We start from the raw sequence: 45181 nt of genomic DNA, 5'->3' as shown, positions 1-45181 counted from the left end.
CGGCCGGGGCGGCCGCCGGGGCGGGGGCGGGCGCGGGAGGGGCGGCCGGAACGGGAACGGCCGCCGGGGCCGGCGCGGGTGCCGGGGCCCAGCCGGGGCCGTTGACGAGGTGGCCGAGCCGGTCGCGCCAGCTGCCCGCCCTCGCGAGGTCGCGCGCGATGGCGGCGTACTCGTGGGTGGCGACGCGCAGCGGGTTGTACGTCGCGATGTTCTTCGTCAGGCCGTAGACGGGGCGCTCGGTCTCGGCGGTGAAGGAGCCGAAGAGGCGGTCCCAGACGATGAGGATGCCGCCGAAGTTGCGGTCGAGGTAGCTGCCCTGCGACGCGTGGTGGACGCGGTGGTGCGAGGGCGTGTTGAGCACGAACTCCAGCGGCCGGGCCAGCTTGCCGATGCGCTCGGTGTGGATCCAGAACTGGTAGACGAGGCTGACCGACGAGCAGAAGGCGAGCGCCGCCGGGTGCACGCCGAGCGCGACGAGCGGCAGGTAGAACGGCCAGGACGTCAGGCTCGTCCAGGGCTGCCGGAGCGCGGTGGAGAGGTTGAAGTTCCGGCTGGAGTGATGCACGACGTGGCAGGCCCACAGCAGCCGGACGACGTGGTGCCCGCGGTGCGACCAGTAGTAGAAGAGGTCCTGTGCGAGCAGCATCAGCAGCACCGTCCACCAGTGCACCGGCACCCGCAGCGGGGTGAGGGCGTAGAGGGCGGAGTACACGGCGACGATCGGGATCTTCCACAGCGCGTCGGTGAGCAGGCTGCCCAGGCCCATCGACAGGCTCGCGGCGGTGTCCCGGCCCGCGTACCCGGCGGCGTCCTCGTCGGGGTGAACGCGGTAGCTGACCATCTCCACGACCGTGAGCAGCACGAAGGCGGGTATCGACCACAGGACGACATCGGGCAGTTGCGGCATGCGCGCACCATAGAGGCACGTCCCGGGCGGGCACCAGAGGTTGTTACCGATTGGTACGGTCGCGTACGCGTCAACACGGCGGGGCGCCGCGCGGTCCCGCGGTCCGGACGGGGATGATCCACTGTCGGCGCGGCGCCGTATCCTCCTGACCATGCTGGACAACCCGACCGCGCCGCCCCTGCCCACGCCCTGGCCCGAGAGCTACCCCGGGGGCTACGCGGTGGTCGACGTCGAGACCACCGGTCTGGGCCGGGACGACCGGATCGTGTCCGCCGCGGTCTACCGCCTCGACGCCCGCGGGGATGTCCAGGACCACTGGTATTCGCCGGTCAACCCGCAGCGCGACCCGGGCCCGGTGTGGATCCACGGGCTGACGGCCGCCGCGCTCGCCGACGCCCCGCTCTTCCCCGAGGTCGCGGACGAGCTGGCCGAACGCCTCGCGGGCCGCGTGCTGGTGGCCCACAACGCGGTCTTCGACTGGTCGATGCTGGCCCGCGAGTACGCCCGCGCCCGGTCGGCGGCGCCGGTCGAGCAGCGGCTGTGCACGATCGTGCTGTCCAAGGAGCTGCGGCTGCCGCTGGCCAACCACAAGCTGGAGTCGCTGGCCGCGCACTACGGGGTGGTCCAGCAGCGCGCCCACCACGCCCTGGACGACGCCCGGGTGCTCGCCGAGGCCTTCCGGCCGAGCCTGCACCTGGCCGCAGCCGCGGGGCTGCCGCTGCCGCTGCACACGTGCCGCCCGCTGACGGAGTGGGTCGACGCCCCGGTGCCCGCGCCGCGTTACGGGCGGCTGTACGGGTCGGGCCCGCGCTCCGGCTGGCGGCCGGCCCGCAGGCGCCCGGCGTGCCCGTACCCGAACCCGGGGCGGCTCACGCGGGGCGGGGCGCTCGTGCAGGGGATGCGGGTGGCCTTCTCCGGCGACACCGGGATAGACCGCGAGCTGCTGGAGGACCGGGCGACGGACGCGGGGCTGCACGTGGCGTCGTCGGTGAGCCGGCTCACCAGCCTGCTCGTCACCAACGACCCGGATTCGCCCACGAGCAAGGCGGCCAAGGCCCGGGAGTACGGGACGCCGGTGATCGACGAGCGGGAGTTCACCGAGCTGCTCAAGGCGGTCACCCCGGCGCAGGACGTGCACGGCTGACGGTGCAGGACGTGCCCGGCTGACCGCGCGGGACGTGCACGTCCTGCGGGTGCACGGCCCGCGGCGCGGGCGGGTACGGGCCCCGGCGTACGGCCGCCGTCCGGGTGGCAGTCGGGCAACACTCCGGCACGCGGGTTGCCCGGGCCGTCCGCGGACCGCAGCCTGTGCCCCATGGCACGATGCGAAGTCTGCGGAAACGATTATGCGATGACGTTCGAGGTGCACGCGCAGGGCGCAGTGCACGTCTTCGACTGCTTCGAGTGCGCCGCCCACCGGATGGCGCCGATCTGCGAGCACTGCCGGGTGCAGATCCTCGGGCACGGCGTCGAGGTCGACGGCCACTTCTACTGCTGCGCGCACTGCGCCGCCGCGGAGGGCGCCGCCGGCATCGTCGACCACGTCGAGTCCCCCGCCCCGGCCTGAGACCCGGGCCACCGCCCGGCGGGTCTGCGGCGGCCCGCCGGAGACCCCTACCCGCGGGCGCCCCGCGGCCGGGTTGTACCGTCGTGGGGTGTACCGCTTCCTGCTGTCCCGCCAATGGGTCGTCCTCACCCTCGTCGGCCTCGTGCTGATGCCGGTGATGGTCAGACTCGGCTTCTGGCAGCTGCACCGGCACGAGCACCGGGTGGCCAACAACCACCTCATCGCCGCGGCTCTCAAGGCCGCACCGGTCCCGGTGGAGTCGGTCACCTCGCCCGGTTTCCAGGTGCCGCACGAGGACCTCTACAAGACCGTCACCGCGCGCGGCCACTACGACACCGCCCACGAGGTCGTCGCCCGGCACCGCACCGCGGGCAACTCCGGCTCCGACGACTCCTCCGGCGGCGGCGAGCAGGTCGGCTACCACGTCATCACCCCGCTCGTCCTGGACGACGGCCGCGCGGTGCTGGTCAACCGCGGATGGGTCGCGCCCGGCGACGACCCGACGAAGTTCCCCAAGATCGCCCCGCCACCGTCCGGCGAGGTCACCGTCACCGGGCGGCTGCGCCCGGACGAGACCAGCGCCGCGACCGGCATCCGCAACCGCACGGGCCTTCCCGACCGGCAGATCATGCTGATCAACGGCACGCAGGTGAAGAGCGCCGGCCACCTCACGGCGCAGGTGCTCGGCGGATACCTGGAGCTGGTGTCCCCCGTGCCGAAGCCCGGCCCCGGGCAGCCCGGCCCCGTCCCCGAGCCTGACCACCAGAGCATCGGCCCGCACATGGCGTACGCGATCCAGTGGTGGCTGTTCACCGCGATGGTGCCGGTCGGCTGGGTGGTGCTGCTGCGTCGGCAGCGCGCGGAGATCCTCGCCGAGCGCGCGAAGCAGGCCGCGGAGCCGGCCGAGCCGCACGAGCCGGAAGGCAGTGTTCCGGTAGCGGTGCGGTAGCCGCACCAGCACACTCGACACCAGGACCGGAAGCGACGAGGCGGGGCCGTGCCAGGACGTATCGAGGACTACGCACTCATCGGGGATCTCCAGACCGCCGCGCTCGTCGGCCGGGACGGATCGGTCGACTGGCTGTGCCTGCCGCGCTTCGACTCCGCCGCGTGCTTCGCGGCGCTGCTCGGCGACGAGGACAACGGCCGCTGGCGGATCGCCCCGCTGGACGGCACGTCCGACGAGTGCAGCGAGCGCTCCTACCGCGGCGACACCCTCGTCCTGGACACGGTCTGGCACACCCCGGACGGCACGGTCAAGGTCACCGACTTCATGCCGCAGCGCGACCACGCGCCCGACCTCGTACGAATCGTCGAGGGCGTGTCCGGCGAGGTCGCCGTGCGCAGCGAGCTGACGCTGCGCTTCGACTACGGCAGCGTCGTGCCGTGGGTGCGCCGCACCAACCACCAGCGGGTCGCGGTCGCCGGGCCCGACGCCGTATGGCTGCGCACCGAACCGCCGCTGCCGATGTACGGCAAGGACATGCGCACGTACGCGGACGTCACCGTCGCGGCGGGCGACCGGGTCGCCTTCGTCCTGACCTGGCACTCCTCGCACACCGGCACACCGCACCGGATCGACCCCTTCGAGGCGCTGGACCAGAGCGTCGAGGACTGGGAGCAGTGGTCGGCGAAGTGCTGCTACCAGGGGCCGTGGCGGGACGCCGTGCTGCGCTCCATGATCACCCTCAAGGCGCTCACCTACGCGCCCAGCGGCGGCATCGCCGCGGCCGCGACCACCTCGCTGCCCGAGGAGATCGGCGGGGTGCGCAACTGGGACTACCGCTACTGCTGGCTGCGCGACGCCGCGCTGACGCTCAACGCGCTGGTCTCCGGCGGCTTCCTCGCCGAGGCGCAGGCCTGGCGCGACTGGCTGCTGCGGGCCGTCGCCGGCGACCCGGCCGACCTGCAGATCATGTACGGCATCGCGGGCGAGCGGCGGCTCACCGAGTACGAGGTCCCCTGGCTCAAGGGGTACGCGGGCTCCGCCCCGGTGCGGGTCGGCAACGCCGCGGCCGGCCAGCTCCAACTGGACGTCTACGGCGAGGTGCTGGACTCCCTCTTCCTGGCCAGGAACAGCGGCCTGCGCGACGAGCCGCACGCCTGGAACCTGCAGCGCGCCCTCATGGAATTCCTGGAGGGCAAGTGGCGCGAGCCCGACGAGGGGCTGTGGGAGGTGCGCGGCCCGCGCCGGCACTTCGTGCACTCCAAGGTCATGGCGTGGGTCGCGGCGGACCGCGCGGTGCGCACCCTGGAGGCGCACCCCAAGCTGCGCGGCGACGCGGACCGCTGGCGCTCCATGCGCATGCAGGTGCACGCCGAGGTGTGCGAGAAGGGCTACGACGCCGAGCGCAACACCTTCACGCAGTCCTACGGCTCCGCCGAGCTGGACGCCGCCACGCTGCTGATCCCGCAGGTCGGCTTCCTGCCGGCGACCGACCGGCGGGTGGCCGGCACGGTCGAGGCGGTCCGCCGCGAGCTGGACCACCAGGGCTTCGTACGGCGCTACTCCCCCGGCGCCGGGAACGTCGACGGGCTGCCCGGCAGCGAGGGCGCCTTCCTCGCCTGCTCGTTCTGGCTCGCCGACGCGCTGCACGCCACCGGACGCAAGGACGAGGCCACCGAACTCTTCGAACGGCTGCTGACCGTACGCAACGACGTCGGGCTGCTCGCCGAGGAATGGGACCCGGTCGCCGGGCGCCAGCTGGGCAACTACCCGCAGGCGTTCAGCCATGTCGGCCTGGTCAACACCGCTCTCGCCCTCACAGGACTCGACGGAAGGACGCCCTGAGATGGACCTCGGACTCAAGGACCGGGTGTACGTGGTGACGGGCGGCGGGCGCGGCCTCGGCCTCGCCGCCGCCCGCGAACTCGCCGCGGAGGGCGCGAAGGTCGTGGTCTCCGGGCGCACCGCCGCGACGGTGGACGCCGCCGCGGCCGAGATGGGCGGGCCCGAGCGGGCGCTCGGCGTCGTCGCGGACAACGCGGACCCGGCGACCGCCGAGACGCTGCTCGCCACCGCCCGCACCCGGTTCGGGGCGCTCGACGGAGTGCTCATCAGCGTCGGCGGGCCACCCGCCGGGGCCGCGGCCGACATGACGGACGAGCAGTGGCTCGCCGCCTTCCAGTCCGTCTTCCTCGGGGCGGTACGGCTCGCCCGCTCCGCCGCGGCGTCCCTCGGCGAGGGCGGCGTCATCGGGTTCGTGCTCTCCGGCTCCGTCCGGGAGCCCATTCCGGGGCTCGCGATCTCCAACGGGCTGCGGCCGGGGCTCGCCGGCTTCGCCAAGACCCTCGCCGCGGAGGTCGGTCCCCGCGGGATCCGGGTCGTCTGCCTGCTCCCCGCGCGCATCGACACCGACCGCGTGCGCGAGCTGGACTCCCTCGCGGGCGACCCCGACGCCGCGCGCGCCGGCCACGCCGCCCGCATCCCCCTGCGCCGCTACGGCACCCCCGAGGAGTTCGGCCGCACCGCGGCCTTCCTCCTCTCCCCCGCGGCCTCCTACCTGACGGGCATCGTGCTCCCCGTGGACGGCGGAGCGCTGCACTCCCTGTGAGGACTCCCCGTCAGGCGCCGCTCCGGGTCAGGTGACCCGGCTCGCCCGGTGGCGGACGGGCCTCAGCCGCGCCTCGGCCGGCAGGGTGTCGAGGCCCGCGGAGGTGCGGGCGCGGTCGAGGACGTGGGAGTCGAGGCCGGCGACGACGTCCTCGGGGGTCGCGCGGGGTTCGAGGCCGAGGACGAGGCGGGCCTCGGGCGAGTTGCGCCGCCCGGTGAGCCGCGCCCCCGCCCACTCGACGCCTTCCGCTTCCTCCGCCTCGGCGCGCAGCACGGTCTCCAGGGCGCGACCGCGCAGCAGCGCGCCCTGGCCGTCGCCGCTGTCGATCCTGATCTGCCGCAGCCGCCGGCTGCGGAACTGGGCGAGCAGCCACCACAGGCCGGCGAGGAAGAGGACGCCGAGCACGGCGAAGACGACCGGCCACCACCAGCCGTCGGAGCGGTAGCGGGTCCTGCTGCGGTCGGTGAGCAGCACGTCCTTGGGCCCGGTGAAGGGCCACCAGCCGGGCATCGTGAAGCCCCAGTGGCGCTGGAGGTCGAGGCTGCCGACGAGCACCGACAGGCCGAGCACCAGCAAGGCCAGCCCGATCAGGGCGAGCAGCACCCGGTTGACGGTCGTCCGCACGGCGCCCTCACCCCTTCTTCTCGGCCCGGTGGAGGTGGATGTGCAGGTGCGGCGCCCTGGCGAGTCCCAGCTGCCGCACGGCCTCGCCGAGCGCGGCCGTCAGGTCGTCGCGCACCTCTTCCAGTTCGCGGAAGTGGGAGAAGGCGCGGGCCTTGATACGGCGGCGGCCGACCTCGACGCGGGCCGAGCGCACCCCGGAGACCTCCATCGCCCGGTCGCGCAGCACGAGCGCGGCGGCGCGCCGGTCGAGCCCGGCGCGGACCCCGTCCGCCCCGTTGCGCGCCATGGGCAGCAGGCCGCGCTCGCCGGGGGTCAGGGCGAGGACCAGCAGCCACAGCCCGAGGGCGGCGCAGACCGCGGCGCCCACGATGATCCAGACGTTGTCGAGGTGCCGGGTGGCGAGCTCGTCGGCGAGGGTCTTGCGCCACTGCATCGCCTGCCGGTCGGCACGCACCGACGCGATGTCGTAGAGGAAGAGCCCCGTCAGCCCCAGGCCCACGGCGGCGGTGAGCGCGGCGGGGACGCGGCGGCCGGCCCAGAAGCGGCGGACCTTGGGGCCCTCTCCCCCGCCGGGCAGCCCGGACGTCACCGCGTAGGGCTTGATGACGGTCCGCTGGGCGATGCTGGCCCGGGCGTTCTCCTCGTCGGACTTGCCCGGGTCCTGCTCGCGGTATTCGTAGCTGCCGCCGCTGCCGCCGCTGTCGTCGCTCACTCCACCCTCCCCTCGTCACGCTCGGCCGCCGTGGAGTGCAGTCGCTCCACGTCGACGGCCACCTCGGGTACATCCATACCCGTCAGGGACTCGACTCTCCCCGTGACATGGCGGCGGACCGTGCCGCAGACCGCGCCGATGTTCGCCGGGTAGCCGAGTTCGAGGGTCAGCCGGAGCCGGGCGGTGTCCTTGCGCACGGACACCGAGGCGTGCGGGCGGGCGTCGCGCGGGACGAGGTCGGCGCCCGGCGCGTCCGTGAGGACCTCACCCGCGGCCTGGGCGGCGATCTTGGCTACGACCCGGTCCGCGATACGCAGCGCCCCGCGCTCGGCCGCGGGGAGCTGTCCGGGAACCGCCGGTGCCATCAGCGCCGCCGGTCACGGTCGCGGTCGCGGTCCCTGGTGCGGAAGAAGTCCCCCGGTTCGAGGTCCCCGTCGAAGAACTTGCCCGCCACGAAGCCGACCGCCCCGAGCAGCGCCACCACGAGGAACGCGCCGAAGCCGCCGAAATAGCCGGCGAACCCCAGTGCCATGCCGGCCGCGAGGCCGATCACCGCCATGCTCATCGTCCGCTCCAGGTCCGTCTCGCCGCTTCAGGTGCCGGGTGCCGGGCAGTCGCCACTACTGGACCCGCTGCTCACGGTCGTCATCATCGTCGTCGTCGGGCAGCTTGACGTCGCCCACGGCGATATTGACCTCGACGACTTCGAGGCCGGTCATCCGCTCCACCGCCGCGATGACGTTCTCCCGCACCGCGCGGGCGACATCGACGATGGAGACGCCGTACTCGACGACGATGTCGAGGTCCAGCGCCGTCTGCACCTCGCCGACCTCGGCCTTGACGCCGCGGGTCGCCGAGCGCGTGCTGCCCGGGACGCGGTCGCGCACCGCGCCGAACGTCCGGGACAGGCCCGTGCCCATGGCGTGCACGCCCACCACGTCGCGCGCGGCGAGCCCGGCGATCTTCTCCACCACGCCGTCCGCGATGGTGGTGCGGCCCCGGCTCGCGGGGTCGCCGAGTGCCTTGCGCGCCGCGCCGCCCGCCGTTCCCTTGTCGAGGGTCCGGCCGCCGTCGCCTGCGGCCGAGCCCTCGGGCTCCGGCCGGTTGTGCTGCCCGCTGTCCGTCATCGCGAGTCGTCCCTTCGTATGGGCTGCTCCGTGCACCACACTATGTGCGCATGCCCCGGAGCGCTCCGGGGATGCGTCCAGAGGAGACCGCCACCACCCCCGATCGAGTGGTTGCACACCGGAAGGCGATGAGACCTGGTGACCATGGACCGACTGGCCAGGACGGTACGGGAACAGGTCGCGCTGGGACGCCTGCTGCCGCTGGGCGAGGCGGAGGACTCCGCCTGGATCACCGAGAGCGCCGCCGTCGCCGCGCTGCGCCGGACGGCTGACGCGCTGCCGGGCGTACGGCTGGGCGCGCTGGTGATCGAGCTGGACGGGGACGGCGACAGGGCCGACGGCGCGGCGGACGGCGGACCACGGGGCCTGCCGGGAGGCGCACCGGGCGGGGCATCGGGCGGCGGTGCGGGCGGTGGGCCGGGCGAGGGGGCGTCAGGAGCCGTCGCGGCCAGGTCCGAAGGGGCCGCGCCGGTGGGCGCCCTGCCGTACGGGCCGCTGCGGATCACCGCGGACTTCGCGGCCACGCCGGACGACCCGCTGCCGCGCACCGCGGAACGGCTGCGGGCCGTGCTGTGGGCGTCCGCGCGGGAGGGCCTCGGGGTGCCGGTGCGCTCGGTCGACCTCGCGGTGACCGCGCTGCTGGACGAGCTGCCCGCGCCGGACGCGGTGCTGGAGGGCGTGGTGGTCGAGGGCGAGGGCCCGCCGGAGGTCACGGACGGGGCCGCGGGCGGGCCCGCCGACCGGGTCGCGGCGGCCGCGCTCGCGGTGCCCGGCGTGCTGCGGCTGTCCCGGCGGCTGGCGGGCTTCGGCACGGGTGTACGGGTACGCGACACGCCGGACGGCCGCCGGGTGCAGGTGCAGCTGACGGTGGCGGCGGGGAACCGCCCGTACGCGGTGGCCCGCGCGGTGTCCGCCGCCGTCACGGCCGCGGCGGCGGACGGCGCGCCGGGCCCGGTCGCGGCGGCGGTCGTGGTGACCGGAACGCAGTGATCCGGGCCCGCCGGCCCTGCCCGCGGCCCGGCTACTCCGCCGCGCCCGCCAGATCCCGCAGCCGCCGGCCCTGGGCGGCGCGCTCGGCCGCGTACTGCGCGTCCTCGGCATGGGACCGGGCGGTACGGAGCAGGGCCTTCGTCTCGTTGACGGCGTCGCGGGGCGGGGCGAGCAGCGCGGCGGTCAGGTCGGCGACGGCGGCGTCCAGCTCGGCGGCGGGCACCACGAGGTTGGCGAGCCCGGTGCGCTCGGCCTCGTCCGCGTGCACGGAGCGGCCGGTCACGCAGATCTCCAGCGCGCGGCCGTAGCCGACCAGCTCGGCGAGCGGCTTGGTGCCGGTGAGGTCGGGCACCAGGCCCAGGCTGGTCTCGCGCATGGCGAACTGCACGTCGTCCGCACACACCCGCAGGTCGCAGGCCAGCGCGAGCTGGAATCCGGCCCCGATGGCATGGCCCTGGACGGCGGCGACCGTGATCAGGTCGGTACGCCGCCACCAGGTGAAGGCCTGCTGATACCCGGCGATGGTCGCGTCCAGCTCGCCCGCGTCGCCGCGCCCGAGATCGAGGAACGACGGACCGCCGTCGAAGCCCTCGGGCGTGAACGCCTGCCGGTCGAGGCCGGCGGAGAAGGACGGCCCCTCGGCGCGCAGCACCGCGACCCGTACCTGCCCCGGCAGCAGCCGTCCCGCTTCGGTCAGCGCCTGCCACAGGGCGGGCGACTGCGCGTTGCGCTTGGCCGGGTTGCACAGGGTGATGGTGGCGACGGTGCCGGTGCCGTCCAGCGCCAGCCGGATTCCGTCGCGTTCGAGCAGGATGGTGTCTTTGGGCATCGGTGACCTCCGAACGGACCGCGTGCGTGATTACCGAAGAGTAACCAACAGCTCGGCACGCAGTCGCGCAGGGTCGGGGGGCGCCCGCCCGTCAGGACCGGGCTCAATCGCCCGGTCAGGCTGTGACCAGCCACGACCAGCCCGTAGGGGCGAGGTCAGGCGGTGACGGCCTTCTTGCCCCGTGTCGCTCCGCCGCGACCGCGCAGGGTCACGCCGGATTCGCTGAGCATCCGGTGCACGAAGCCGTAGGACCGGCCGGTCTCCTCGGCCAGTGCCCTGATGCTCGCACCGGAGTCGTACTTCTTCTTCAGGTCTGCCGCGAGCTTCTCGCGCGCGGCGCCGGTCACCCGGCTGCCCTTCTTCAGAGTCTCGGCCACCCGTGCCTCCTCCAGGGAAGTGCGCTATGGACTCTCATGATCACCCCTAGGCGCTCTCCTGGCCACCCATTCGACAAGGTCTGTCACGGGACATTCACCGCGTGAATCCCGCGATAGCCGACGAAGAACGTTCCGCGGCGCGCGATTTTCGCAGCAGAATTCCCGGCCGAGAAGGGCGCCCGCACGAGAGCAGCAGGTCAGCGGGCATCCGTAAGGTGTTTGCCGACGTCACGCCACTGATCGCCTTGAGACGTCCGCGCATGGCGCGGGGTGGGCGCGAGTACCAGTCGGACTCACACAGATGACGGACGCGCGGTGGGCCGAATGATCCAACGGGCATGATCGTCCGGCGAGCGCGGTGACCGCCGGACGCTCCCGCGGCGGACGCCGGGCCGCCGCGGAGGGGCCGTCAGGCGAGCGCGACCAGGTCCGCGTAGTCCTGGCCCCAGAGGTCCTCGACGCCGTCCGGGAGCAGGATGATCCGCTCCGGCTGGAGCGCCTCCACCGCGCCCTCGTCGTGGGTGACCAGCACGACCGCGCCGGTGAACGTGCGCAGCGCGCCCAGGATCTCCTCGCGGCTGGCCGGGTCCAGGTTGTTCGTCGGCTCGTCGAGCAGCAGCACGTTGGCGCTCGACACGACCAGCGAGGCCAGCGCGAGCCGGGTCTTCTCGCCACCGGACAGCACGCCGGCCGGCTTGTCGACGTCGTCGCCGGAGAAGAGGAAGGAGCCGAGGATCTTGCGTATGTCCACCAGATCGGTGTCGGGGGCGGACGAGCGCATGTTCTCCAGCACCGTGCGGTCCGGGTCCAGCGTCTCGTGCTCCTGCGCGTAATAGCCGAGCTTCAGGCCGTGGCCGGGCGTCACCTCGCCCGTGTCGGGCGTCTCCACCCCGGCCAGCAGCCGCAGCAGCGTGGTCTTGCCCGCGCCGTTCAGCCCCAGGATCACCACGCGCGAGCCCCGGTCGATCGCCAGGTCCACGTCCGTGAAGATCTCCAGCGAGCCGTACGACTTCGACAGGCCGCTCGCCATCAGTGGTGTCTTGCCGCAGGGCGCCGGGTCCGGGAAGCGCAGCTTGGCCACCTTGTCCGAGACGCGCACCGCTTCCAGACCGGAGAGCAGCTTGTCCGCGCGCCGCGCCATGTTCTGCGCCGCGACGGTTTTGGTGGCCTTCGCGCGCATCTTGTCGGCCTGCGAATTGAGCGCGGCGGCTTTCTTCTCCGCATTCGCGCGTTCCCGCTTGCGGCGCCTCTCGTCGGCTTCCCGCTGCTGCTGGTAGAGCTTCCAGCCCATGTTGTAGACATCGATCCCGGCGCGGTTCGCGTCGAGATAGAAGACCTTGTTCACGACGGTCTCGATGAGGTTCACATCGTGCGAGATGACGATGAATCCGCCGCGATAGGTCTTCAGGTAGTCGCGCAACCAGCTGATCGAGTCCGCGTCGAGGTGGTTCGTCGGCTCGTCCAGCAGCAGGGTGTCGGCGTCCGAGAACAGGATGCGGGCGAGCTCCACGCGGCGCCGCTGGCCACCCGACAGGGTGTGCAGCTGCTGCCCGAGGATGCGGTCGGGCAGACCGAGCGCCGCCGCGATGGTCGCCGCCTCGGCCTCGGCGGCGTAGCCGCCCTTGGTGAGGAATTCCGTTTCCAGGCGCGCGTATTTCTTCATCGCGTTCTCGCGGGTGGCGCCCTTTCCGTTCGCCATCCGCTCCTCGTTCTCGCGCATCTTGCGCAGCACGACGTCGAGGTCGCGGGCGCCGAGGATGCGGTCGCGGGCGAGGATGTCGAGGTCGCCGGTGCGGGGGTCCTGGGGGAGGTAGCCGACCTCCCCGGACCGCGCGACGCTCCCGGCCGCCGGCTGGCCCTCGCCGGCCAGCACCTTGGTCAGGGTCGTCTTCCCGGCGCCGTTGCGGCCGACCAAACCGATGCGATCGCCTTTGGCGACCTGGAAGGAGGCGGACTCGATGAGGATGCGGGCGCCGGCGCGCAGCTCGATGCCGGAGGCGGTGATCACGAGGCCAGTCTACTGGCCCGCTCCCCTCTTCCTTTTGCCGCCCAGCGGCGGGGGCGCCCCGGGGTGCCCCTTGCGGTGGGGGCCGCGACCTTGCCGTGCGTGATGGGCTGGTCGCGCAGTTCCCCACGCCCCTGATGGCTTGGCCTCTCCGCGCAGGGGGAGCGTTTTCAGGGGCGCGGGGAACTGCGCGGGCAACCCACCACCGAGGGAAGATCGCGACGCCCACCGCAAGGGGCAGGTCAGGGCGTGCCCGTGTGGACCTGGAAAGCCGCTTTGCGCATGGCCTTCGCCAGGGACGGGTCGGGGTGGGCGGCGGCGAGGGCGACGAGGACCTGGACGGTGCGGGGGTGGCCGACGTCGCGGACCTCCTCCAGGAGTCCGCGGACGGAGCCCTGGACCGCTGTGTCGAGGTGGCTCACCAGCAGGTGGTCCTCGCCGTGGTCCGCGACCGCGGCCGCTGTGTCGACCCACAGCCACGTCGCCTCCTCGCGGGTGAGGAGGCCCGTCGCGGTGTCCGGGTCGTCGCCGTCGAGCTCGGCGAGCCAGAGGACCGCGTACGGGCGGAGCACCGGCTCGTCCACGACCGCCCGCACCGCGGGCTCCGCGGGGTCGCCGACGGCCCGCAGCGCCTCGAAGGCGAGCCCGCGCAGCAGCGCGTCGTCGCCCCGGGCGGTGTCGAGGAGCTCGGCGACGGCGGGCGCGACGGGGCGCGCGGCGAGCCAGGCGCGGTATTCCGCGCGGGCGGGGCCGGGCGAGAGCCGGGAGCAGGCCCGCAGCATGGTCGCGGCGGACTGCTCCATGTGCCCGGCGGGCCCCTGCGCGGCGACGCAGATCTGCTCCAGCTTGACCCACACCGCCCAGCTGCCCAGCGGGGTGAGGGCGACCTCGTCGGGGCGCTCGGGGTCGCGCGGCTGGAGCGCTCCCACCCGGGCGACGGCGTCGAGCGTCCAGTCGAGCAGCGTCGGCAGCGGGTCGCCGGCGCCGTCGGCGGGCGGCTCGTGCCGCTCGGTGCGCAGCTCGGCGACACGCTGCCGCAGCAGGTCCAGCAGCGTGTCGATCGGGACCGGCCCGTTGGACAGGTGCAGGAAGGACAGCAACTGCGGTGCGGCCTCTATGACTTCGGCGACCAGCGCCGGGTCGGGGCCGGTGCGGTCGCCGGGCAGGAAGGGGTGGGCGAGCGACCACGCGTCGAAGAGCGCGACCCAGCCGCGCAGCACCGCCGTGTCGTCGCTGTCCCAGGCACGCAGCCGCCAGCCGGGCACCGCGGCGCCGCCGTGCAGTTCGACGAGGCCGGAGAGCCGGGCGTGGTCCCAAGCGGTGCGGATCAGCCGGGGTGTCAGGTCCAGGTCGGCGGCGGCGCGGTCGAGCGCCTCGGCGGAGAGTATGCCGGTCGGTCCCGCGGCGCCCGGCGCGGTGCCCGCCCAGCGCGCGAGCCGTACGGCGGTGCCGAGTTCGGCTCGGGCGAGCCGGGCGAGATCCGGCAGCGGAGGGGTGCCTTCGGGCGGTCGGGCAGGCCGCGACCTGCGCGTTGTCGCGGTCCTGCGGGCCGCGGTGAGCGGCCGCCGGGGAACGAGGCGGAGCGGAGTGTCTCGCGGGCTACGGGACGTCACTTGAGCAGTCTCGTACGTGCAGGCCCAGATTCCCAATCGGGCGGGGATTCCCGCGGTGACGCGCTCACATGAGCGGGGTGAGGAAGCGTCGCAGCGTCTCCTCGTAACCTGCCGGATCGGCGTTCCACATCGCGCCGTGCTGGGCGCCGCGGACGGTGTGCAGCACCACCGACTCCGGGTGGCGGGCGGCGAGTTCGCGAGAGGCGTCCCAGGGCGCGAGGGTGTCGTCGGGGCCGTGGAGGAGCAGGGTCGGGACGGTGGGCGGGGCAGGGTCGGCCGGGGCCGTGCCCTCGCGCAGCGGCTGCACCCGGCGGCCCTCGGCGGCGCGCACCGCGAGCTGGGTCAGCGGGGCGGGCAGGCCGTGCGACTCCGCGGCCGCGGACACCGTGGCCCGCCAGTCCAGCACCGGCGAGTCCAGCACGAGACCGGCGACCCGGGCCCGTACGGCCGACAGCCGCTGGGCGTGCAGGGCCATCGTGGCGCCGACCGACCAGCCGTACAGCACGAGGCGCTCGGCGCCGTACTCGATCGCGTAGCGCATCGCCGCGTCCAGGTCGCGCCACTCGGTACGGCCCAGGTGGCCGATGCCGTCCGCGGGCCGCGGGGCCTCCGGGTCGCCGCGGTAGCCGAGGACGAGCTGGGTGAAGCGGTGGTGGTGCAGCGTCGGCAGGACGTTCATCGCGTGCTCGCGGGTCGCGCCGAGGCCGTGCACGGTGATCACCCAGGTGCTGCGGGCGCCCGGCAGGTACCAGGCGGGCAGCGGGCCCAGCTCGCCGGGGACCGCGACGTCGGTGAAGTCCAGCCCGAGCGCGGTCCGCGGGTCCCCGCGGTGCACCTGCGGGGTGAGGCGGACGGCGGTGCCCTGGTCGAGGGAGCCGTGCGGGACGGCGAGCAGCTTGCGGGTCACCGCGTAGGCGGTGCTGTCGACGACGTCGCCGGCGATGGCGTGCAGGCCGGTGTCCGCGGTGAGGCCGTACACGCCGCGGCGCGCGGAGGCGGCGGTGCGGGTGAGGGTGACGCGGTCCTCCGTGACCGCGTGGACGGTCACCGCGCCCTCCGGGGCGGGGCCCTCGGCGGGCGGCCGCAGGGCAAAGCGGGAGCCGTACCGGCCGGCCACCACGAGGGCGGCGGTGCCGGCACCCAGCACGGTCGTGGCTGTCGCCACGGCGGTTCTCAGTCGCATCCCGTCCAGTGTTGCGCGCGCCCGCGCCCCCGGCCATCCGAACACCCCCTGCGGGGTGACCCGGCCTCGCGCTCGAGCTGCCCCTTGCGGCGGGTGCCGCGGCCTTCCCCCGGTGGGGGCTGGGGGCACCTCCCGGGCGAAGCTCCGGGGGAGCGCAGTTCCCCGCGCCCCCTGGTGGTTGCCTCGCTGCGCTGGGCGAGCGTTTTTCAGGGGCGCGGGGAACTGCGCGACCAGCCCACCACCGGCGGAGGGTCGCGGCACCCGCCGCAAGGGGCAGCTCAGCGCGGCTGGCCGTACGTGGCGAGAGCCGCGGACGCGGCGGCCAGGTCGTCCGGGGAGAGGGTCCGCGGACGGCCCGCGGAGGTGGCGAGGAGCCAGACGCGGCTCATCCATTCGAGCTGGGCGGTGTGCTCGTAGGCCCGGGAGAGGGAAGTGGCGTAGGCGAGGGTGCCGTGGTTGGCCAGGAGGCACGCCGTGCGCCCCCGGAGTGCGGCGACCGCCCCCGCCGCGAGCTCGTCCGTGCCGTAGAGCGCGTAGGGCGCGACGCGTACGGGCCCGCCGAGCGCGGCGGTGACGTAGTGGACGGGCGGCAGTTCGTCCGTGAGAAGGGTCACCGCGGTGGCGTGCGGCGCGTGCGTGTGGACGATCGCGCCGGCGTCCGTGGCGCGGTAGACGGCGAGGTGGAGCGGCAGCTCGCTGGTGGGGCGCAGCTCGCCGCGCACCTGGCGCCCGTCGAGGTCGACGGCGACGGCGTCCGCGGGGCGCAGCCGCTCGTACGGCACCCCCGTGGGCGTCACGACGACCAGTTCGCCGACGCGCGCGGAGACGTTGCCGGACGTGCCGACGACGAGCCCGTCGGTGACGCTGCGGCGGGCCGTCCCGACGACGTCCTCCCACGCTTCAGCGAGAGCATCCTGCACGGTGGCTCCTTCCGTTGCCGAGGCCCGGCACGGGCATTGTCACCGTCTCCGCACCCCTGCGGTTGTAGCACCGTTTGTATACCGCGGTGACGATCACCGTTGCCATTTCATTCATCGGCCTGTCATGTTGGCACCACGAGTCCCCCACCAGTTCACCTCCCGTTCATGAACGGTCCGTACGGTCGGCTCGCCACTGTCCGATCGAACGATTGCCTGGGTCCATGGAACACATGACGCTCCTGATCGGAATCGTCATCGCCACCGCTCTCGCGTTCGATTTCACGAACGGTTTCCACGACACCGCCAACGCGATGGCCACGACCATCTCGACCGGCGCCCTCAAGCCCAAGACGGCGGTGGCCATGTCCGCCGCGCTGAACCTCGTCGGGGCCTTCCTGTCCGTCGAGGTCGCCAAGACCATCTCCGGCGGCATCATCGACGAGTCCGCGGGCGTCAGACCGCAGATGATCTTCGCCGCGCTGGTCGGCGCGATCGTCTGGAACATGCTGACCTGGCTGGCGGGGCTGCCCTCCAGTTCCTCGCACGCGCTGTTCGGCGGGCTGATCGGCGCGACGCTGGTCGCGGTCGGCCGGCACGGCGTGCACGGCGACGCCGTCGTCATGAAGGTCCTGATACCGGCGCTCGCCGCTCCCTTCGTGGCGGGCCTCGCCGCCTTCGCCGCGACCCGGCTCAGCTACCGGCTGGACCGCAAGGCCGACCCGCGGGCGACGGCGAAGGGCTACCGCGCCGGGCAGATCGCCTCGGCCGGGCTCGTCTCGCTCGCACACGGCACCAACGACGCGCAGAAGACCATGGGCGTGATCACCCTCGCGCTGATCACCGGCGGCGTCGTCGCCCCGCACTCCGACCCGCCGCTGTGGGTCATCGTCTCGGCGGGCGCGGCGATCGCGCTGGGCACGTACATCGGCGGCTGGCGGATCATCCGCACGATGGGCAAGGGCCTCACCGACATCCAGCCGCAGCAGGGCTTCGCGGCGCAGACCGGCGCCGCCGCCACCATCCTGGCCTCCTCCCACCTGGGCTTCGCGCTGTCCACCACGCAGGTGTGCTCCGGCTCGGTCATGGGCGCGGGGCTGGGCCGCAGCGGCGCGGTGGTGCGCTGGAGCACCGCGGGGCGGATGGTCGCCGCGTGGGCGCTCACGCTGCCCGCGGCCGGGCTGGTCGGCGCGGGCGCCGCGCTGCTGGCCGACCAGGGCAACTGGGGTGTGGCCGCGGTCGCCGTACTGGGGCTCGCGGTGTGCGCCGCGATCCGTACGGCGGCGCGCCGCAGGCCCGTCACGCACGCCAACGTCAACGACGACATCGCCGAAGGCACCGGCACCGGCACCGAACCGCAGGGCGCGGTGACCGCGGCCATCGCCGCCGTGATCCCGCCGCCGGCCGGCGCCCCCGCCCCCGCCCCCACCGCGACCGTCTGACCTCGACCCGAAGGAGCCTTCCATGAGCATCGACTGGCACGCCCTCGGCACGGTCCTGGTCGTCACCCTGCTGTCCACCGTCGGCCTGGTCGGCGTCTTCACCCTCGGCGTGGTCGGCCTGTCCCGGCCCGCGGCCGGCCCCGGCGGCGTGGCCGCACGCGGCGGCGCGTACGCGTGCTTCGCCGCGTGCGCGGCGGCGGTCGCGTGGGGGATCTGGCTGATCGTCGCCAAGTAGCGCCCGGGCGCATCGCTCGCCGCGGCGGCGGGGTGTGGACCTCACCACACTCCGTCGCCGCAGGTCAAGGGCAGGTTGACGCGGTCGTGGCGACCGTGGTGGACTTCCCGGTGCCATACGGCGGCAGGAGAGGAAGTCCGGTGCGAATCCGGCGCGGTCCCGCCACTGTCACCGGGGAGTGCACTCCCGAACCCGTACGTCACGGCCGGTTCACCGGCTGGAAGACCCGGGAGTGCGTAGATCCGGGAGCCAGGAGACTCTCACCGCCGGTCACGTCGAACCAGGGCGCGGACCCTGAGTGAGGACAACAGCCATGCCCGGCGCCACTCCCCCACCGACCTGTTCCGTTCCGTCCCCGCGAGGAGTGACGGCGGTCTGAGCCATGCGTGCCGATCGCTCCTACGCGTACGGCGCCGCGCTCGGCTTTCTCGGCGATCTCGTCGCGGGTGACCCGCGCCGCGGCCATCCGGTCGCGGCGTTCGGGCGCGCGGCGGGTGCGCTGGAGCGCCGGATGTGGCGTGACGACCGGCTCGCCGGTGCCGTGTACGCGGCGCTGTGCGCCGGGGCCGCGGCGTCCGCCGCCGGGCTCGCTGCGCGTACCGCCCGACGCTCCCCCGCCGCCTCCACCGCGCTGGCCGCGGCCTGCACCTGGGCCGTGCTCGGCGGCACCTCGCTGGCCCGCGAGGCCCGGGCGGTGGGCGCCGCGCTCGAAGCGGGGGACCTCGACGCGGCCCGGGCCCGGCTGCCGCACCTGTGCGGGCGGGACCCGCAGCACCTGGACGCCGCCGGGATCGCCCGCGCGGTCGTCGAGTCCGTCGCCGAGAACACCTCGGACGCGGTCGTCGGCGCCCTGGTGTGGGGCGCGGCCGCGGGTCCCGCCGGGCTCGCCGGCTTCCGCGCCGCCAACACGCTGGACGCGATGGTGGGCCACCGCTCGCCGCGCCATCTGCGGTTCGGCTGGGCCGCGGCCCGGCTCGACGACGCGGTGGGCTGGCCCGGTGCCCGCCTCACCGCGGCCCTCGCCGTCCTCGCGGGCCCGCACCCGCGCGCCGCCTGGCGCACCTGGCGCCGCGACGCCGCCGCCCACCCGAGCCCCAACGCGGGCCCGGTGGAGGCCGCCTTCTCCGGCGCCCTCCGCATCCGCCTGGGCGGCACCCTCTCGTACGCGGGACGGACCGAGCACCGCGCCGTCCTGGGCGCGGAATTCCCGCCGCCGGGGGTGGCGGACATCGAGCGGGCCATCGCCCTGTCCCGCCGGGTCTCGGCCCTGGCGCTGGGCCTGAGCGTGCTGCCCTCCCTGCTGAGCGCCGACGCGGCCGGGGCACGGGGGTCCCGGCCCCGCCGGACTCGCCGTACGGACGTCTCGCCGCTGCGGCGGAAGGAAGGGGCCGCAACCTCCGCCCCGCCCGCGCCGCAGGAGCGGTCCGCGGCCGTCGGGGCGGGTCCGGCTCGCACTCCGCCGCGGCGCCGGGAAGGGGTACGCGCGGCCGTCGCCCCGCCCGCACCGCGGGAGCGGCGCACGGCCCCGGTCCTCCTTCCGCCTCGACGGCGGGAAAGGATGCGCCCAGCTCCGCCCACGCCGCAGGAGCGGCGCACGGCCGCCGGGGCGGCCCCGGCCCTCCTTCCCCCGCGACGGCGGGAAAGGGTACGCGCGGCCGTCGCCCCGCCCGCCCCGCAGCCGCGGCGCGCGGCCACCGCAGAAGCCAGAGCCCTCGCTCCGCCGCGACGGCGAGAAGCACGTACGGGCGGCCCGGCGGTGCCGAACGCACCGCGGCCCGGCCGCCGTCGAGGGGAGGCGTCGTGAAGGGTCTGATGGTCGCGGGCACCGCGTCCGACGCGGGGAAGAGCGTGGTCACCGCGGGGATATGCCGGTTCCTGGTGCGGCAGGGCGTGCGGGTCGCCCCCTTCAAGGGGCAGAACATGTCGCTCAACTCCTTCGTCACGCGCGACGGCGCGGAGATCGGGCGGGCCCAGGCCGTGCAGGCGCAGGCCGCCCGGGTTGAGCCGTCGGCGCTGATGAACCCGGTGCTGCTCAAGCCGGGAGGCGACCGCAGCAGCCAGGTGGTGCTGCTGGGCAAGCCGGTGGGCGAGATGTCGGCCCGCGGTTACCACGGCGACGGGGGGTTCCAGGGCGAGTTGGTGGACGTCGTCGCCGACTGCCTGGCGCAGCTGGCGCGTTCGTACGACGCGGTCGTCTGCGAGGGCGCCGGCAGCCCCGCGGAGATCAACCTGCGGCGCACCGACATCGTCAACCTGGGCCTGGCGCACCGCGCGAAGCTGCCCGCGCTGCTGGTGGGCGACATCGACCGCGGCGGCGTCTTCGCGGCGTTCTACGGGACGACCGCGCTGCTGCCGCCCGAGCAGCAGGCGCTGCTCGCCGGCTACGTGGTGAACAAGTTCCGCGGCGACGTGACGCTGCTGGAGCCGGGCCTGGAGATGCTGCGCGGGCTGACGGGCCGCCCGACGCTGGGCGTGCTCCCGTACGCGCGGGGCCTCGGCATCGACGAGGAGGACGGCCTGCACGTCCGCGAGCACGCGGCGGGCGAGCCGTACGGGCACGAGACGCTGCGGGTCGCGGTGGTACCGCTGCCGCTGATGTCGAACTTCACGGACCTGGACGCGCTCGCCGCCGAGCCCGGCGTGGAGGTGCGCTTCACCGACCGGGCCGCGGACGTCGCCGCCGCCGACCTGGTGGTGCTGCCCGGCACCCGCGGCACTGTGCGGGCCCTGGAGTGGCTGCGCGCCCGCGGCCTCGCGGCGGCGGTGGAGCGCCGCGCGGCGGCCGGCCGCCCGGTGCTGGGCATCTGCGGCGGCTTCCAGATCCTGGCCGAACGCATCGAGGACGACGTCGAGTCGAAGGCCGGTACGGTCCGCGGCCTCGGCCTGCTGCCGGCCCGGGTGCGCTTCGCCGCCGCCAAGACGCTGGCCCGGCCCGCCGGTTCGGCGTACGGCGAGGCCGTCGAGGGCTACGAGATCCACCACGGGGTGGCCGAACTGGGGGCTGGGGGCGAGCCGTTCCTCGACGGGCTGCGCGTCGGCGCGGTGTGGGGCACCCACTGGCACGGCTCGCTGGAGTCGGACGGCTTCCGCCGGGCCTTCCTGCGCGAGGTCGCGGTCGCCGCGGGCCGCGCCTTCGAGCCCGCGCCGGACACGGACTTCGCCGCGCTGCGCGAGGAGCGGCTCGACCGGCTCGCCGACCTGGTCGCCGAGCACCTGGACACCGCCGCGCTGCTGCGGCTCATCGAGGACGGCGCGCCCGCCGGCCTCCCCTTCGTCCCACCGGGGGCACCATGACGACCGTTCTGCTGCTGTCCACCGCCGACACCGACCTGCTCGCCGCCCGCGCCGCCACGAGCGACGGCGCCGTCTACCGCATCGCCAACCCCTCCCGGGTGGACCCGGGTTCCGACCTGCCCGGCCTGCTGGCGGGCGCCGATCTCGTCGTGGTGCGGCTGCTGGGCGGGCGCCGGGCGTGGGAGGAGGGCCTCGCGGTGATCGCCGCGTCCGGGGTGCCGTCGGTGCTGCTGGGCGGCGAGAGCGTGCCGGACGCGGAGCTGATGGCGCTGTCGACGGTGCCCGCGGGTGTCGTCGCGCAGGCGCTGCGCTACCTCGTGGAAGGCGGCCCGGCGAACCTGGCGGAGCTGGCGCGCTTCCTGTCCGACACCGTGCTGATGAGCGGTGAGGGTTTCGAACCGCCGTGCGCCATGCCGCAGTTCGGGGTGCACGGCGACGACCGCGGCCACGACCCGGCGCGCCCCACGGTGGCGGTGCTCTTCTACCGGGCGCACGAACTGTCCGGCAACACCGCCTTCGTGGACACGCTGTGCGCGGCGGTCGAGGCGCGCGGCGCCAACGCACTGCCGGTGTACTGCGGTTCGCTGCGCGGCGCGGACCCCGCGCTCTTCGCGCTGCTGGGCCGGGCGGACGCGATCGTGGCGACGGTCCTGGCGTCCGGCGGCACGGTCGCGGCGGACGCGTCGGCCGGCGGTGACGACGAGGCGTGGGACATCGGCGCGCTCGCCGGACTGGACGTGCCCGTGCTGCAGGGCCTGTGCCTGACGACGTCGCGCAAGGCGTGGCGGGAGTCGGACGCGGCGCTGTCGCCGATGGACGCGGCGATGCAGGTGGCCATCCCGGAGTTCGACGGGCGGCTGATCACCGTGCCGTTCTCGTTCAAGGAGACCGGCGAGGGCGAGGTGCCGGTGTACGTCGCCGATCCGGAGCGGGCCGCGCGCGTCGCGGGCGTCGCCGTACGGCACGCGGCCCTGCGGCACGCCCCGAACGCGCGCAAGAAGATCGCGCTGGTCTTCACCGCCTACCCGACCAAGCACTCCCGGGTCGGCAACGCGGTCGGCCTGGACACCCCCGCCTCCGCGGTGCGGCTGCTGGCGGAGCTGCGGGCGGCCGGCTACGACACGGGCGAACACCCGCAGGACGGCGACGAGTTGATTCACCGGCTGATCGCCGCCGGCGGGCACGACGTGGAGTGGCTGACCGAGGAGCAGCTCGCCGCCGCCCCGGCCCGGGTCCCGCTCGCCGACTACCGGCGCTGGTTCGACGGGCTGGACGAGAGCCTGCGCGCCTCGATGCTGGAGCACTGGGGCGAGCCGCCGGGCTCGCTCTACGTGGACGGCGACGACATCGTGCTGGCGTCGCTGCGCTTCGGAAACGTCGTGGTGCTGATCCAGCCGCCGCGCGGCTTCGGGGAGAACCCGATCGCGATCTACCACGACCCCGACATGCCGCCGTCGCACCACTACCTGGCGGCGTACCGCTGGCTCGACCGCACCTTCGGCGCCGACGCGATCGTGCACCTGGGCAAGCACGGCACGCTGGAGTGGCTGCCCGGCAAGGGACTCGGCCTGTCCGCCGGGTGCGCGCCGGACGCGGTGCTCGGCGAGATCCCGCTCGTCTACCCCTTCATCGTCAACGACCCGGGCGAGGGCACGCAGGCCAAACGGCGCGGCCACGCGACCGTGGTGGACCACCTGGTGCCGCCGATGGCGCGCGCCGACTCCTACGGCGACCTCGCCAAGCTGGAGCAACTCCTCGACGAGTACGCCCTGGTGAACGACCTGGACCCGGCGAAGGCCCCGGCGATCCGCGGCCGGATCTGGGAGCTGGTGCGGGCCGCGGAGCTGCACCGGGACCTGCACGTCGACGAGCAGCCCGGCGAGGACGACTTCGACGACTTCGTGCTGCACGTCGACGGCTGGCTGTGCGAGATCAAGGACGTCCAGATCCGCGACGGCCTGCACATCCTGGGCGCAGGTCCCGTCGCCGGGGCGCGCGTCAACCTCGTGCTGGCGGTGCTGCGTTCGGCCCAGGTGTGGGGTGGCAGGGGCGGCGCCCTGCCGGGCCTGCGGGCCGCGCTCGCCGAGCATGTCGGGCTGGTGGAGAAGGAGTTGCTGGCCGCTCCGGGCGAACCCCTCGCCGTACCGCCCGCGTTGACGGCGCTCGCGGAGGGGCCCGCGCGCAGCGCGTCCGACGCGGTCGACCTGCTGGAGCAGGTGGCGCGGCGGCTCGCGGAGACGATGGAGGCGCGCGGCTGGGCGCCGGGCGCCGCGGCCGCGACCGTACGGGAGGTGCTGGGCGCCGAAGTCCCCGCGGCGGCAAGGGTGCTGGACTTCGCCGCGACGGAGGTCGTGCCGCGGCTGGCCCGCACGAGCGACGAACTGGGCCACATCCTGCGGGCCCTGCGCGGCGGCTACGTGCCCGCGGGGCCGTCCGGCTCCCCCACCCGGGGGCTGGTCAACGTGCTGCCGACCGGGCGCAACTTCTACTCCGTCGACCCCAAGGCGATCCCCTCCCGGCTGTCGTGGGACGTCGGCTCCGCGCTCGCCGAGTCGCTGCTCGCCCGGCACCTCGCCGACCAGGGCGCCTACCCGAAGTCGGTGGGCCTGACGGTGTGGGGCACGTCCTGCATGCGCACGCAGGGCGACGACATCGCCGAGATCCTCGCGCTGCTGGGCTGCCGCCCGGTGTGGGACGACGCCTCCCGCCGCGTCACCGGCTTCGAGGTCGTCCCGGCCGCCGAGCTGGGCCGCCCGCGTATCGACGTCACCGTGCGCATCTCCGGCTTCTTCCGCGACGCCTTCCCGCACGTCGTCGCCCTCGTCGACGACGCGGTGCGGACGGTCGCCGAGCTCGACGAGGACGCCGCCGCCAACTACGTCCGCGCGCACGCCGACGAGGACACCGCGGAGCACGGCGACCGGCGGCGCGCCACCGCCCGCATCTTCGGTTCCAAGCCCGGCGCGTACGGCGCGGGCCTGCTGCCGCTCATCGACGCCCGCAACTGGCGCTCGGACGCCGACCTCGCCGAGGTCTACGCGGTGTGGGGCGGCTACGCGTACGGCCGCGGCCTCGACGGGCGCGCCGCGCGCGGCGACATGGAGGCCGCCTTCCGGCGCATCCAGGTCGCCGCGAAGAACGTCGACACGCGCGAGCACGACCTCGTCGACGCGGACGACTACTTCCAGTACCACGGCGGCATGGTCGCGATGGTCCGCCACCTGACCGGCTCCTCACCCGAGGCGTACGTCGGCGACAGCGCCCTCACCGACCAGGTCCGCACCCGCACGCTCGGCGAGGAGACCCACCGCGTCTTCCGCGCCCGCGTCGTCAACCCCCGCTGGATGGCGGCGATGCGGCGGCACGGCTACAAGGGGGCGTTCGAGATGGCCGCGACCGTCGACTACCTGTTCGGCTACGACGCGACGGCGGGCGTCGTGGACGACTGGATGTACGAGCGGCTCGCCGCGGAGTACGTCTTCGACGCGCAGAACGCGGACTTCATGCGGAAGTCCAACCCGTGGGCGCTGCGGGGGATTTCGGAGCGGCTCCTCGAAGCGGCGGACCGGGGCCTGTGGGCGGCCCCGGATCCGGAGAGCATCGCGCGTCTGCGCGAGACCTACCTCGCCCTGGAGGGCGACCTGGAGGGGGAGGCATGAGCGGCACCCCGCGGGGCGGCTACGCGCCGCCGGGCTCCCCTCCGTTGCCGGGTACGGGGCCCTGCGCGCACCCTCCCCCTGCCTCCGGCGGGGGGACCCCCACCCCTGCGCCCGGCGGGGGGACCACCGGCCCTGCGCCCGGCGGGGGGACCACCGGCCCTGCGCCCGGCGGGGGGACCACCGGCCCTGCGCCCGGCGGGGGAACCACCGGCCCTGCGGGACGAATGCCCGCAGAGGGAGGTGGTTCGCCATCGTTCCGCTCGGCTGGGGGTCCCCCCACCGCAGGCAGGGGGAGGGGGGCGCACCCGCGCACGGCGACGGCGGGCACCACCGCGGCGGGCTGCCGCGATCAGGCGGAGGAGGAAGCGTGACGTACCCGTTCAGTGCCCTCGTGGGACAGGAAGAGCTGCGGCTCGCGCTCGTGCTCAACGCCGTCTCGCCCGCGGTGGGCGGCGTGCTGGTGCGCGGCGAGAAGGGCACCGCCAAGTCGACCGCGGTGCGGGCGATGACCGCGCTGCTGCCCGCCGTCCGCGTCGTCCCCGGCTGCCGGTTCTCGTGCGAGCCGGGGGCCGCCGATCCCGCGTGCCCGGACGGCCCGCATCCGGCGGGCGGGGCGGACGGCGGCGCCCTGGAGCGCCCGGCGCGGCTCGTGGAGCTGCCCGTCGGCGCGTCCGAGGACCGCCTCGTCGGCGCCCTCGACCTCGAACGCGCCCTCGCCGAGGGCGTGAAGGCCTTCGAGCCGGGCCTGCTCGCGGCCGCGCACCGCGGCATCCTCTACGTCGACGAGGTCAACCTGCTGCACGACCACCTGGTCGACCTGCTGCTGGACGCCGCCGCGATGGGCGCGAGCCACGTGGAGCGCGAGGGCGTGTCGGTCACGCACGCCGCCCGCTTCATGCTCGTCGGCACGATGAACCCCGAAGAGGGCGAGCTGCGCCCGCAGTTGCTGGACCGCTTCGGGCTGACCGTCGAGGTCGCGGCGTCCCGCGACACCGACGAGCGCGTGGAGGTCGTCCGGCGGCGGCTGGCGTACGACGCCGACCCGGCCGGTTTCGCGGGCAGTTGGGCGGCGCATGAGCGGGAGGTCCGCGAACGCATCGCGGCCGCACGGGCGTTGCTGCCCGAGGTGCGGCTCGGGGATTCCGCGCTGCGGCAGATCGCGGCGACCTGCGCGGCCTTCGAGGTCGACGGCATGCGCGCGGACATCGTGATGGCCCGCACCGCCACCGCGCTGGCCGCGTGGGCGGGGCGCACGGTCGTGCTCGCCGAGGACATCCGGCAGGCCGCGCTGCTCGCGCTGCCGCACCGGCGCCGCCGCAACCCCTTCGACGCGCCGGGCCTCGACGAGGACACCCTCGACGAGGCGCTCGCCCAGGCCGCGGCGCAGTCCGAGCCCGATCCGGACGCGGCCCCCGAGGACGACCCGGACAGCGACCCGGACCCGGACCCCGACCCCGACGGCGGCGGCAGCGGCCCCGGCGGAGGCGGCAGCCGCCCCCCGCAGCCCGCGGACGGCCCGCAGGACGCCGCCGGATCCCCGGCGGGGGACACTCCCGACGCTCCCGGCGGCGGCACCCCCGACGCCGGGAGCGGTCCCGCCCCCGGCGCCCCCCGCGAGCAGCCCGCGGCGGCCGCCGCCACGCCCTTCAGGGTGCGGCCGATGGCCGTGCCCGGCCTCGGCGAGGGCGCGGCCGGGCGCCGCTCCCGCGCCCGTACCGCGCACGGCCGTACGACCGGCGCGCGGCGCCCGCACGGCGCCCTGGGCACGCTGCACCTGGCCGCGACCGTGCGGGCCGCGGCCCCCCACCAGCGGGCGCGCGGGCGCAGCGGTCCCGGGATCGTCGTACGCGCGGACGACCTGCGCGAGGCCGTCCGCGAGGGCCGGGAGGGCAATCTCGTGCTCTTCGCCGTCGACGCGTCCGGCTCGATGGCGGCCCGGCAGCGGATGTCGGCGGTCAAGGGCGCGGTGCTGTCGCTGCTGCTGGACGCCTACCAGCGGCGCGACAAGGTCGGCCTGGTCACCTTCCGCGGCAGGGACGCCGAGCTGGCGCTGCCGCCGACGTCGTCGGTCGACGCGGGCGCCGCGCGGCTGGAGCGGCTGCCCACCGGCGGCCGCACCCCGCTCGCCGCGGGCCTGCTGAAGGCGCACGACGTGCTGCGCATCGAGCGGCTTCGCGACCCGGCGCGGCGCGCACTGCTCGTCGTCGTGACCGACGGGCGGGCCACCGGCGGCCCGGAGCCGCTCGCGTACGCCGCACGCGCCGCCCGGCTGCTGGCGGCGACGGGTACGGCCGCGGTCGTCGTGGACTGCGAGTCGGGGCCGGTACGCCTCGGGCTCGCGGGCACCCTCGCCGCCGACCTCGGCGGGGTCGCGGTCACGCTCGACGAGCTGCGGGCCGACACGGTGTCGGCCCTGGTCAAGGACTTCCGGAGGGCCGCGTAATGCCGCAGGGACAGCCCGCTTCCGTACCCGACGACGGCCTGACGACGCGGCAGCGCCGCAACCGGCCGCTGACGATCGTGCACACCGGCGCGGGCAAGGGGAAATCGACGGCCGCCTTCGGGCTCGCGCTGCGGGCGTGGAATCAGGGCTGGCCGGTGGGGGTCTTCCAGTTCGTCAAGTCCGCGAAGTGGCGGGTCGGCGAGGAACGCGCGCTGCGCGTGCTGGGTGCCTCCGGCGAGGGCGGCACGGTGGCCTGGCACAAGATGGGCGAGGGCTGGTCGTGGGTGCAGCGCGACCTGGGTGACAGCGAGGAGGCCGCGCGGGAGGGCTGGGAGCAGGTCAAGCGCGACCTGGTGGCGCAGACGTACCGGCTGTACGTGCTGGACGAGTTCGCGTACCCGATGGCGTGGGGCTGGGTCGACACCGCCGAGGTCGTGGCGGTGCTGCGGGAGCGGCCCGGGACCCAGCACGTCGTCGTCACCGGGCGGAACGCGCCCGCCGAGCTGGTGGCCGCCGCCGACCTCGTCACCGACATGACCAAGGTCAAGCACCCCATGGACGCGGGTCAGAAGGGCCAGAGGGGCATCGAGTGGTAGCCCGCCTCGTCATCGCGGCGCCCGCGTCCGGCTCCGGCAAGACCACGGTCGCGACGGGCCTGATGGCCGCGTACGCGGGAGCGGGTCACACCGTCTCCCCGCACAAGGTCGGCCCCGACTACATCGACCCCGGCTACCACGCGCTCGCCGCCGGGCGCCCCGGCCGCAACCTCGACCCCTTCCTGTGCGGCGAGCACCGCGTCGCCCCGCTCTTCCGGCACGCCGCCGAGGGCTGCGACCTCGCGGTCGTCGAGGGCGTCATGGGCCTGTTCGACGGCGCCGCGGGCCGCGGGGAGCTGGGCTCCACCGCGCAGGTCGCGACGCTGCTGCGGGCGCCGGTCGTGCTCGTCGTCGACGCCTCGGCCCAGGCGCGGTCGGTGGCCGCGCTCGTGCACGGCTTCACGACGTTCGACCCGCGGGTGCGGGTGGGGGCGGTGGTCCTCAACAAGGTGGCCTCGCCGCGGCACGAGCGGATGCTCCGGGAGGCGCTGGAGGAAGCGGGCGTCCCGTGCGCGGGCGCGCTGCCGCGCGAGGCCGAACTCGCGGTGCCGTCCCGCCATCTGGGCCTCGTGCCCGCCGCCGAGCGCGCGGCGGGGGCGCGCGCCTTCGTCCGCGCGGCGGGGGCGCGGGTGGGCGAGTTCTGCGACCTCGCCATGCTGCTGGCGCTGGCGCGCTCGGCCCCGCCGCTGGCGGCCGAGCCGTGGGAGGCGGCGGCGGAGGTCTCCCTCCCCCAGAACCGGGGCTCCGCCCCGGACCCCGCTCCTCAATCGCCGGAGGGGCTGGATTTTCCCCGCCCCGTCGTCGCCGTTGCCCGCGGGGCCGCCTTCAGCTTCTCCTACGCCGAGCAGGCCGAACTGCTGCGCGCCGCGGGCGCGGACGTCGTCTCCCTCGACCCGCTCACCGACGAGCGCCTCCCCGAGGGCACCCGCGGCCTCGTCCTCGGCGGCGGCTTCCCGGAGATGTACGCGGCGGAGCTCTCCGCCAACTCCCCCCTCCGCGACGAGATCACCCGCTTCCGCGGCCCCGTCGCCGCGGAGTGCGCGGGCCTGCTCTACCTCGCCCGCGACCTCGACGGCCACCCCATGTGCGGCCGCCTGCCCGCCTCCGCCGCGATGACCGGCAAGCTCACGCTGGGCTACCGCGAGGCCGTCGCGCTCGACGGTGGCGGTGGCGGTGGCGGTGGCGGTGGCGGTGGCGGTGGCGGTGGCGGTGGCGGTGGCGGTGGCAGCGTGCTCGCCGCGGCCGGCACGCGTGTGCGCGGGCACGAGTTCCACCGCACGGCGGTGACCCCGGCGGCGGGCGCCTCCCCCGCATGGGGCTTCACGCACCCCGAGCGCCGCACCGAGGGCTTCGTGGACGGCGCCGTGCACGCCTCCTACCTGCATCTGCACTGGGCCGGCGAGCCGTCGCTCGCGACCCGTTTCGTCGAGAGGTGTGCCGCATGGACGTGAAGCGTCTGACCGGCGTCGGGGTCGGCCCCGGCGATCCCGAGCTGGTCACGGTCAAGGGCGTGGCCGCGCTGCGTGCCGCGGGCGCGGTGGTGGTGCCGGTGATGGACACCGGCGAGACCGGCCGCGCCGAGGCGACGGTGCTGCACTACGTGGAGCCGGCGCGCGTCGTACGCGTCGTCTTCGCGCTGAACGAGCGCGCCGACCGGGCCCGCCGGGAGGCCGCGTGGGACGCGGCGGGCGCGCGGGTCGCGGACCTGCTCCGCGACCACGGCACGGTGGCCTTCGCGACGATCGGCGACCCCAACGTCTACTCGACCTTCACCTACCTCGCCCAGACCGTCGCGGACCTCGTCCCGGGCCTGGCGGTCGCGACCGTCCCCGGCATCACGGCCATGCAGGACCTCGCCGCGCGCAGCGGCGCGGTCCTCGCCGAGGGCACGGAGCCGCTGACGCTCGTCCCGGTGACGGCGGGCGCCGCCGTGCTGAAGGCCGCGCTGGAGGGCCCGGGCACGGTGGTGGCCTACAAGTTCGGCCGCCTGGCCGCCGAGGTCGCGGCGGCCCTCGCCGCCACCGGCCGCACCGCCGACGCGGTGTGGGGCAGTGCCCTGGGCCTGCCGGACGAGTCCGTCCGCCCCGCGGCGGAGCTGACCGGCGGCGGCCCGCTGCCGTACCTGTCGACCCTGATCGCCCCCGCGCGGCGGGACGGACGAGGAGGAAAGCTGTGAACGGGCATGCGCTCATGGCAGGCGTGGGGCCGCGGCCCGTGGCAGGCGCCGCGGCGCCGCGCGGCGCCGAGCCGGTCCGCACGGCGGCCGCCCCGCCGCCCACCGCAGGAACGGCGAGCTCGCCGCCGGCGGCCGGACCGCGCGCGGACGCCACCCGCGTCCTGCTCCCCAGGAAACTCACGCGCGCACCGCGACGCCCGACCGGCGAACCGGCCCGAACCACGCTCGGACCACGCGCGCACGCCACCGCGGCAGCCCCGACCACCGGGCCGCCCGCCACCCGCGTCACGGCCACCACGAGCCCCACGCGCGCACCGCGACGCCCGACCGGCGAGCCGACTCCGGCCGCGGCCGGACCACGCGCGCACACCACCACGGCGGGCGCAGCCGCCGGGCAGCACAACGCGTACTGCGCGTTCGCCCCGCCGCACCGAACGGCCGAGCCGGCCGTGGCAGCAGCCGGACCGCGCACCGTCGCACCCGCGACGCGCGCCGCGTGCGCTTCGGCCCGCCGGAGCGGGGGCGTCCGATGAGCGGCAAGGTCACCTTCGTCGGGGCCGGGCCCGGGGCCGCCGATCTGCTCACCTTCCGCGCCGCGAAGGCCATCGCCGAGGCGGACGTCGTCATCTGGGCGGCGAGCCTCGTGCAGGAGGCGGTGCTGGAGCACGCCCGGGAGGGGGCGGAGATCCTGGACTCCGCGGGGATGTCGCTGGAGGACGTCGTCGCCGTCTACGAGCGCGTCGCCCGCGAGGGGCTGCGCTGCGCGCGCGTCCACTCCGGCGACCCCGCGCTGTGGGGCGGCACGCAGGAGCAGGCGGACCGCTGCGCGGAACTGGGCGTCGAGGTGGAGATCGTGCCGGGGGTGTCGTCCTTCTCGGCGGTCGCGGCGCGCGCCGGGCGGGAGTTGACGATCCCGCGGGTCGCGCAGTCCGTCGTGCTCACCCGGCTGGGCGGCGGCAAGACGCCGATGCCGCCGGGCGAGGAGGTCCGGGAGTTCGCGCGGCACGGCACGACGATGGCGGTCTTCCTGTCCGCCGCCCGCAGCGGCCAGCTCGCGGCGGAGCTGCTGGAGGGCGGCTACCCGACGGACACGCCGGTCATCGTCGCGCACCAGGTGACCTGGCCGGAGGAACTGCTGCTGCACTGCACGGTGGGCACGCTGGAGGAGACGGTCAAGGCGCACCGCCTCTGGAAGCACACCCTCTTCCTCGTCGGCCCCGCCCTCGCGGCCTCCGGCACCCGCTCCCACCTTTACCACCCGGGCCACTTCCACGGCTTCCGCCGCGCGGACCCGGCCGCCCGCCGCGACCTGCGGGCACCCCGTGACTGAGCCCGCGCCCGCGCGGCCGGTCAGCGCGGTGTCCGAGACCGGCGTGCATACGGCCACGGGCAGCGGCGCAGACGGCACCACACGCAGCGGCACAGGCGACGGCACGGCCGACGGCACAGACGGCACCACGCCCAGCAGCACACCCAGCGGCACAGGCGACGGCGGCGGCACAGGCGCGCCGCCCCCCGCGCGGGGCACACCGCCCTCCCCGCCCAGGTCCCCCGCCGGCAGCGGGGACGACCCGCGCGGCCCGCGCCCCGCGCCCGGTCCCCGCGCGGACGGGGACGGCCGCGCGGCCGCGCCGCGGCCTGCGCCGGGCCCCGGCGGCGTACCCGGGATCGTCACCGTCGTCGGTGCCGGTACGGGCGGCGGCGCGCCCGTCGTCGCGGGGGACGCCGAGCTGGTCGTCGGCGCCGCACGGCACCTGGCGGCCGCCGAACTGCCCGCCGGGGCACGGCGGGTGGTGCTGGGGGCGCTCGCGCCCGCGCTGGACGTCGTCGGGGAGTACGCCGCCGCCGGGCGGCGGGTCGTGGTGCTGGCGTCCGGGGACCCGGGGCACTTCGGGATCGTGCGGGCGCTGGGCGAGCGGTTCGGGGCGGGCGCGCTCGACGTGCGGCCGTCCGTGCCGTCCGTCGCCGCCGCCTTCGCCCGGGTCGGGCTGAGCTGGGACGACGCGGTCGTGGTGAGCGCGCACGGGCGGGCACTGCGGACCGCGGTCCACGTGTGCCTCGCGCACCGCAAGGCCGCGGTGCTGACCGGCCCCGGCGCCGGGCCCGCGGAAATCGGCGCCGCGCTCGCCCGCGCCGGTGCGGACCGGCGGCTCGTCGTGGCCTCACGGCTGGGCTCGGACGGCGAGTCGGTCGTGGCCGTCTCCCCTCGGGAGGCCGCGGAGCGGGAGTGGGGCGGGGCCGTGAGCGTCGTGCTGAGCCTGCGTCCGGGGCTGCCGGTCGGGCCCGCCGTGACCGTCGCGGGTCCGCCGCCCGCGCCTGCGGGCTGGGCTCTGCCCGAGGAGGCGTTCGCCCACCGGGACTCGATGATCAGCAAGTTCGAGGTGCGGGCGCTCGCCCTCGCCCGGCTCGGGCCGCGCACCGGCGAGCTGGTGTGGGACGTCGGCGCCGGGTCCGGCTCGGTGGCCGTGGAGTGCGCGCGGTTCGGGGCGGCGGTCGTCGCCGTCGACAGGAGCGCGGACGCGGTCGCCCGGGTACGGGCCAACGCCGCCGCGCACGGCGTGGACGTGGCGGCCGTGCTCGGCAGCGCACCCGCCGCGCTCGGCGAACTGCCCGACCCCGACGCGGTGTTCGTCGGCGGCGGCGGGGAGGATGTCGGCGCCGTGGTCGCCGCGTGTGCCGCGCGGACGCGGCGGGCGGTCGTGGTGACGCTCGCGGCGGTCGACCGGGTCGCGGAGGTACGGGCCGCGCTCGGCGCGGAAGGCTTCGCGGTGGACGGGGTGCTGCTCCAGTCCTCGCGGCTCGCGCCGCTGCCCGGCGGGGTCGCGCGGCTCGCCGCGGCCAACCCCGTGTTCGTGCTGTGGGCCGAACGGCGGCCCGGCGCCCTTGACGACGAAGAGGAAGGAGCACCCGCGTGATCGGCCTCATCCACGCCACCGCGGCGGGAAGGACCGGCTGCGAGCGGCTCGCCGCCGCCTGGCCCGGCCGCACCCGCCGCTACGACGACGGTCCGGTGGGCGAGCGGCTCGCGGCGGCGTTCACGGAGTGCGACGCGCTCGTGGTCTTCCTCGCCACGGGGGCGGCCGTACGGGTGCTCGCGCCGCTGCTGACGTCCAAGTCCGGGGATCCGGCGGTCGTGACGGTGGACGAGGCGCACCGGCACGCCGTCGCCCTCCTCGGCGGCCACGCGGCCGGGGCGAACGCGCTCGCCGCGGAGGTCTGCGACGTGCTCGGGTCCGTCCCCGTCGTGACCACCGCGACGGACGTGACTGGCACGCCGGCCCTCGACGCCCTCCCCTACCCGGTGGAGGGCGCGATCCCCGCGGTGACCCGCGCCCTGCTGGACGGCACTCCCGTCCACCTCCTGAGCCCCGTCACCTGGCCGCTGCCGGCCCTGCCCCTCCTCCCCCGGCCGGACGGCGCGCAGGCCGTCGCCCCGCACCCCACCGCGCCCACCCGGCGCGATCCGGCAACCCCTCCCGCCGCGGCGCCGGATACCGGTGAGCTCCAGCCGGCTCCCGCGCCCACCCCGCCCGGCCCGGGAGGTCCTCCCGCAGCAACGGCGGGCACCCGGACGGCGCAGACCGGCGGTGCCCGACGCACCCCGGCCGAGGGCGGTTCGGCACCGCCGGACACCGCTCGTTCGCTTCCCGCCTCCGCGGCGGAAAAGTGTGCCGGGGAGAGCCCGGGCCGCGGTGGCGGATACGTGGTGGAGGTCACCGACGAGCTGCGGGCCCCCGCCGAGCGGGCCGTGTACGTCAGGCCGCCGTCGCTCGTGGTCGGGGTCGGGGGGTCGCGCGGGGTCACCGCCGAGGAGGTGGCCGGGCTCGTCGAGAGGACCCTTGAGGGGGCCGGGCTCGCACGGAGAAGTGTGTGGGCGTTCGCGACCGTGGAGGCCAAGAAGGACGAGGCAGGGATCGTCGAGGCCGCCGCCGGATTCGGGGTGCCGCTGCTGACGTTCGCGGCGGCGGACCTCGCCGGGGTCGAGGTCCCGAACCCCTCCGACGCGCCGCTCGCCGCCGTGGGGACGCCCTCCGTGGCGGAGGCGGCGGCGCTGCTCGCCGCCGGGCCCGGGGGCGGACTCGCCGTCGAGAAGCGGAAGTCGGCGATGGCCACCGCCGCGGTCGCCCGGCGCAGGCCGCGCGGGCGGCTGGCGGTGGTGGGGCTCGGGCCCGGGGCCCGGGACCTGCTCACCCCGCGGGCGGCGGCGGAGCTGCGGCGCGCCTCGGTGGTCGTGGGGCTGGACCAGTACGTCGAGCAGGTCCGCGACCTGCTGCGGCCGGGCACCCGGGTGCTGGAGTCGGGGCTGGGCGCGGAGGAGGCCCGGGCCCGTACCGCCGTGGCGGAGGCCCGCGCGGGGCACGCGGTCGCGCTGATCGGCAGCGGCGACGCGGGCGTGTACGCGATGGCCTCGCCCGCGCTCGCGGAGGCCGCGGACGACATCGACGTGGTGGGCGTCCCCGGCGTGACCGCGGCGCTCGCGGCCGCGGCCCTGCTGGGGGCTCCGCTCGGGCACGACCACGTGTCGATCAGCCTGTCGGACCTGCACACCCCGTGGGGGGTGATCGAGCGCCGGGTGCGGGCGGCCGCGGAGTCCGATCTCGTCGTGACGTTCTACAACCCGCGCAGCCGCGGCCGCGACTGGCAGCTCCCGAAGGCGCTGGCGCTGCTGGCGAAGCACCGCGCGCCGCACACCCCGGTGGGGGTCGTGCGGTCCGCCTCCCGGCCGGGCGAGAAGGTGACGGTCACGACGCTGGGCGGCCTCGACCCGGCGACGGTCGACATGATGACCGTCGTGACGGTCGGCAACACCGCCTCCCGTGTCGTCGCGGGCCGCATGGTGACCCCGCGCGGCTACCGCTGGCAGTCCCCGCCGCCGCCCCGCCCGTCCGCCCCGCCGCGGCCCGCGGTGCCGCCCCGCCCTGCCGTACCGCCCGTACCGTCGCGCCCGGCGGGCGAACCCGGGGGCCCCGCGCGGCGGACCGTGCACCCCATCGAGCAGGAGTCGTACCGCATCCTGCGCGCCCGGCTGGACACCTCCGCCCTGCCGCCGCTGAGCCGCGCGGTCGTGGAGCGTGTGGTGCACGCCAGCGCGGACCTCGGGTACGCCGAGGAGCTGGTCATGGACGAGGCGCAGCTCGCCGCGGCGTACGCGGCGCTGCACGCCGGGGCCCCGGTCGTCGCGGACGTCGAGATGGTCGCCGCCGGGATCACCGGGCGCCGGGTGGTGTGCCGTCTCAAGGACGCCGCCGCCGGGCCCGGCGGCCTGACGCGCAGCGCGCACGCGGTGCGGCTGGCGTACGCGGAGGTCGGGCCGGGCGCGGTGTGGGTGGTGGGGTGCGCCCCGACCGCCCTGGAGGAGCTGCTCGCGCTGGACGCGGCGCCCGCGCTGGTGATCGGCCTGCCGGTCGGCTTCGTGGGCGCCGCGGAGAGCAAGGAGCACCTGCGGGCCTCGGGCCTGCCCGCGATCAGCAACGTCTCGGAGAAGGGCGGTTCCGCGGTGGCCGCCGCCGCGCTCAACGCACTGCTCTACACCCCCTTTCGCACCACCGAGGAGAACACCCAGTGACGTCCGCCCCGCCCCCCGCCCTGCTCCTCGTCGGCCACGGCACGCGCGACGCCGCGGGCGCGCGGGCCTTCCGTTCCTTCACCGAGGCGCTGCGCGCCGCGCATCCGGACCTGCCGGTCGGCGGCGGCTTCATCGAGCTGTCCCCGCCGCCGCTCGCCGACAGCGTCGCGGCCCTGGTCGCCGCGGGGGTACGGGACTTCGCCGCGGTGCCGCTGGTGCTGGTGTCGGCGGGCCACGCCAAGGGCGACATCCCGGCGGCGCTGGCCCGCGAGAAACTGCGGCACCCGGGGACGTCGTTCGCGTACGGCCGCCCGCTGGGCCCGCACCCGGGGCTGCTCGCGGTGCTGGAGCGGCGGGTGGACGAGGTGCTGGCGGCCACGGCCACCGAGCGGGCCGCGGCCACGGTGCTGCTCGTCGGGCGCGGCTCGACCGACCCGGACGCGAACGCCGAGGTCTTCAAGGCGGCCCGGCTGCTGTGGGAGGGCCGCGGCTACGCGGGCGTGGAGACGGCGTTCGTGTCGCTCGCGGAGCCCTCGGTCGCCGCGGGCCTCGGGCGCTGCGCGCGGCTGGGCGCGCGGACGGTCGTGGTGCTGCCGTACTTCCTGTTCGCGGGCGTGCTGCCGGACCGGGTGCGCGCGCAGGCCGCCGAATGGGCCGCGGCGAACGGCGCCGTGGACGTGCGGTGCGCGGACGTCATCGGGCCCGAGCCCGAGCTGGCGGCGCTGGTGGCGGAGCGCTACCGGGAGGCGGTCGCGGGCGATCTGCGGATGAACTGCGACTCCTGCGTCTACCGGATCGCGATGCCCGGCTTCGAGGACCGCGTGGGCCGCCCGCAGCAGCCGCACCACCACCCGGACGACCCGTCACACACGCACGGGCACGGGCATGCACACTCCCACTGAGGGCGGCGCGGACGCGTACGACCTGGGCCACCACGGCGACCGCGAGACGGCCGAGGGCCTGGTCGACCTTGCCGTCAACGTCCGCACGGGCACGCCCCCGCCGTGGCTGGCCGAGCGGATCGCGGGCTCCCTCGCGGCTCTGGCGAGCTACCCGGACGGGCGGGCCGCACGGGCTGCGGTCGCGGCACGGCACGGCCGGGCCGACGCCCGGGAGGTACTGCTGACGGCGGGCGCGGCGGAGGCGTTCGTGCTGCTCGCGCGGGCGCTGCGGCCGCGCTGCGCGGCGGTGGTGCACCCGCAGTTCACCGAGCCGGAGGCGGCGCTGCGGGCCGCGGGCCACCCGGTGCACCGGGTGCTGCTGGCGGCGGCGGACGGCTTCCGGCTGGACCCGGCGGCGGTGCCGGAGCAGGCGGACCTGGTGGTGGTCGGCAACCCGACCAACCCCACGTCCGTGCTCCATCCGGCCGCGGCCTTGCGGCAGTTGGCGCGTCCTGGCCGGACGCTGGTGGTGGACGAGGCGTTCATGGACGCGGTGCCGGGCGAGCCCGAGTCGCTCGCGGCGGCGCGGGACGTGCCGGGGCTGCTGGTGCTGCGCAGTCTGACCAAGACCTGGGGACTGGCGGGCCTGCGGATCGGCTACGTGCTGGGCGGCCGGGAGCCGCTCGCGGCGCTGGAGCGGGCCCAGCCGCTGTGGGCGGTGTCGGCCCCGGCCCTCGCGGCGGCGCAGGCGTGCATGGAGCCCGCGGCACTCGCCGAGGCGGAGGCGGCGGCGGTGCGGACGGCGGCGGACCGCGCGCATCTGCTGGACCTGCTGGCGGAGGTGCCCGGCGTGGCGGTTGCGGGCGCCGCGCCCGCCGCGCCCTTCGTGCTGCTGCGGCTGCCGGACGCGGCGGCGGTGCGGGAGCGGCTGCGGGCGGGCGGCTGGGCGGTGCGCAGGGGCGACACCTTCCCGGGTCTCGGCCCGCAGTGGCTGCGGGTCGCGGTGCGGGACCGGGCGACGTCCGGGGCCTTCGCCGCGGCGCTCACGGCGGCGCTGCGGGCCTGACGGCCGTACGGTCAGTTCGCCAGGCCCAGCGCCGTCAGGTCGGGCGCCCCGAAGACCTCGTGCTCGTAGACGTTGGTGAGCCGGCTGCTGCGGAAGACCAGGTGCCGCCCGTGGACGAGGGGGACGAGCGCGGCGTCCGCCATGACCTTCTCGTCGGCCTCCCGCCAGGCCGCGGTGGACTTTTCCGGGCCGTCGGCGCTCTCGCCCTGGGAGAGGACGAGGTCCAGGCCGGGGTCGTTCACACCGGCGTAGTTGGTGGGGCTGCCGGGGGCGACGAGGGTGCGCAGGAAGCCGCCGCCGTTGGGCCAGTCGGCGGCCCAGGAGCTCATGACCATGCCCCAGCCGTTCTGCTTGACCTTGGCGGGCGAGGCGAGGTCGGTGTAGAGCTCGGTGATGGGGACCTGCTTGATGGTGACGGCGATCCCGGCGTTCCTCAGCGACTGCTGGACCGCCGTCATGGCCGCGAGCGTCTTCGCGTTGTTGGCGGCGCCGACGATCGTGGTGCTGAAGCCGCCGGACCTGCCGCACACCGCGAGCTGCTCGCGCGCCTTGGCCGTGTCGTTCTTGCCGGTGCTGTCGCCGTACGGGTGGGCGTCGGGGTCGAAGCCGTCCACGGTGGGCGGCAGCATCGTGGTGGCGATGTCGCCCGCGCTGTCGCCGCCCAGGGCGGTGCGGACGGACACCCGGTCGACGGCGTACTGCACCGCCGCCCGGCACGGCTGCTTGTCGAAGGGCGCGACGGACGTCTGCAGGCTGATGTAGCGGGTGCTGCTGTTGTAGGCGAGGTCGGTCTGCGCGTGCAGGGTGTCGTCGGCCGTGACCCTGGCCCGGTTGGCGTCCGACAGCGCCTGGGACTGGAGGTCGACGTCGGCCTGGCCGGACAGCAGCGCGTTTTCGACGGCGTCCTGCGAGGAGTACACGGTGAGGTCGATCGTGTCGGGCAGGGCGGAGCGGATGGGGTCGGTGGACTGGTCCCACTCGGTGTTGCGGACCATGTGCAGCGACTTGTCCGCCGTGTAGCTCTCGACCTTGTAAGGCCCGCTGGAGAGCGGCTTGTTGCGGTAGGCGGTGCCGTTCCCGATGTCGACCTTGCTCGGAACGGGCGCGCCCATCGGCATCGCCAGCACGTACGGGAAGTCCGCGAAGGGCTTGGCGAGGGTGAAGACGACGGTCCTGTCGTCAGGGGTGGCGACCGACCTCAGGCCGAGCCGGCGGGAGTCGGTGTCCTTGTACGGGCCGGGGTAGTTCTGGCCCTCGTCGAGGAGTTCGACGAAGTTCGCGGGTCCCGCGATGAACGCGTCGCGGTCGAAGGTGCGCTCGATGCCGTACTTGATGTCCTGGGACGTGATGGCGCTGCCGTCCTCGTACCTCAGGCCGGCCTTGAGGTGGAACGTCCAGGTCTTGCCGCCGTTGGTGACGTCGCCGGTGGTGGTGGCCAGGTCGGGCACGAGCTTGCGCCCGGCGGGGCCGGGGTCGGGGGCGTAGTCGACGAGCTTGCGCTCGAAGAGGCGCTGGAGGTTCCACGACGGCTGGGTGTAGACGACGGCCGGGTCGAGCAGCCCGTCCTCGGGGTAGGCGGCGGCGAGCCGCAGGGTGCCGCCCTTCCGGTCGGAGGCGTTGACGACGCCGTCGAGACCGCCGTTGTAGCCGGAGCCGGCCTTGCCGCCGTGCCGTTCGAGGTTGGCGGGCTGGGCGGTGGCGGTCGGGCGGTGGGTGGACGGGGTGGGGGCCGGCGGGTTGGCCTTGTCGTGGTGATTGCCGAGCGGACCGTACAGGAGCGTGACGGTCACGCCGACGGCGGCCACGGCCACCGCCGCGACGGCCGTCATCCAGCGCCGCCGGGCGCGCCGCGCCGGGTCGAACTCCCCCGAGTTGCCCGGCCCGTTGAAGGGCGGCGGGGTGGACGGCTGGTACGGCGGCGGGAGCGGCACCTGCGGGCGCGGCGCGTACGCCGGGTGCTCGGCGGGGGTGGGCGGCGGCGGGGTGCTCGGGCCGGGGACGGGGGCGGCGCCGAATCCGCCGGTGGCGGGCGGCGGCGTCGAGGGCGGCGGGGTGGACGGCGGGGTGCCGGAACCGCCGGCGGACGCACCGGAGTCGGCCGCGCCGGAGGCGTCGTCCGCAGGCCCGTAGGGGGACTTGGCGGCCGTGAGCGGGGTGGTCGCCGTGTCGAGGGAGGGCGGGATCGCGGGACCGGCGAGGAGCGCCGCGTGGCCGGAGGAGACCAGCCAGGCGCGCAGCCGGTCGCGGAAGACCTGGGCGTCGCCGTGCCGGCCGGCGGGGTTCTTGGCGAGGGCGGTGAGCACGAGCGCGTCCAGCTCCGGCGGCACCCGGGGGTTGCGCGACGAGGGCGCGGGCGGCGCGTTGTGGACGTGCCAGTACATCAGGTTGATCGGGTTGCCGTCGGTGAACGGCGGCTTGCCGGTGAGGAGTTCGGTGAGCACGCAGCCGACCGCGTAGACGTCGCTGCGGGCGTCTACCTCGGCGCCGTTGATCTGCTCGGGCGACATGTAGCTCGGGGTGCCGATCGCCGAGCCCGTCGTGGTGAGCCGGGAGTCGGTGTCCAGCACGCGGGCGATGCCGAAGTCCGCGACCTTGACGACGCCTTCGGGCGTGACCATCACGTTCGCGGGCTTCACGTCGCGGTGGACGGTGCCGTGGCTGTGCGCGTGCGCGAGGGCGTCGAGGATGTCGCAGGCGACGCGCACGGCCCGCTCGGGCGGGAAGAACACCCGGCGGCGCAGGAGTTGGGAGAGCGTGCCGCCGGGCACGAACTCCATGACGAGGTAGGGCACGACCTCGTCGCCGTCGCGTATCTCGTCCTGGTCGTGGACGGTCACGATGCCCGGGTGGTTGAGCGACCCCGCGGCCTGCGCCTCACGCGCGAACCGCCGGCGCGCGTCGGGGTTGTCGGCCAGGTCCGGCAGCAGCGTCTTGACCGCGACGGTCCGGCCCATCCGGGTGTCCTGGGCTCGGTGGACGCGGGCCATGCCTCCCGAGCCGAGCAGCTCGGCCAGCTGGTAGCGCCCCGCGAAAAGCCCGTCAGTCATTCCCGCCCCGTCCGCCTCTGCATTTCGGCGCCCGCCGTGTCCGCCGCCCCACGGCAACCGGCCGTCCGCGGCGCCGGGTTGTGCAAGACGTACGCCGACCTGCCCCGGCCGTGGACGGCTTCCGGCCGCCCGCACAGCCTACGGGGCGGCGCCGGTGGTCCGGCGCCGCCCCCGGGGCTTTCGTTCCCCCGTTGTGACCTTGCTATCGCAGTGCGGTGACGTGGGGCCCGCGCGTCAGTCCTGCGGGTCCGCCGCGCCGGTGCCCCGGCGGCGGCGGGCGGTCAGCAGGAAGGCGCCCGCGCCCGCGGCGAGCAGGGCCACGGCACCGCCCGCCATGTAGGGGGTGCTGGAACTCGCCCCGGTCTCCGCCAGGTTGCCGGTGCCGGGGCCGGTCTGGACGACCGCACCGGAGGTGCCCGAGGTGCCGGCCGAGCCTGAGGCACCGGTGGAGGTGCCGGACGTGGAGCCGCCGGTGCCGGAGGTGCCGCTCGTGGTGCTCCCGGAGGTGCCGGAGGTGGCGCCTGAGGTGGTTCCCGACGCGGTCCCGGTGGTGGTGCCGTTCGTGCTGCCGGTGGTGGTGCTCCCGGACGTGCCGGTGGTGGAACCGGTGGTGGAGCCCGCCGTCGTGCCGGACGTCGTACCGGAGGTGGTGCCCGCCGTCGAGCCGGAGGTCGTACCCGACGTGGAACCGGACGTGGAACCGGACGTCGAGCCGCCGGTGGAGGTGCCGCCGGGGTGCGGGGCGGTGCAGGTGGCCTGCGCGAGCGTGATGTCGCCGCTGACCTCGGCGACGCCCAGGCTCAGCGGGTCGAGGTGGATCGCGAGCCGCAGCGCGGTCGCAGCCGCGGTGGTGGACGTGGTCGTGGTCTGCGTCAGGTTCAGGCTGACGTGGCCGACGCCGGGCACGGTCAGCTCGGTCGTGCCGACCGCGCTGAGGTCGATCCGCCGCCCGAGCACGGTGAGGCCCGCGAGTTCGGAGTGCGCGGTGGGCCTGCGGCCCGCCTCGCAGGTCGCGGTCGAGGTGATGGCGTCGGCCTTGACCAGCGCCAGCAGCGGCAGGCCGGGGACGTGCACCTGGGCGTGCGCCACGTCGGCGTAGCCCTCGGCCTTGCGGGCGTCGGCGGTGGCCTTCGACGTCGCGACGTCGGCCCGCAGGATGCTGATGCCGCGCCCGTTCTCCACGCCCTTGCCGACCGTGACGGTCAGCGCGGTCTTCGCGGCGTCGGCGGGTGCGTGCACGTCGTTGAGCGCGACGTCGACCGGCACGTCGACCGCCTTGCCGAGCAGCGACACGTCCAGGCCCGCGCGCAGCACGGCGGCGGTGGACGCGCCGCCGTGCGTGTCGCCGGCCGGGGCCGCCTGCGCGCCGGGAGCCAGAGCCGCGGCGCCCGCGGCGAGGGCGACGGCGGCTCCGACGGCGGCGGCGCGGCGGCGGACGGGCAGCGGGAAGGTGTTGGTGGTGCGGTACATCGGTGTGGGACCCCCACGGGAGACATCGGTGAACATCGGACTCCCCCCGGCCGTACGCGAGTTGGGGACAGCGGGCCGGGGCTTGCCGGGTAATGTTTACGCACTGAGGGTGAATGCACGGCTACGCGATGCCAGTTCACCCAAAAGGGTGGTTTCCGGTGGGATCCCCGGCGAGCGGGGCAGGACGGCGCGGACGTACCGCCGGTAAGCGCCCATGCCCCGCCGCATCCACCGTGACGTGGGGCCCGTCCCGCCGGGTGCGGCCCGTGCCGGTGTCCGAACACGCCGAAGCGCGCGCCCGCGCGTGCGCGGCGCTCGCGTACGGTGGGGAGGAGGTGGTCCCGAAGTCCTGCGTGCAGGGCGGGTGTTCAGCACCCCGCATACGCAGGGCAGGCGTTCGACGCCCGCCTGCCCGACGGATGTTCGGCACCCAGCTGACCCTGGGCGAGCGCGCCCGGCAGATCCCGGCGTTCGACGCCCCCATGACCGACGGATGTTCGGCACCCAGCCTGCCCGGCAGGTGTGTCAGCACCCCGCCTGCGGAGGCCCGTCCACCGGGCGCGTGTTCAGCACCCGGGCGCCGGACGCCCGCCCGCCCCGCGGGCGTTCAGCCCACCACGGCGCCCCGCAGGATGACGCGGTGCGGTGCCGCCAGCACCCGGACGTCCGCGCGCGGGTCGGCCTCGTAGACGACCAGGTCCGCCGGGGCGCCCTCCTCCAGACCCGGGCGGCCGAGCCACTCCCGCGCCTGCCAGGTCGTCGCCGACAGCGCCGCCGTCACCGGCAGACCCGCCGTGACCAGTTCCTCGACCTCGGCCGCGATGAGGCCGTGCGGCAGGCTGCTGCCCGCGTCCGTACCGGCGTAGACGGCGATCCCGGCGTCGTACGCGTTGCGCACGGTCTCGTGGCGGCACGCGTGCAGGCGGCGCATGTGGTCCGCCCAGCGGGGGTATTTGGCCTCGCCGCTCGCCGCGAGGTGCGGGAAGGTCGCGATGTTGACGAGCGTGGGCACGATGGCCACGCCGTGCGCGACGAGCAGCGGAATCGTCTCGTCGGTGAGGCCCGTGGCGTGTTCGACGCAGTCGATGCCCGCCGTGACGACGTCGTGCAGCGTGTCCTCGGCGAAGCAGTGCGCGGTGACCCGCGCGCCCTCCTCGTGGGCGGCGGCGATCGCCTCGTCCAGCGCGTCCTTCGGCCAGCACGGCGTGAGGTCGCCGACCTCGCGCTCGATCCAGTCGCCGACGAGCTTGACCCAGCCGTCGCCGCGCCGCGCCTCCTGCCGCACGTACGCGGCCAGGTCGCCGGGCTCGATCTCGTGGGCGAAGTTGCGGATGTAGCGGCGGGCGCGGGCGATGTGCCGCCCGGCTCGGATGATGCGCGGCAGGTCGTCGCGGTCGTCGACCCACCGGGTGTCGCTGGGCGACCCGGCGTCGCGCAGCAGCAGGGCACCCGCGTCCCGGTCGGCGAGCGCCTGCTTCTCGGAGCGGTCGTCCGGCACCGCCCCGAAGTGGTCGAGGCCGACATGGCAGTGCGCGTCGACGAGGCCGGGCAGCGCCCAGCCGCGTACGGTCACGGACTCGGCGGCGGGCCGGTCGTACGTGATCCGGCCGTCGACCACCCACAGTTCGTCGGTCACGTCGTCGGGCCCGGTCAGGATCCGGCCCGTGATGTGCAGCACCTCACCCATGGGGGCACTGTACGGGTCCGGTGCCCGTCCTCACGCGGCGGGCAGCCGGCTGAAGGCGGCGCGGTAGTCGCTGGGGGTCAGGCCGACGCGGCGGGTGAGGTGCTGGCGCAGCGAGTCCGCGGTGCCCAGGCCGCTGGCGCGGGCGACCTGGTCGACCGGCAGGGTGGTGGTCTCCAGCAGCTCGCGGGCCCGCTGGATGCGCTGGTGCAGCAGCCACTGGAGCGGGCTGACGCTGGTCTCGGCGCGGAAGCGGCGGTTGAGGGTGCGGACGCTGACGGCGGCGTGCCGGGCGAGGTCGGTGAGGGTGAGCGGCTGGTCGAGCCGGGTCATGGCCCAGGCGCGGGTGTCGGCGAAGGACGTGCCGGTCACGGCGGGCAGCGGCGTCTCGGTGAACTGCGCCTGCCCGCCGCACCGCACGGGCGCCACGAGGGCGTGCCGGGCGACGGCGTTGGCGACGGCGGCCCCGTAGTCGGTGCGGACGATGTGCAGGCACAGGTCGATACCGGCGGCGTAGCCGGAGGAGGTGAGCATCGGGCCGTCCTGCACGAAGAGCACGTCGGGCTGGACGTCCACGGTCGGGTAGCGCTCGCCGAACTCCTCGGTGAGCATCCAGTACGTGGTCGCGCGCCGCCCGTCGAGCAGGCCCGCCTCGGCGAGCAGGAAGGCGCCCGAGCAGATCGAGGCGATCCGGGCACCGGCCGCGGCGGCGCGCCGCACCGCGGCGAGGATGCGCGGGTCGGGCTCCTCGCGCGAGCCGGTGCCGGGGACGATGAGGGTGTCGGCGCCGTCCACGGCGTCCAGCCCGCTGCGGATGACCACCTCGGCGGGCCCGTTGGTCCGGACAGGCCCGGGGTCGGGGGTGCACAGCTCCACCTCGTAGCCGGGCGCGCCGTCCACCTCGACGCGGGCGAAGAGCATGTCGGGGACGGCGAGGTTGAACATCGAGACGGGCTCCGCGGCGATCACCACGACCCGCCGCGGGCGCGGCGACGGCATCCCCTGCATGGCCAGAACCTCCGGTCCTTTGGCATTCTGGCCACTACTGTACGCCGGGCCCCGCGGGGAGGCTGGTGACCATGTCACCGGATCAGACCTCGCGTTCGGCCCGCGTCCCGTCCCCCGCCGCGGCGGTGCGCAGCCCCGTCGCGGAGCGGAGCCCGTCCGCCCGGCAGCCCGCGCCGCCAGCGTTCCCCGCGCCGCCCGCCCCCTCCGCC

Annotated in this window: 35 protein-coding genes, 2 pseudogenes and 1 riboswitch; of the genes and pseudogenes, 21 read left to right on the top strand and 16 right to left on the bottom strand. The window is 75.6% G+C overall.

Annotation, left to right across the window (positions count from 1 at the left end; translation table 11 throughout):
• The coding region (locus IH54_RS0130395) for a sterol desaturase family protein (protein WP_031522998.1) at positions 1 to 907 on the bottom strand (907 nt) is incomplete at its 3' end.
• A gap of 151 nt (positions 908 to 1058) precedes the next feature.
• Here IH54_RS0130395 and IH54_RS0130390 point away from each other — a divergent pair.
• From IH54_RS0130390 to IH54_RS0130370, 5 genes are all read left to right on the top strand, one after another.
• On the top strand, positions 1059 to 2051 hold the full coding sequence (locus tag IH54_RS0130390; RefSeq protein ID WP_031522996.1) for a DEDDh family exonuclease: 993 nt from the start codon (positions 1059 to 1061) through the stop codon (positions 2049 to 2051).
• Positions 2052 to 2222: 171 nt separating this feature from the next.
• Positions 2223 to 2474 carry a hypothetical protein gene (locus IH54_RS0130385; protein WP_078862645.1) on the top strand — a complete coding sequence of 84 codons (252 nt, stop codon included), beginning with the start codon at positions 2223 to 2225 and terminating at the stop codon, positions 2472 to 2474.
• 88 nt (positions 2475 to 2562) lie between these two features.
• Positions 2563 to 3423, top strand: a complete 861-nt coding sequence (locus tag IH54_RS0130380) for an SURF1 family protein (protein WP_031522992.1) — start codon at positions 2563 to 2565, stop codon at positions 3421 to 3423.
• A gap of 48 nt (positions 3424 to 3471) precedes the next feature.
• Positions 3472 to 5265 carry a glycoside hydrolase family 15 protein gene (locus IH54_RS0130375; protein WP_031522989.1) on the top strand — a complete coding sequence of 598 codons (1794 nt, stop codon included), beginning with the start codon at positions 3472 to 3474 and terminating at the stop codon, positions 5263 to 5265.
• A gap of 1 nt (position 5266) precedes the next feature.
• A complete protein-coding gene (locus IH54_RS0130370) occupies positions 5267 to 6028 on the top strand; it encodes an SDR family oxidoreductase (protein WP_031522987.1) in 762 nt (253 codons plus the stop codon).
• A 27-nt stretch (positions 6029 to 6055) separates the two neighbouring features.
• Here the strand turns inward: IH54_RS0130370 and amaP are convergent, their stop codons facing one another.
• The 5 genes from amaP to IH54_RS0130345 form a co-directional block, all read right to left on the bottom strand.
• The gene (amaP, locus tag IH54_RS0130365) at positions 6056 to 6652 is read right to left on the bottom strand and encodes an alkaline shock response membrane anchor protein AmaP (protein WP_031522985.1); all 597 of its coding nucleotides are present in this window, start codon (positions 6650 to 6652) and stop codon (positions 6056 to 6058) included.
• Between the two features lie 7 nt (positions 6653 to 6659).
• The gene (locus tag IH54_RS0130360) at positions 6660 to 7256 is read right to left on the bottom strand and encodes a DUF6286 domain-containing protein (protein ID WP_234344041.1); all 597 of its coding nucleotides are present in this window, start codon (positions 7254 to 7256) and stop codon (positions 6660 to 6662) included.
• 104 nt (positions 7257 to 7360) lie between these two features.
• Entirely contained in the window at positions 7361 to 7729 is a 369-nt protein-coding gene (locus IH54_RS0130355; RefSeq protein WP_031522981.1) for an Asp23/Gls24 family envelope stress response protein, read from the bottom strand.
• Positions 7729 to 7929: a hypothetical protein gene (locus IH54_RS0130350; protein WP_031522979.1), complete on the bottom strand. Its 201-nt coding sequence runs from the start codon at positions 7927 to 7929 to the stop codon at positions 7729 to 7731. The genes IH54_RS0130355 and IH54_RS0130350 overlap by 1 nt, the downstream gene beginning before the upstream one ends.
• Positions 7930 to 7984: 55 nt before the next feature.
• Complete coding sequence (locus IH54_RS0130345; protein WP_031522977.1) at positions 7985 to 8491, bottom strand: Asp23/Gls24 family envelope stress response protein; 507 nt, start codon at positions 8489 to 8491, stop codon at positions 7985 to 7987.
• Positions 8492 to 8629: 138 nt separating this feature from the next.
• Here IH54_RS0130345 and IH54_RS0130340 point away from each other — a divergent pair, with 138 nt between their 5' ends.
• Positions 8630 to 9481 (top strand): nucleopolyhedrovirus P10 family protein, encoded by an 852-nt coding sequence (locus IH54_RS0130340; protein WP_420711809.1) that lies wholly within the window; start codon positions 8630 to 8632, stop codon positions 9479 to 9481.
• Positions 9482 to 9512: 31 nt separating this feature from the next.
• On the opposite strand, the gene IH54_RS0130335 is transcribed toward IH54_RS0130340, so the two are convergent.
• From IH54_RS0130335 to IH54_RS0130310, 6 genes are all read right to left on the bottom strand, one after another.
• Positions 9513 to 10310, bottom strand: coding sequence for an enoyl-CoA hydratase/isomerase family protein (locus IH54_RS0130335; RefSeq protein ID WP_031522972.1), 798 nt, complete (start codon positions 10308 to 10310; stop codon positions 9513 to 9515).
• A gap of 155 nt (positions 10311 to 10465) precedes the next feature.
• A complete protein-coding gene (locus IH54_RS0130330) occupies positions 10466 to 10687 on the bottom strand; it encodes a helix-turn-helix domain-containing protein (protein WP_031522969.1) in 222 nt (73 codons plus the stop codon).
• A 409-nt stretch (positions 10688 to 11096) separates the two neighbouring features.
• Entirely contained in the window at positions 11097 to 12695 is a 1599-nt protein-coding gene (locus tag IH54_RS0130325; protein ID WP_031522966.1) for an ABC-F family ATP-binding cassette domain-containing protein, read from the bottom strand.
• 239 nt (positions 12696 to 12934) lie between these two features.
• On the bottom strand, positions 12935 to 14305 hold the full coding sequence (locus IH54_RS0130320; RefSeq protein ID WP_031522963.1) for a hypothetical protein: 1371 nt from the start codon (positions 14303 to 14305) through the stop codon (positions 12935 to 12937).
• A gap of 64 nt (positions 14306 to 14369) precedes the next feature.
• Complete coding sequence (locus tag IH54_RS0130315) at positions 14370 to 15488, bottom strand: alpha/beta hydrolase (protein WP_031522960.1); 1119 nt, start codon at positions 15486 to 15488, stop codon at positions 14370 to 14372.
• Positions 15489 to 15766: 278 nt separating this feature from the next.
• The gene (locus IH54_RS0130310; RefSeq protein WP_031522958.1) at positions 15767 to 16408 is read right to left on the bottom strand and encodes a class II aldolase/adducin family protein; all 642 of its coding nucleotides are present in this window, start codon (positions 16406 to 16408) and stop codon (positions 15767 to 15769) included.
• 221 nt (positions 16409 to 16629) lie between these two features.
• Between IH54_RS0130310 and IH54_RS0130305 the strand changes: the two genes are divergently transcribed.
• The 15 genes and pseudogenes from IH54_RS0130305 (at position 16630) to cobC (ending at position 37763) form a co-directional block, all read left to right on the top strand.
• The gene (locus tag IH54_RS0130305; RefSeq protein WP_031522955.1) at positions 16630 to 17847 is read left to right on the top strand and encodes an inorganic phosphate transporter; all 1218 of its coding nucleotides are present in this window, start codon (positions 16630 to 16632) and stop codon (positions 17845 to 17847) included.
• 22 nt (positions 17848 to 17869) lie between these two features.
• Complete coding sequence (locus tag IH54_RS0130300; protein WP_031522953.1) at positions 17870 to 18082, top strand: hypothetical protein; 213 nt, start codon at positions 17870 to 17872, stop codon at positions 18080 to 18082.
• A 128-nt stretch (positions 18083 to 18210) separates the two neighbouring features.
• Positions 18211 to 18342, top strand: a riboswitch (cobalamin riboswitch).
• 122 nt (positions 18343 to 18464) lie between these two features.
• Positions 18465 to 19406 (top strand): annotated as a pseudogene (locus tag IH54_RS47220) (cobalamin biosynthesis protein); the annotation flags it as partial.
• Positions 19407 to 19894: 488 nt separating this feature from the next.
• Entirely contained in the window at positions 19895 to 21376 is a 1482-nt protein-coding gene (locus tag IH54_RS0130290) for a cobyric acid synthase (RefSeq protein WP_031522947.1), read from the top strand.
• Positions 21373 to 25035, top strand: coding sequence for a cobaltochelatase subunit CobN (gene cobN, locus IH54_RS0130285; RefSeq protein ID WP_031522944.1), 3663 nt, complete (start codon positions 21373 to 21375; stop codon positions 25033 to 25035). Before IH54_RS0130290 ends, cobN begins: the two co-directional genes overlap by 4 nt.
• Positions 25036 to 25402: 367 nt before the next feature.
• Positions 25403 to 27478, top strand: coding sequence for a putative cobaltochelatase (locus tag IH54_RS0130280; RefSeq protein WP_031522941.1), 2076 nt, complete (start codon positions 25403 to 25405; stop codon positions 27476 to 27478).
• The gene (cobO, locus tag IH54_RS0130275) at positions 27478 to 28074 is read left to right on the top strand and encodes a cob(I)yrinic acid a,c-diamide adenosyltransferase (protein ID WP_031522939.1); all 597 of its coding nucleotides are present in this window, start codon (positions 27478 to 27480) and stop codon (positions 28072 to 28074) included. Before IH54_RS0130280 ends, cobO begins: the two co-directional genes overlap by 1 nt.
• A complete protein-coding gene (locus tag IH54_RS0130270; RefSeq protein WP_031522936.1) occupies positions 28068 to 29525 on the top strand; it encodes a cobyrinate a,c-diamide synthase in 1458 nt (485 codons plus the stop codon). Before cobO ends, IH54_RS0130270 begins: the two co-directional genes overlap by 7 nt.
• A complete protein-coding gene (cobI, locus tag IH54_RS0130265) occupies positions 29516 to 30250 on the top strand; it encodes a precorrin-2 C(20)-methyltransferase (RefSeq protein WP_031522934.1) in 735 nt (244 codons plus the stop codon). Before IH54_RS0130270 ends, cobI begins: the two co-directional genes overlap by 10 nt.
• 529 nt (positions 30251 to 30779) lie before the next feature.
• Positions 30780 to 31580 carry a precorrin-4 C(11)-methyltransferase gene (gene cobM, locus IH54_RS0130255; protein WP_031522929.1) on the top strand — a complete coding sequence of 267 codons (801 nt, stop codon included), beginning with the start codon at positions 30780 to 30782 and terminating at the stop codon, positions 31578 to 31580.
• A 337-nt stretch (positions 31581 to 31917) separates the two neighbouring features.
• The gene (locus IH54_RS0130250) at positions 31918 to 33165 is read left to right on the top strand and encodes a bifunctional cobalt-precorrin-7 (C(5))-methyltransferase/cobalt-precorrin-6B (C(15))-methyltransferase (protein ID WP_031522926.1); all 1248 of its coding nucleotides are present in this window, start codon (positions 31918 to 31920) and stop codon (positions 33163 to 33165) included.
• A pseudogene (cobJ, locus tag IH54_RS47215) lies at positions 33162 to 35093 on the top strand (precorrin-3B C(17)-methyltransferase); the annotation flags it as partial. The gene IH54_RS0130250 and the pseudogene cobJ, both read left to right, overlap by 4 nt.
• 138 nt (positions 35094 to 35231) lie before the next feature.
• Complete coding sequence (locus tag IH54_RS47210) at positions 35232 to 35816, top strand: precorrin-8X methylmutase (RefSeq protein ID WP_234344039.1); 585 nt, start codon at positions 35232 to 35234, stop codon at positions 35814 to 35816.
• Positions 35813 to 36718 (top strand): sirohydrochlorin chelatase, encoded by a 906-nt coding sequence (locus IH54_RS0130240; RefSeq protein WP_031522921.1) that lies wholly within the window; start codon positions 35813 to 35815, stop codon positions 36716 to 36718. Before IH54_RS47210 ends, IH54_RS0130240 begins: the two co-directional genes overlap by 4 nt.
• Entirely contained in the window at positions 36702 to 37763 is a 1062-nt protein-coding gene (cobC, locus tag IH54_RS0130235; RefSeq protein ID WP_031522920.1) for an Rv2231c family pyridoxal phosphate-dependent protein CobC, read from the top strand. The genes IH54_RS0130240 and cobC overlap by 17 nt, the downstream gene beginning before the upstream one ends.
• Before the next feature lie 11 nt (positions 37764 to 37774).
• On the opposite strand, the gene IH54_RS43750 is transcribed toward cobC, so the two are convergent.
• The 4 genes from IH54_RS43750 to IH54_RS0130215 all read right to left on the bottom strand — a co-directional run bounded on the left by IH54_RS43750 (position 37775) and on the right by IH54_RS0130215 (position 44963).
• Positions 37775 to 40810 (bottom strand): ABC transporter substrate-binding protein, encoded by a 3036-nt coding sequence (locus tag IH54_RS43750; protein WP_078862642.1) that lies wholly within the window; start codon positions 40808 to 40810, stop codon positions 37775 to 37777.
• A 234-nt stretch (positions 40811 to 41044) separates the two neighbouring features.
• On the bottom strand, positions 41045 to 42316 hold the full coding sequence (locus IH54_RS0130225) for an SCO1860 family LAETG-anchored protein (RefSeq protein ID WP_031522918.1): 1272 nt from the start codon (positions 42314 to 42316) through the stop codon (positions 41045 to 41047).
• Between the two features lie 571 nt (positions 42317 to 42887).
• Entirely contained in the window at positions 42888 to 43967 is a 1080-nt protein-coding gene (locus tag IH54_RS0130220; protein WP_031522916.1) for an amidohydrolase family protein, read from the bottom strand.
• Between the two features lie 30 nt (positions 43968 to 43997).
• Positions 43998 to 44963 carry a GlxA family transcriptional regulator gene (locus IH54_RS0130215; protein ID WP_031522914.1) on the bottom strand — a complete coding sequence of 322 codons (966 nt, stop codon included), beginning with the start codon at positions 44961 to 44963 and terminating at the stop codon, positions 43998 to 44000.
• Positions 44964 to 45181: the final 218 nt, after the last annotated feature.

Origin of the sequence: Streptomyces sp. NRRL F-5123 (assembly GCF_000721495.1) — a bacterium.
GTDB lineage: Bacteria > Actinomycetota > Actinomycetes > Streptomycetales > Streptomycetaceae > Actinacidiphila.
This window is presented reverse-complemented; position numbering and strand designations above follow the sequence as displayed.

What these genes read in the sequence shown, in the direction of transcription:
- cobI (WP_031522934.1), top strand. Translation starts at nt 29,516, where the DNA reads ATGGACGTGAAGCGTCTGACCGGCGTCGGGGTCGGCCCCGGCGATCCC.
- cobO (WP_031522939.1), top strand. Translation starts at nt 27,478, where the DNA reads ATGCCGCAGGGACAGCCCGCTTCCGTACCCGACGACGGCCTGACGACG.
- cobC (WP_031522920.1), top strand. Translation starts at nt 36,702, where the DNA reads ATGCACACTCCCACTGAGGGCGGCGCGGACGCGTACGACCTGGGCCAC.
- cobN (WP_031522944.1), top strand. Translation starts at nt 21,373, where the DNA reads ATGACGACCGTTCTGCTGCTGTCCACCGCCGACACCGACCTGCTCGCC.
- IH54_RS0130215 (WP_031522914.1), bottom strand. Translation starts at nt 44,963, where the DNA reads ATGCCGTCGCCGCGCCCGCGGCGGGTCGTGGTGATCGCCGCGGAGCCC.
- IH54_RS0130290 (WP_031522947.1), top strand. Translation starts at nt 19,895, where the DNA reads ATGGTCGCGGGCACCGCGTCCGACGCGGGGAAGAGCGTGGTCACCGCG.
- cobM (WP_031522929.1), top strand. Translation starts at nt 30,780, where the DNA reads ATGAGCGGCAAGGTCACCTTCGTCGGGGCCGGGCCCGGGGCCGCCGAT.
- IH54_RS0130370 (WP_031522987.1), top strand. Translation starts at nt 5,267, where the DNA reads ATGGACCTCGGACTCAAGGACCGGGTGTACGTGGTGACGGGCGGCGGG.
- IH54_RS0130345 (WP_031522977.1), bottom strand. Translation starts at nt 8,491, where the DNA reads ATGACGGACAGCGGGCAGCACAACCGGCCGGAGCCCGAGGGCTCGGCC.
- IH54_RS0130225 (WP_031522918.1), bottom strand. Translation starts at nt 42,316, where the DNA reads ATGTTCACCGATGTCTCCCGTGGGGGTCCCACACCGATGTACCGCACC.
- IH54_RS0130300 (WP_031522953.1), top strand. Translation starts at nt 17,870, where the DNA reads ATGAGCATCGACTGGCACGCCCTCGGCACGGTCCTGGTCGTCACCCTG.
- IH54_RS0130335 (WP_031522972.1), bottom strand. Translation starts at nt 10,310, where the DNA reads ATGCCCAAAGACACCATCCTGCTCGAACGCGACGGAATCCGGCTGGCG.
- IH54_RS0130355 (WP_031522981.1), bottom strand. Translation starts at nt 7,729, where the DNA reads ATGGCACCGGCGGTTCCCGGACAGCTCCCCGCGGCCGAGCGCGGGGCG.
- IH54_RS0130390 (WP_031522996.1), top strand. Translation starts at nt 1,059, where the DNA reads ATGCTGGACAACCCGACCGCGCCGCCCCTGCCCACGCCCTGGCCCGAG.
- IH54_RS0130315 (WP_031522960.1), bottom strand. Translation starts at nt 15,488, where the DNA reads ATGCGACTGAGAACCGCCGTGGCGACAGCCACGACCGTGCTGGGTGCC.
- IH54_RS0130350 (WP_031522979.1), bottom strand. Translation starts at nt 7,929, where the DNA reads ATGAGCATGGCGGTGATCGGCCTCGCGGCCGGCATGGCACTGGGGTTC.
- IH54_RS0130305 (WP_031522955.1), top strand. Translation starts at nt 16,630, where the DNA reads ATGGAACACATGACGCTCCTGATCGGAATCGTCATCGCCACCGCTCTC.
- IH54_RS43750 (WP_078862642.1), bottom strand. Translation starts at nt 40,810, where the DNA reads ATGACTGACGGGCTTTTCGCGGGGCGCTACCAGCTGGCCGAGCTGCTC.
- IH54_RS0130385 (WP_078862645.1), top strand. Translation starts at nt 2,223, where the DNA reads ATGGCACGATGCGAAGTCTGCGGAAACGATTATGCGATGACGTTCGAG.
- IH54_RS0130220 (WP_031522916.1), bottom strand. Translation starts at nt 43,967, where the DNA reads ATGGGTGAGGTGCTGCACATCACGGGCCGGATCCTGACCGGGCCCGAC.